This is a genomic window from Polynucleobacter sp. AP-Sving-400A-A2, from assembly GCF_018688155.1.
In the GTDB taxonomy this organism is placed as follows: Bacteria; Pseudomonadota; Gammaproteobacteria; order Burkholderiales; family Burkholderiaceae; genus Polynucleobacter.
Genome location: NZ_CP061312.1, coordinates 455,578 through 513,248, shown reverse-complemented (window position 1 = coordinate 513,248; position 57,671 = coordinate 455,578). Strand labels below are relative to the sequence as shown.

The 57,671-nt window shown below is 45.6% G+C and carries 54 protein-coding genes, 2 tRNA genes and 1 pseudogene (2 of these 57 only partly in view); 36 read left to right on the top strand and 21 right to left on the bottom strand.

The window, feature by feature from the left end; all coding sequences use genetic code 11:
- Window positions 1–1,480, bottom strand: partial view of a leucyl aminopeptidase gene (locus C2758_RS02750; RefSeq protein ID WP_371817713.1) — the 5' portion only. 110 nt of this gene lie to the left of the window's left edge; 1,480 of the gene's 1,590 nt are visible here — the first part of the coding sequence; the start codon lies at window positions 1,478–1,480; its stop codon lies beyond the left edge, outside the window.
- Between the two features lie 124 nt (window positions 1,481–1,604).
- Between C2758_RS02750 and lptF the strand changes: the two genes are divergently transcribed.
- The 4 genes from lptF (at window position 1,605) to C2758_RS02730 (ending at window position 5,934) form a co-directional block, all read left to right on the top strand.
- Entirely contained in the window at window positions 1,605–2,720 is a 1,116-nt protein-coding gene (gene lptF, locus C2758_RS02745; RefSeq protein WP_215329455.1) for an LPS export ABC transporter permease LptF, read from the top strand.
- Window positions 2,717–3,871 carry an LPS export ABC transporter permease LptG gene (gene lptG, locus C2758_RS02740; protein ID WP_215329453.1) on the top strand — a complete coding sequence of 385 codons (1,155 nt, stop codon included), beginning with the start codon at window positions 2,717–2,719 and terminating at the stop codon, window positions 3,869–3,871. The genes lptF and lptG overlap by 4 nt, the downstream gene beginning before the upstream one ends.
- Before the next feature lie 62 nt (window positions 3,872–3,933).
- A complete protein-coding gene (locus tag C2758_RS02735; RefSeq protein ID WP_215329451.1) occupies window positions 3,934–4,875 on the top strand; it encodes a CysB family HTH-type transcriptional regulator in 942 nt (313 codons plus the stop codon).
- Between the two features lie 81 nt (window positions 4,876–4,956).
- On the top strand, window positions 4,957–5,934 hold the full coding sequence (locus C2758_RS02730) for a tripartite tricarboxylate transporter substrate binding protein (RefSeq protein ID WP_215329449.1): 978 nt from the start codon (window positions 4,957–4,959) through the stop codon (window positions 5,932–5,934).
- Window positions 5,935–5,953: 19 nt separating this feature from the next.
- Here C2758_RS02730 and C2758_RS02725 read toward each other — a convergent pair whose 3' ends face one another.
- The 4 genes from C2758_RS02725 to C2758_RS02710 all read right to left on the bottom strand — a co-directional run bounded on the left by C2758_RS02725 (window position 5,954) and on the right by C2758_RS02710 (window position 9,007).
- The gene (locus tag C2758_RS02725; protein WP_215330039.1) at window positions 5,954–6,637 is read right to left on the bottom strand and encodes an aldolase; all 684 of its coding nucleotides are present in this window, start codon (window positions 6,635–6,637) and stop codon (window positions 5,954–5,956) included.
- An 8-nt stretch (window positions 6,638–6,645) separates the two neighbouring features.
- A complete protein-coding gene (gene otnK / locus C2758_RS02720; RefSeq protein WP_215330037.1) occupies window positions 6,646–7,914 on the bottom strand; it encodes a 3-oxo-tetronate kinase in 1,269 nt (422 codons plus the stop codon).
- Window positions 7,905–8,804, bottom strand: coding sequence for an L-threonate dehydrogenase (ltnD, locus tag C2758_RS02715; protein WP_215329447.1), 900 nt, complete (start codon window positions 8,802–8,804; stop codon window positions 7,905–7,907). Before ltnD ends, otnK begins: the two co-directional genes overlap by 10 nt.
- Before the next feature lie 118 nt (window positions 8,805–8,922).
- Window positions 8,923–9,007: transfer RNA gene (locus C2758_RS02710), tRNA-Leu, on the bottom strand.
- 141 nt (window positions 9,008–9,148) lie between these two features.
- On the opposite strand from C2758_RS02710, the gene C2758_RS02705 reads away from it, so the two are divergent.
- From C2758_RS02705 to rng, 8 genes and pseudogenes are all read left to right on the top strand, one after another.
- Entirely contained in the window at window positions 9,149–9,868 is a 720-nt protein-coding gene (locus tag C2758_RS02705) for a YebC/PmpR family DNA-binding transcriptional regulator (protein WP_215329445.1), read from the top strand.
- Window positions 9,869–9,915: 47 nt separating this feature from the next.
- Window positions 9,916–11,193 (top strand): phosphoribosylamine--glycine ligase, encoded by a 1,278-nt coding sequence (gene purD / locus C2758_RS02700; protein ID WP_215329443.1) that lies wholly within the window; start codon window positions 9,916–9,918, stop codon window positions 11,191–11,193.
- Between the two features lie 50 nt (window positions 11,194–11,243).
- Window positions 11,244–12,155 carry an oxygen-dependent coproporphyrinogen oxidase gene (hemF, locus tag C2758_RS02695; RefSeq protein WP_215330035.1) on the top strand — a complete coding sequence of 304 codons (912 nt, stop codon included), beginning with the start codon at window positions 11,244–11,246 and terminating at the stop codon, window positions 12,153–12,155.
- The gene (nadD, locus tag C2758_RS02690) at window positions 12,156–12,857 is read left to right on the top strand and encodes a nicotinate (nicotinamide) nucleotide adenylyltransferase (protein WP_215329441.1); all 702 of its coding nucleotides are present in this window, start codon (window positions 12,156–12,158) and stop codon (window positions 12,855–12,857) included.
- A gap of 54 nt (window positions 12,858–12,911) precedes the next feature.
- A pseudogene (rsfS, locus tag C2758_RS02685) lies at window positions 12,912–13,298 on the top strand (ribosome silencing factor); the annotation flags it as partial.
- A gap of 13 nt (window positions 13,299–13,311) precedes the next feature.
- On the top strand, window positions 13,312–13,755 hold the full coding sequence (gene rlmH, locus C2758_RS02680; RefSeq protein ID WP_215329437.1) for a 23S rRNA (pseudouridine(1915)-N(3))-methyltransferase RlmH: 444 nt from the start codon (window positions 13,312–13,314) through the stop codon (window positions 13,753–13,755).
- A gap of 7 nt (window positions 13,756–13,762) precedes the next feature.
- The gene (locus tag C2758_RS02675; protein WP_215329435.1) at window positions 13,763–14,386 is read left to right on the top strand and encodes a nucleoside triphosphate pyrophosphatase; all 624 of its coding nucleotides are present in this window, start codon (window positions 13,763–13,765) and stop codon (window positions 14,384–14,386) included.
- A complete protein-coding gene (rng, locus tag C2758_RS02670; RefSeq protein WP_215329433.1) occupies window positions 14,383–15,846 on the top strand; it encodes a ribonuclease G in 1,464 nt (487 codons plus the stop codon). The genes C2758_RS02675 and rng overlap by 4 nt, the downstream gene beginning before the upstream one ends.
- Window positions 15,847–15,853: 7 nt before the next feature.
- On the opposite strand, the gene msbA is transcribed toward rng, so the two are convergent.
- A complete protein-coding gene (gene msbA, locus C2758_RS02665; protein ID WP_215329431.1) occupies window positions 15,854–17,617 on the bottom strand; it encodes a lipid A export permease/ATP-binding protein MsbA in 1,764 nt (587 codons plus the stop codon).
- A 10-nt stretch (window positions 17,618–17,627) separates the two neighbouring features.
- Between msbA and C2758_RS02660 the strand changes: the two genes are divergently transcribed.
- From C2758_RS02660 to C2758_RS02650, 3 genes are read left to right on the top strand one after another with little or no spacing between them, the layout of a single operon-like run.
- A complete protein-coding gene (locus C2758_RS02660; protein ID WP_215329421.1) occupies window positions 17,628–18,407 on the top strand; it encodes a glycosyltransferase family 2 protein in 780 nt (259 codons plus the stop codon).
- Window positions 18,359–19,183 (top strand): glycosyltransferase family 2 protein, encoded by an 825-nt coding sequence (locus tag C2758_RS02655; RefSeq protein WP_251369243.1) that lies wholly within the window; start codon window positions 18,359–18,361, stop codon window positions 19,181–19,183. The genes C2758_RS02660 and C2758_RS02655 overlap by 49 nt, the downstream gene beginning before the upstream one ends.
- Window positions 19,184–19,203: 20 nt before the next feature.
- The gene (locus tag C2758_RS02650; protein ID WP_215329419.1) at window positions 19,204–20,361 is read left to right on the top strand and encodes a glycosyltransferase family 9 protein; all 1,158 of its coding nucleotides are present in this window, start codon (window positions 19,204–19,206) and stop codon (window positions 20,359–20,361) included.
- A 21-nt stretch (window positions 20,362–20,382) separates the two neighbouring features.
- Here the strand turns inward: C2758_RS02650 and dnaE are convergent, their stop codons facing one another.
- Window positions 20,383–24,009: a DNA polymerase III subunit alpha gene (gene dnaE, locus C2758_RS02645; RefSeq protein WP_215329417.1), complete on the bottom strand. Its 3,627-nt coding sequence runs from the start codon at window positions 24,007–24,009 to the stop codon at window positions 20,383–20,385.
- Window positions 24,010–24,024: 15 nt separating this feature from the next.
- Between dnaE and gluQRS the strand changes: the two genes are divergently transcribed.
- Window positions 24,025–24,978, top strand: coding sequence for a tRNA glutamyl-Q(34) synthetase GluQRS (gluQRS, locus tag C2758_RS02640; protein ID WP_251369242.1), 954 nt, complete (start codon window positions 24,025–24,027; stop codon window positions 24,976–24,978).
- Here gluQRS and C2758_RS02635 read toward each other — a convergent pair.
- The 3 genes from C2758_RS02635 to C2758_RS02625 form a co-directional block, all read right to left on the bottom strand.
- A complete protein-coding gene (locus C2758_RS02635; protein ID WP_215329415.1) occupies window positions 24,965–26,383 on the bottom strand; it encodes a DEAD/DEAH box helicase in 1,419 nt (472 codons plus the stop codon). The genes gluQRS and C2758_RS02635 overlap by 14 nt on opposite strands.
- 6 nt (window positions 26,384–26,389) lie before the next feature.
- Window positions 26,390–26,794 (bottom strand): heme-binding protein, encoded by a 405-nt coding sequence (locus tag C2758_RS02630; RefSeq protein WP_215330030.1) that lies wholly within the window; start codon window positions 26,792–26,794, stop codon window positions 26,390–26,392.
- Window positions 26,795–26,923: 129 nt separating this feature from the next.
- Entirely contained in the window at window positions 26,924–28,108 is a 1,185-nt protein-coding gene (locus tag C2758_RS02625) for an alanine--glyoxylate aminotransferase family protein (protein ID WP_215329413.1), read from the bottom strand.
- 180 nt (window positions 28,109–28,288) lie between these two features.
- Here C2758_RS02625 and C2758_RS02620 point away from each other — a divergent pair, with 180 nt between their 5' ends.
- Together C2758_RS02620 and C2758_RS02615 are read left to right on the top strand one after the other, a co-directional pair.
- Entirely contained in the window at window positions 28,289–28,972 is a 684-nt protein-coding gene (locus C2758_RS02620) for a GntR family transcriptional regulator (protein WP_251369241.1), read from the top strand.
- The gene (locus C2758_RS02615) at window positions 28,969–32,046 is read left to right on the top strand and encodes an FAD-binding and (Fe-S)-binding domain-containing protein (protein WP_215329411.1); all 3,078 of its coding nucleotides are present in this window, start codon (window positions 28,969–28,971) and stop codon (window positions 32,044–32,046) included. Before C2758_RS02620 ends, C2758_RS02615 begins: the two co-directional genes overlap by 4 nt.
- A 19-nt stretch (window positions 32,047–32,065) precedes the next feature.
- On the opposite strand, the gene C2758_RS02610 is transcribed toward C2758_RS02615, so the two are convergent.
- Genes C2758_RS02610 through queG form a run of 3 tightly spaced genes read right to left on the bottom strand, consistent with a single transcriptional unit; the run spans window position 32,066 to window position 34,336 of the window.
- On the bottom strand, window positions 32,066–32,407 hold the full coding sequence (locus C2758_RS02610) for an AzlD domain-containing protein (protein ID WP_251369240.1): 342 nt from the start codon (window positions 32,405–32,407) through the stop codon (window positions 32,066–32,068).
- A 17-nt stretch (window positions 32,408–32,424) separates the two neighbouring features.
- Window positions 32,425–33,210 carry an AzlC family ABC transporter permease gene (locus C2758_RS02605; protein ID WP_215329407.1) on the bottom strand — a complete coding sequence of 262 codons (786 nt, stop codon included), beginning with the start codon at window positions 33,208–33,210 and terminating at the stop codon, window positions 32,425–32,427.
- 22 nt (window positions 33,211–33,232) lie between these two features.
- Window positions 33,233–34,336 carry a tRNA epoxyqueuosine(34) reductase QueG gene (gene queG / locus C2758_RS02600; RefSeq protein WP_215329405.1) on the bottom strand — a complete coding sequence of 368 codons (1,104 nt, stop codon included), beginning with the start codon at window positions 34,334–34,336 and terminating at the stop codon, window positions 33,233–33,235.
- 43 nt (window positions 34,337–34,379) lie between these two features.
- Here queG and tsaE point away from each other — a divergent pair, with 43 nt between their 5' ends.
- From tsaE to C2758_RS02580, 4 genes are all read left to right on the top strand, one after another.
- Window positions 34,380–34,889 (top strand): tRNA (adenosine(37)-N6)-threonylcarbamoyltransferase complex ATPase subunit type 1 TsaE, encoded by a 510-nt coding sequence (tsaE, locus tag C2758_RS02595; RefSeq protein WP_215329403.1) that lies wholly within the window; start codon window positions 34,380–34,382, stop codon window positions 34,887–34,889.
- Between the two features lie 5 nt (window positions 34,890–34,894).
- Window positions 34,895–36,232 (top strand): N-acetylmuramoyl-L-alanine amidase, encoded by a 1,338-nt coding sequence (locus tag C2758_RS02590; RefSeq protein WP_215329400.1) that lies wholly within the window; start codon window positions 34,895–34,897, stop codon window positions 36,230–36,232.
- Between the two features lie 86 nt (window positions 36,233–36,318).
- Window positions 36,319–36,394: transfer RNA gene (locus C2758_RS02585), tRNA-Lys, on the top strand.
- A 293-nt stretch (window positions 36,395–36,687) separates the two neighbouring features.
- The gene (locus tag C2758_RS02580) at window positions 36,688–37,392 is read left to right on the top strand and encodes an FkbM family methyltransferase (protein WP_215329398.1); all 705 of its coding nucleotides are present in this window, start codon (window positions 36,688–36,690) and stop codon (window positions 37,390–37,392) included.
- Here the strand turns inward: C2758_RS02580 and C2758_RS02575 are convergent.
- The 3 genes from C2758_RS02575 to C2758_RS02565 all read right to left on the bottom strand — a co-directional run bounded on the left by C2758_RS02575 (window position 37,385) and on the right by C2758_RS02565 (window position 41,235).
- Window positions 37,385–38,833, bottom strand: coding sequence for a hypothetical protein (locus tag C2758_RS02575; protein WP_215329396.1), 1,449 nt, complete (start codon window positions 38,831–38,833; stop codon window positions 37,385–37,387). The two genes, C2758_RS02580 and C2758_RS02575, sit on opposite strands and share 8 nt — an antisense overlap.
- Window positions 38,834–39,008: 175 nt before the next feature.
- Window positions 39,009–40,253 (bottom strand): integrase family protein, encoded by a 1,245-nt coding sequence (locus C2758_RS02570; RefSeq protein WP_215329394.1) that lies wholly within the window; start codon window positions 40,251–40,253, stop codon window positions 39,009–39,011.
- A 343-nt stretch (window positions 40,254–40,596) separates the two neighbouring features.
- Window positions 40,597–41,235 (bottom strand): NYN domain-containing protein, encoded by a 639-nt coding sequence (locus C2758_RS02565; protein ID WP_215329392.1) that lies wholly within the window; start codon window positions 41,233–41,235, stop codon window positions 40,597–40,599.
- A 454-nt stretch (window positions 41,236–41,689) separates the two neighbouring features.
- Between C2758_RS02565 and C2758_RS02560 the strand changes: the two genes are divergently transcribed.
- The 3 genes from C2758_RS02560 to C2758_RS02550 are packed head-to-tail and all read left to right on the top strand — an operon-like array spanning window position 41,690 to window position 42,504.
- Window positions 41,690–41,980: a hypothetical protein gene (locus C2758_RS02560; RefSeq protein WP_215329390.1), complete on the top strand. Its 291-nt coding sequence runs from the start codon at window positions 41,690–41,692 to the stop codon at window positions 41,978–41,980.
- Entirely contained in the window at window positions 41,958–42,287 is a 330-nt protein-coding gene (locus C2758_RS02555) for a hypothetical protein (protein WP_215329388.1), read from the top strand. Before C2758_RS02560 ends, C2758_RS02555 begins: the two co-directional genes overlap by 23 nt.
- On the top strand, window positions 42,274–42,504 hold the full coding sequence (locus C2758_RS02550) for a hypothetical protein (protein ID WP_251369239.1): 231 nt from the start codon (window positions 42,274–42,276) through the stop codon (window positions 42,502–42,504). The genes C2758_RS02555 and C2758_RS02550 overlap by 14 nt, the downstream gene beginning before the upstream one ends.
- Window positions 42,505–42,620: 116 nt before the next feature.
- Here C2758_RS02550 and C2758_RS02545 read toward each other — a convergent pair whose 3' ends face one another.
- Complete coding sequence (locus C2758_RS02545; RefSeq protein WP_215329386.1) at window positions 42,621–43,046, bottom strand: PAS domain S-box protein; 426 nt, start codon at window positions 43,044–43,046, stop codon at window positions 42,621–42,623.
- A gap of 243 nt (window positions 43,047–43,289) precedes the next feature.
- Between C2758_RS02545 and C2758_RS02540 the strand changes: the two genes are divergently transcribed.
- From C2758_RS02540 to egtD, 8 genes are all read left to right on the top strand, one after another.
- The gene (locus C2758_RS02540) at window positions 43,290–44,717 is read left to right on the top strand and encodes a glycine betaine ABC transporter substrate-binding protein (protein ID WP_215329384.1); all 1,428 of its coding nucleotides are present in this window, start codon (window positions 43,290–43,292) and stop codon (window positions 44,715–44,717) included.
- Between the two features lie 137 nt (window positions 44,718–44,854).
- Window positions 44,855–46,006: an SUMF1/EgtB/PvdO family nonheme iron enzyme gene (locus tag C2758_RS02535; RefSeq protein WP_215329375.1), complete on the top strand. Its 1,152-nt coding sequence runs from the start codon at window positions 44,855–44,857 to the stop codon at window positions 46,004–46,006.
- A 60-nt stretch (window positions 46,007–46,066) separates the two neighbouring features.
- Window positions 46,067–47,113, top strand: a complete 1,047-nt coding sequence (gene selD, locus C2758_RS02530) for a selenide, water dikinase SelD (protein WP_215329363.1) — start codon at window positions 46,067–46,069, stop codon at window positions 47,111–47,113.
- Window positions 47,114–47,174: 61 nt separating this feature from the next.
- The gene (locus C2758_RS02525) at window positions 47,175–48,041 is read left to right on the top strand and encodes a putative selenate ABC transporter substrate-binding protein (RefSeq protein WP_371817712.1); all 867 of its coding nucleotides are present in this window, start codon (window positions 47,175–47,177) and stop codon (window positions 48,039–48,041) included.
- A gap of 4 nt (window positions 48,042–48,045) precedes the next feature.
- The gene (locus C2758_RS02520; protein ID WP_215329359.1) at window positions 48,046–48,825 is read left to right on the top strand and encodes a phosphonate ABC transporter ATP-binding protein; all 780 of its coding nucleotides are present in this window, start codon (window positions 48,046–48,048) and stop codon (window positions 48,823–48,825) included.
- The gene (locus C2758_RS02515) at window positions 48,825–49,652 is read left to right on the top strand and encodes an ABC transporter permease (RefSeq protein WP_215329357.1); all 828 of its coding nucleotides are present in this window, start codon (window positions 48,825–48,827) and stop codon (window positions 49,650–49,652) included. Before C2758_RS02520 ends, C2758_RS02515 begins: the two co-directional genes overlap by 1 nt.
- A complete protein-coding gene (gene phnE, locus C2758_RS02510; protein ID WP_251369238.1) occupies window positions 49,649–50,455 on the top strand; it encodes a phosphonate ABC transporter, permease protein PhnE in 807 nt (268 codons plus the stop codon). The genes C2758_RS02515 and phnE overlap by 4 nt, the downstream gene beginning before the upstream one ends.
- A 36-nt stretch (window positions 50,456–50,491) precedes the next feature.
- Window positions 50,492–51,421, top strand: coding sequence for an L-histidine N(alpha)-methyltransferase (egtD, locus tag C2758_RS02505; protein ID WP_215329355.1), 930 nt, complete (start codon window positions 50,492–50,494; stop codon window positions 51,419–51,421).
- Between the two features lie 12 nt (window positions 51,422–51,433).
- On the opposite strand, the gene senB is transcribed toward egtD, so the two are convergent.
- Window positions 51,434–52,375 carry a selenoneine biosynthesis selenosugar synthase SenB gene (gene senB, locus C2758_RS02500; protein ID WP_256441919.1) on the bottom strand — a complete coding sequence of 314 codons (942 nt, stop codon included), beginning with the start codon at window positions 52,373–52,375 and terminating at the stop codon, window positions 51,434–51,436.
- A 178-nt stretch (window positions 52,376–52,553) separates the two neighbouring features.
- Here senB and C2758_RS02495 point away from each other — a divergent pair, with 178 nt between their 5' ends.
- Window positions 52,554–53,480, top strand: a complete 927-nt coding sequence (locus C2758_RS02495) for a LysR substrate-binding domain-containing protein (RefSeq protein WP_215329337.1) — start codon at window positions 52,554–52,556, stop codon at window positions 53,478–53,480.
- A gap of 15 nt (window positions 53,481–53,495) precedes the next feature.
- Here the strand turns inward: C2758_RS02495 and C2758_RS02490 are convergent, their stop codons facing one another.
- Both C2758_RS02490 and C2758_RS02485 read right to left on the bottom strand, forming a co-directional pair.
- Entirely contained in the window at window positions 53,496–54,080 is a 585-nt protein-coding gene (locus tag C2758_RS02490; RefSeq protein WP_215329335.1) for a DUF3501 family protein, read from the bottom strand.
- A gap of 27 nt (window positions 54,081–54,107) precedes the next feature.
- Window positions 54,108–55,445, bottom strand: coding sequence for a heterodisulfide reductase-related iron-sulfur binding cluster (locus C2758_RS02485; RefSeq protein WP_215329325.1), 1,338 nt, complete (start codon window positions 55,443–55,445; stop codon window positions 54,108–54,110).
- Window positions 55,446–55,868: 423 nt separating this feature from the next.
- Between C2758_RS02485 and C2758_RS02480 the strand changes: the two genes are divergently transcribed.
- Window positions 55,869–56,306, top strand: a complete 438-nt coding sequence (locus C2758_RS02480) for a rubrerythrin family protein (RefSeq protein WP_088524842.1) — start codon at window positions 55,869–55,871, stop codon at window positions 56,304–56,306.
- 59 nt (window positions 56,307–56,365) lie between these two features.
- Here C2758_RS02480 and C2758_RS02475 read toward each other — a convergent pair whose 3' ends face one another.
- Entirely contained in the window at window positions 56,366–56,974 is a 609-nt protein-coding gene (locus tag C2758_RS02475) for a glutathione S-transferase N-terminal domain-containing protein (RefSeq protein ID WP_215329323.1), read from the bottom strand.
- A 146-nt stretch (window positions 56,975–57,120) separates the two neighbouring features.
- Between C2758_RS02475 and ahpC the strand changes: the two genes are divergently transcribed.
- On the top strand, window positions 57,121–57,671 hold the 5' portion of the coding sequence (gene ahpC / locus C2758_RS02470; RefSeq protein ID WP_215329321.1) for an alkyl hydroperoxide reductase subunit C. It continues 13 nt past the right edge of the window; 551 of the gene's 564 nt are visible here — the first part of the coding sequence; it begins with the start codon at window positions 57,121–57,123; the stop codon falls past the right edge of the window.

Below are 57,671 nucleotides of genomic sequence, written 5' to 3'. Positions count from 1 at the left end.
TTTCGGTGAAGCGCGATAAGAAACAGGCTGCAGTCACACTACCTGCTGGACGTCCACCAATATTGGCCACATCTGCGAAATTGGATTTCAACTGTTCGTGATAGGCCGCATCCAAAGGTAAACGCCATACAGTATCTAAGGAAGCATGACCCGCTTTCGTAAGCGAGTTTACCAAACCCTCGTCATCAGAGAACACGCCGCTATGTACATGGCCTAATGCAATGATGCAGGCGCCAGTTAAGGTGGCTACATCAATCACCGCTTTAGGCTTGAAGCGCTCAACATAAGTTAAGGCATCACATAGAATCAAGCGACCTTCAGCATCGGTATTGAGAATCTCAATCGTTTGCCCCGACATACTTTTCACAATATCGCCAGGGCGAGTAGCATTACCAGAAGGCATATTTTCACAAGTCGGAATCACGCCGATGACGTTTTTTTTCAACTTCATTAAAGCTGTAGCGTACATTGTGCCAATTACAGATGCAGCACCGCACATGTCGTATTTCATCTCATCCATCGCCTCACCAGGCTTAAGAGAAATGCCGCCAGTATCAAAGGTAATACCCTTGCCCACCAAAACAATCGGCGCTTCGCCTACCTTACCACCGAGGTGACGCATCACAATAAATTGTGGTGGCGTATCTGAACCTTGGGCCACAGATAAAAATGAACCCATACCTAAGGCTTCAATTTGCTTGCGACCTAAGACCTCCACCTTTAATCCCGTCTTTTTGCTTAAGCCTTGCGCTGCCTTACCTAAATAAGTTGGCGTACAAATATTGGGAGGCAAATTACCCAAGTCTTTAGCTAAGTTCATGCCCTCAACCATTGCAGCGCCCTCTGGAACTGCTGCTTTGAGCTCTTTAGCGCAAGCATTATTTCCTGCAAAAGTGAGATGGTTAAACGTATCTGCTTTATCTTTGACCTTGAACTTCATCGCCGGTTGGCGAACCCCAAAGCGGTATGCCTGATCACCAGCATACTGAATGGTCAAGCGCACTTCTTCAGCAATAAACTCTGCGCGATGGCCCAAAGCGAAACTCGGAATAAACCACAAAGCACTTTGAATGGAGCCACCGCTGAGCTGCTTTAATGCGGCGCGTGCAATTTTTGAGTATGAGCTCAGGCTACGTGCACTAGCTGGAGCAACATCACCCAAAGATACTAAGAGAATACGTTTTACTTTCACCCCAGATGTGGCCCAAGACTTTTCAGCTCGGATCACACAGGTAGAAGCCTGCTGAGAATCGAGGTCACCAACGAGATTGGCATGGGCAACGGAACCACCAAGCAGACGGTCCAATTCGACTAAAAGCCCCGATTTGGATTTGGCAGTCGCTAAAGCATCTAAGTCCGCCTTTGAATAAGCTAAAACTAAGCAGTCGGAGCTCTGCGCCAATAAAGTGGCTAGGCTTGCTTTCAGTTGCTTAGGGTTATTCAGATCGGCTTGCGCGAAAATCTTGGTGCTAAATTGGATAGTCATGATGTCTTAAGGTATTTTTAAGTCAATTCAAGGGAAAAAATGGGTGTTTATCCATTATCCTCCGAGATGCAGGTTCACATCTTGAGTGAGCCAATAACAGTGAACTCACCATTTATTCATGATTTTTCACCAAGCCCTTCGCCGCGAACTCAGTTTTACGACTGGTGGCGTTTTTTTGGTCCTGGTTACCATCATGATTACCACTCTGGTGATCCGAATTCTGGGCTTTGCAGCCAATGGTGCCGTCAATCCAGAGGATGCTCTCGTACTCATTGCGCTAGCCACTCTTGGCTATATGGCCGTTCTTTTGACCGTCTCCCTCTTTGTGGCCGTTCTCATGGTGTTAGTGCGCTGGTACAAAGACTCGGAAATGATTGTTTGGTTTGCTAGTGGTCTCAGTATTGCCAGCCTAATACGACCCATCCTGCGTTTTGCAGCGCCGCTCATCGTCATCATTGCCCTTTTAGCCCTCTTTGTTTGGCCTTGGGCTAATCGCGAATCCACCCTCATTAGCCAACGCTTTCAGCAACGAAGTGATGTGTCTATGGTTGCTGCAGGCCAGTTTAGAGAATCAGCGAAAGCAGAGCGCGTATTTTTCATTGAAGAGTTAAATGTTGATAAAAGCGAAGTAAAAAATATCTTTGCCGCAGAAACCAAAAATGGCCGCCTGAGTGTCGCCGTTGCCTCTACTGGATTTATTGAGAATGCAGCGGGTGGTGGCAAATCGATTGTGCTCAATAATGGCCGGCGCTACGAAGGAGTACCAACACAGCCTGATTTTAGGATTCTAGAGTTCGCCCAATACAGTACCCATATTCAAAACAAGAGCGCACTTGATCCAGCGCCGCGTGATCGAGAAAAATCGGTATCTGAGCTGTTAAATGACCCCAATGTGGTCGCCGTCAATCCCAATCATGCTGAATTACTGTGGAGGATTGGTTTACCTCTCATGGCACTTGGGCTTGTATTAATCGCAATCCCGCTCGCCTATGTCAATCCGAGGCTGGGCAATTACACGGCCATGTTTTATGCGGTATTGATATACCTGATTTACAGCAACCTCTTAAACCTGACGCAAAACTTTGTGTCACAAGGTAGGGTGAATGTGTTGCTAGCGGCCTGGCCCATACATGTCCTCGCTTTTGGCATAGCTTTTTTACTCATTCGTAATCGTATTAATCCATCCCTGAAGTGGTGGCGTCGTCAACTACCTTCGTTCCTGGCTAATAGATGAAATATCTGTTTCCTTATATCTTTGAACGCTATTTAGCTAGGCAAATTTATGCGGCCTTTGGTTTTATTCTTTTTGCCTTAGTCACACTGTTCTTATTTTTTGACATCCTCAGTGAGCTTGGCTCAGTTAAGGGTCAATACACCTTGCCGCTAGCATTGCTGCATGTTTTATTGAAAGCACCCAGCCGCATTTCTGAAATTATCCCCATCGCTGGTTTGATTGGCAGCATCTACGTATTTGCGATGCTGGCAAGTCAATCGGAGTTCACCATCTTACGTATTGCTGGATTGGATATGCGCAGGGGCTTAAGCACCCTAGCGAAGATTTCATTACCTCTAGTGATTGTTACGCTCGTGATGAGTGAATGGCTGGGTCCTTATTCAGAAAACTTGTCCGACCAGATTCGTATGAAGGCTTTGGGCTCATCCTATAGCTCTCAATTCAAAACTGGAGTGTGGGTTAAAGATCGCTTACGTGATGAGGACGGTAGTGGCCCAATTAGGCCGGGAGTTCGCTATGTCAACGTTGGCAAAATTGAACAAGATAATGAAATCAAAAATATCCGCATGTATGAGTTTGATGATGCCTATCGCCTGCTCTCGATCCGGAGCGCCATGTCTGGACGCTTTGATCAAACTGGAACTTGGATTTTGGATGACGTCACCGAAACTCGCTTTAAAGAAACTAAACAGTCGGATCCACTAAACCCAGTCTATTCAGCGCAAACTTTTGTTCACCCGATCATCAGTCTAAATTCTGAAGTCACTCCGCAAATTTTGAGCGTACTTTTAGTCAGTCCAGAAAAAATGTCGATCTTTAGTTTGGGTCGCTTCATTTCTCACTTAAGAGATAACAAACAGGATGCGCAAAGACACTCCATTGCCTTTTGGAAAAAAGTAATTTATCCATTTACGATCTTTGTCATGCTGGCACTGGCCTTGCCATTTGCCTACTTAAAAGTTCGGGCAGGCAGCGTTGGCATTAAGGTATTTGGCGGCATCATGCTGGGCATGAGCTTCCAGCTTTTTAACTCCCTCTTCTCGAATGTAGGACTTTTAGGATCATGGCCGGCATTGCTGACTGCCCTCACGCCCCCACTCTTATATTTTATTTTGGCGATGATGGGTTTACGTTGGGTATCTAGAGCTTAATACCCCAAAATCATATAGAATTTGATTCTTATATCGCAATTGATATAAAAAATGGAATCCCTATGAATCTGCATCAATTTCGATTTGTGCGTGAAGCCGTAAGGCAGAACTTCAATCTCACCTCAGCTGCCAAGGCACTCTTTACCTCTCAGCCAGGGGTTTCCAAAGCCATTATTGAGCTAGAAGATGAGCTTGGTGTAGAGATATTCCGACGCCACGGCAAGCGTATTCGCTCACTCACTGAACCGGGCAAGCGCATCCTGATTTCGATTGAGCGTATTTTGGATGAAGTAGAGACCTTAAGGCGGGTGGGCAAAGATTTTGCCAGTCAAGATCAGGGTAGCTTTGTGATTGCCACTACCCACACTCAGGCTCGTTATGCCTTGCCTAAGGTGTTAACTGAATTTACAAAACGCTTTCCAAAGGTAAGGGTAAGTATTCAGCAAGGAAGTCCAGGCCAAATTGCAGAACTGCTCATTCATGATCGTGCTGACATCGCCATAGCAACTGAAGGTATTGCCAACACGCCTGGAGTACTAGCACTACCAGGCTACCAATGGCACCACGTCATCATGGTGCCATTGAGCCACCCACTTCTGAATCAATCCACAATCACCTTAGAAGAAATTGCGAAGTACCCGTTAATTACCTACGACAAAGCATTTGCAGGCAGAAGCAAAATTGATGCTGCCTTTGCACAACGTAATCTCAGCCCCGATATTATTTTGGAGGCGATTGATGCGGATGTGATTAAGACCTATGTAGAGACAGGCATGGGCGTAGGAATTGTTGCTGACTTAGCCTATGACGTAGATCGCGATCGTAATCTCCGAGTCATTCCAGTTGGTCATTTGTTTGGCAATAACGTAACGCATTTGGGTGTTAAACAAGGAGCTTACTTACGCTCTTTCGTTTACACCTTCATAGAACTATTCTCACCCACGCTCACGAAGAAAATCGTTGAGCAAGCTATGAATAGTGAGTCAGAAACATATGAAATCTAGGTCAAAAACTGAGTGCCCCACTTCGTGCTAACCTTAGTTTTATAAGTCTGCACACTTTTTTACCTAAACATTTGAACTTTCATGAAAAATCATTCGACATCAATTCTCAAGAAATATGCCTTCTGCTTAATGCTGACTGTATCTAGTATTGGATTTGCACAGACGCCTTATCCAAATAAGCCTATCAAGTTGATTGTGCCCTTTCCTCCAGGCGGCCTTATTGACAACGTTGCACGCTTAATTACTCCAGCACTCTCAAGCGATCTTGGACAAGCCATTGTTGTGGAAAACAAACCCGGCGCTGGAGGCAATCTAGGTGCTGCAGAGGTTGCAAAAGCCAATCCAGATGGATACACATTGCTGATGGCATCTCCTCCACTTTCAATTAGTCCGGCACTCTACAAAAATCTTCCCTATAACCCAAGCAACATTGAACCGATTGCCATTTTCGGGCAACTACCGAACGTGCTGCTTGTTAATCCGGACTCCGGCATCAATTCAGTGGCGGATTTAGTCAAGCGCGCAAAAGAGTCCCCGGGCAAAATGAATTACGGCTCCAATGGTAATGGCACCTCCCTAAATCTGAGTGCAGAGATGCTGAAGAGTCAAGCTGGTGTTTATGTTGTTCACATTCCATATCGAGGCTCATCATTAGCAAATGTGGCCTTGGTATCTAAGGATATCGACTTTATGTTTGATAATCTTCCGCCAGCCCTTGGATTAATTAAAAGCGGAAAGTTGAAGGCGCTTGCTGTAACCAGCACCACCAGAAATCCTGCACTCCCCCAGGTCCCGACAATGCAAGAGGCGGGCTTTCCTAACTTTCAGGTATCGGCCTATTTTGGTATCGCTGCACCGAAAGGTATGCCGGCAGATATTGCTTTGAAATTACAAAATAGTATTCAAAAAACAGTATCTCAAAAAGAAGTGGCTGACTCACTATCCAGACTAGGGGCTACAGTCGATTTTATGAATTCGTCAAAGTCAGCTGAATTCATTAAGGCTGATGCCCAAAGATGGAAAAAGGTGGTTGATTACGCCAAAATTGAATTAGATTAATTTAATTCAATTTAAGTAACTACCAGCGGACTGCAAATGCGGTCCGCAATTCATTTAACTGCGCATTAGTCAGCGGATTAATTAAGTTCTTTTTTAGAAAAAAAAGTTTTGCTGTTTCTTCTAACTCTTCTAGGGTAGCCATAGCAGAGCTTGGTGAACTATTCCAGACATACGGGCCCAGACGTGTCAGCATGCAAGCACGCAGAGGCTTCTCAGCAGCTCCATAGACTTCTATCGCCTTCTCTACGAATTCAATAGCCTTGAGAGAACCTGGGCTGGTATAGGGAATGGTTGGTACGTGCCCTACCTTCATCACAAAATATGGCGTAATTGCAGGTAATAGCTCAGAAAATATATCTTCACCTGAGGCAAGGCTAGATTCCAGTGTCAAGGCTACACAGTGCGTACTATGAGTATGAATAATGCAAGATGTATCCGCATCAAACATCATAGCTTTGTTGTAGACGGCGGAATGCAAGGCCATTGTCTTACTAGCCTTATCTCCACTAAGCTGACGTCCATGAATATCAATCTTTGCCAATCGAGCGGGGTCCAGAAATCCAAGACAGGCATCTGTGGGGGTAATTAAAAAACCATCCTCAATACGAACGCTAATGTTGCCGGCAGTTGCATGGACGTAGGATCGATCAAATAAGCTTTTACCAATTCTGCAAATTTCATCTCTGGCGATTTGTTCTGTCATCATGTTTTTCACAGTTTTGAGAAAGCCTTTGTAAAAAAATCTGGTGTACCAAAGTTTCCAGACTTTAACGCAAGATGAAGCGGTTTATTTTGCGCTATCGCGTAGCACCAGGGTACACCAGGGTCAATTTGCTGGCCAATCTGCATTTGATCAATACCTAAGGCTTTTACGCATGCCCCTGAAGTTTCTCCACCAGCAAGCAATAACTGTCCGACTCCAAAACCAACGAGACTCTGAGCAATCAATCCCAAAAGATTCTCTATAGCGCTACCAGCCGCCTGAACCCCCAGTTGTGATTGCACTTCTTTAACCTGCTCAGGCGTACCAGACGAGTAAATTAAGACTGGACCGAGCGAGAGATGCGGTTGTGCCCAAGTTAGGATTTCTTGAAGTAGTTGTTCTGTAGATTTCTGGGTTAACTCAAGCGGATTCACAGCATATGTTGCCCCACCCAGACTCTTGAAGTGCTCGACCTGGAGGTGAGTAGCCTGTGAACAGCTACCAGAAATAATTGCCCGATATCCATTAGCAGCAGGAAGCTTGCTGGAACCTGGGTGCGCCCTAAGACCAAAGTTGGCGGGTAGCCCAATAGCAATACCGGAGCCTCCAGTAATGAGAGGTAAATCTTTTAGCGCTGGCGCAATGCGATACAAATCATCATTGGTAACTGCATCCATAATTGCAATTTGCGTATTTGATGATCTCAAGTGGGCAATTCTTGAGGAGATTGCATCAGCGCCAGCAAGAATATCTTGGTACTCAATTAATCCGACCTGATAGTCGCATTGCGCCTGCATTACTCTGACTAAATTTGCATCGGTCATCGGAGTCAAGGGGTGATCACGCATCCCAGACTCACTTAAAAGCTGGTTCCCAACAAATAAATAACCCTTAAAGACACTCCGCCCGTTGTCCGGGAAAGCCGGGGTTGCAATCGTAAAGTCAGTTCCCAAGGCTGCCATCAGCGCCTGTGTTACCGGACCAATATTTCCCTTGGGAGTGCTGTCAAACGTAGAGCAATATTTAAAGAAGATCTGTTGCGCTCCTTGTGAAAGCAAATACTCCAATGCCTCTAATGATTGAGCTACAGCGTCTTCAGGCTCAAGATTTCGAGATTTGAGCGCTACTACAACTGCATCTAAATCAGCATTCAACCCGTGCTGTGGAATGCCGATAGTTTGCGTAACGCGCATTCCATTACGCACCAGGTTATTAGCCAAATCGGTGGCGCCTGTAAAGTCATCCGCAATGCACCCTAACAAAATACTCACTGTGATGCTTTCGGTAACTCGATACCAGGGAAAATTTTAATGACAGCGCTATCATCTTCCTTCGCAAAACCAGCGGTCGATGCTTGCATAAACATTTGGTGCGCAGTCGATGAAAGCGGCAAGGGGAACTTACTAGCACGAGCCATATCCAGAACAATCCCCAAATCCTTAACAAATATATCCACCGCAGATAAAGGCTCATAGTTAGCTGCCAGCACATGTGCCATGCGATTCTCAAACATCCAGCTATTACCAGCACTATGGGTAATCACCTCGTAGAGTGCATTTGCATCCACGCCCTCTCGCAAACCTAGCGCCATCGCCTCGGCAGCAGCTGCAATATGAACGCCTGCAAGAAGCTGATTAATAACTTTCACCTTGCTGCCAATACCTGCCTTATCGCCTAAACGATAAACAGTTCCTGACATCGCATTAAGAATGGGGTTAACTAGCTCGTAAGCAGTCGCACTGGCAGAAGTCATCATTGTCATTTCACCAGAGGCAGCTTTTGCCGCTCCACCAGATATGGGGGCGTCGACATACAAAATATCTTTTTTGGCGAGACGAGACTCAAATGCAATCGAAATATTCGGATCTACTGTAGAACACATCACGAAAACACTTTGATGCTTTAATGAATTGACCAAGCCAGGACTTGTTGACGAGCCGAACAAAACTTCTTCAGTTTGAGCAGCATTCACCACAACTGAAACAACTACGTCACAAATTGAGCCGAGTTCTTCGATGGAATTACAGGAAGTACCTCCAGCATCACAAAACCGACGAGCAACATCTGAACGCACATCAAATACGTATAAGTCATAACCCGCCCTACGGAGAGATGAGGCCATGCCAGAACCCATTGCACCCAAGCCGATTAGTCCTACTTTTTTCATTATTTAATCTCGTTTAGTTTATTTTTTATGCTTGAGAGAAGCTTTTAATGACAATAATCATAGCAAAGGCAGTCTAAGCACCTAATTGGACTGGGCTTAGAAATAAAAAGAGGGGGGATGGTGCCCCGGGGCGGACTTGAACCGCCACGCCTTGCGGCACCGGATTTTGAGTCCGGCACGTCTACCAATTCCATCACCGGGGCAGGTGTTTGCAGAGGAAATACTGCATTGAAGCTTACTAAGAGGTGAGAGTGTAACAAAAAAGTTGTAAGACTCCGATTCTTGGACTGAGAAGACCTTAAAATAGGTTCCTCAAGCCACATTACTCAAAAGGACTTACCCGTATGGCCGGCCATTCGAAATGGGCCAACATTCAGCACCGCAAAGGACGTCAAGACGAAAAGCGCGGCAAGATTTGGACCAAACTCATTAAAGAAATCACGGTTGCGGCTAAATTGGGCGGCGGCGATGTTGCCACGAATCCCCGTTTACGCCTTGCGATCGATAAGGCTAAAGATGCCAATATGCCCAATGACAATGTGCAGCGGGCAATTCAGCGCGGTACAGGTTCTTTGGAAGGCGTTAACTACGAAGAAATTCGTTACGAAGGTTACGGTCACAATGGTGCGGCCATCATTGTCGATTGCTTAACGGATAACCGCACTCGTACTGTTGCCGAAGTACGTCATGCATTCGCAAAAAATGGTGGCAATATGGGTGCAGAAGGTTCGGTTGCCTTTATGTTCAAACACTGTGGTCAGATGTTGTTTGCCCCAGGTACCAATGAAGATCAACTCATGGAGATCGCGCTAGATGCTGGCGCAGAAGATGTCATCACTCATGATGATGGTTCATTTGAGGTACTTACCCCAGTACCTGAATTTTCTAAGATACAGGACGCGCTTAATCAAGTAGGCTTAAAAGCAGAGCTAGCAACAGTGACGATGCGCCCCGAAACTGAAACTGAACTCGAAGGTGATCAAGCGGAGAGTATGCAAAAACTATTAGACGCGCTTGAGAACTTGGATGATGTTCAAGAAGTATTCACGAATGCCTCTCTGTAATCGACTAGCTTTTTAGCACTACTTATTAATACATCTTTTAGCCCTTTATGAAAATTCTTTTAATTGGTTCTGGTGGTCGCGAACATGCATTGGCATGGAAGCTAGCGCAATCTCCACAAGTTCAAACTGTATATGTGGCGCCGGGTAATGGTGGCACAGCCACTGCAAAACAAACAGCGGCTGGCATTCAAAACCTTCCGATCTCCGACCTTCAAGAATTAGCAGACTTTGCCAAACGTGAAAAAATTCACCTCACCGTAGTTGGCCCTGAAGCACCGTTAGCTGCAGGTATCGTGGATGTATTTCGCAACAATGGCTTGCGCATCTTTGGACCTACTCAGTTAGCAGCCCAATTAGAGTCCTCCAAAGATTTCTCTAAAGCGTTTATGAAACGTCATGGCATCCCAACAGCGGAGTATCAGACTTTTTCAAATGCATTAAAAGCACATGCTTACATTGATGCCAAAGGCGCACCGATCGTGATTAAGGCTGATGGTTTAGCTGCTGGCAAAGGTGTCGTTGTGGCAATGGACCTGGTAGAAGCCCATGGGGCTGTCGATATGATGCTGGCCGATAACAAACTCGGAAACGCTGGCGCACGTGTTGTCATTGAAGAATTTTTGACTGGTGAAGAAGCCAGCTTTATCGTTCTCGTAGATGGTAAACATGTTTTAGCTTTAGCAACTAGTCAAGATCACAAGCGTTTGCTCGATGCTGATCAAGGCCCTAATACCGGTGGCATGGGTGCCTACTCCCCTGCTCCAGTAGTGACCCCAGAAATTCATGCGCGGGCATTGCGCGAGGTCATCATGCCTACAGTGAAAGGCATGGAAGCGGATGGCATTCCATACACTGGCTTCCTGTATGCGGGGCTCATGATTTCTCCCGACGGCAAGATCAAGACTTTAGAATTTAACTGCCGCATGGGCGACCCAGAAACACAGCCCATCATGGCACGCCTTCGTAGTGATCTCGTCAATGCGCTAGATCATGCTGTTGACGGCAGACTCAATGAAGTCGATCTAGAGTGGGATCGTCGCACCGCACTAGGCGTAGTACTGGCAGCTCACAACTATCCTGATACGCCGCGCAATGACGATGTGATTACAGGCATCCCTACTGATACTGAAGATCAATTGACTTTTCATGCTGGTACTAAGTTACAAGATGGCAAGCTTGTTACCTCTGGTGGTCGTGTCATGTGCGTTGTAGGTCTATCTGATACTGTTCGCGGTGCGCAACAAAAAGCATATGAAGCGATTGCTCAGATCCAATTCGATGGCATGCAATATCGCAAAGATATTGGCTATCGGGCAGTGAAATAACCCTAACTACGAAGGACTTTTCATCCTTGTCATCAATTGAACAGACTCAAATTAATATTGCAGAATTAGAAGCTTACTTTTTAGGCCTGCAAGATCGCATCACTACTGCAATGAGTGCACTCGACGGTAAAGCCTTTGTAGTTGATGCCTGGGAGAAACCAGAAGATAGCAAGCTGCGGGGTTATGGGCGTACTTGTACTTTAGATGGCGGCAATATATTAGAAAAAGGTGGTGTGGGTTTTTCTCACGTTCGCGGTGATCAAATGCCCCCTTCAGCTTCACACCATCGCCCAGAAGTCGCCGGACGTAGCTTTGAGGCCATGGGCGTTTCCTTGGTGTTTCACCCAAATAACCCTAAGGCGCCAACTACCCATATGAATGTGCGCTGCTTTATCGCGCAAGCTCCCGATAAAGAGCCAGTTTGGTGGTTTGGGGGCGGTTTTGATCTTACCCCCTACTATGGCGTTGATGAGGACTGCAAACACTTCCATCAAACTGCGAAAGATGCCTTAGATCCATTTGGTGCGGAGCTTCATCCACGATTCAAGAAATGGTGTGATGAATATTTTTATCTCAAGCATCGTGAAGAGCCTCGCGGTATTGGTGGTGTGTTCTTTGACGACTTCAATGAGCTGGGTTTTGAGCAAAGCTTTGCCATGACGCGTGCTGTTGGTGATGCCTTTATTGATGCTTACTTACCGATTGTGAAGCGTCGTTATCAAGACAGCTTTACTCCCGAAGAAAAAGCGTTCCAAGAATACCGTCGTGGTCGTTATGTGGAGTACAACTTGTTATTCGACCGAGGCACCATTTTTGGCCTGCACTCTGGTGGACGCACAGAATCTATTTTGATGTCTATGCCACCCGTAGTGCAGTGGTGGTACAACTGGCAACCAAAGCCAGATACGCCAGAGGCAAAGCTGTACGACTACTACCTTAAGCCGCGCGACTGGCTTGCCTAAATGATGTCAGTAGATTTGGATACTCCAAAAAAAATTGGCATTCTGGGCGGCACTTTTGACCCGCCACATCTTGGTCACCTTAAACTGGCCATGCATTTTGCAAAACTTCTGCACCTGGACACTCTGCTCCTAATCCCTAGTGGCGAGCCCTGGCAAAAAAGCTCTGGCATCACACCTGCTGAAATTCGTCTTGAACTCACTGAAGCAGCAAGCATTGATTTAGCTAGAGCATTTCTGTATCTAAAAATACCGACTCAAATTGGAGTGGATCGTATTGAAATTGATCGGGCAGGCCCGAGCTATGCAATCGATACAGCCAAAGCCCTAAGAGAGCGTTTTGGGCCTCAAGTCAACTTAACTTGGTTAATGGGGGCTGACTCTCTTATCGATCTCCCCTTTTGGAAGTCCTGGGATCAATTACTAGACGTCGTGAATTTCGCAGTGGCCAGCAGACCTCATCATGAACTTGATACCCAAATCAGCCCTGAAATAAAGGCTTTATTAGAAAAGCATCAATGTATTGATGCAAACGCTCTTGAAAAAAGCCTGTTTGGCCGCATCTACTTAGATAACAGTCTTGCAGTAGAGATTTCATCTACAAAGCTTCGGAATCAGCTGAAAAGCGCTTCTCGCAGTGATATTGCCGAGCACATTCCGTCTCATGCTTTAGAAATCATTACAAATTTAGGTCTGTACAAGTAATCAGGCTAAGATCACTCTTATATTCAAAATTCTCAGAAAAATACTAAAGAAACTATGGACTTAACAAAATTACAACGTGTCGTGATTGATGCACTCGAAGATGTCAAGGCGCAGGATATTCGTGTGTATGACACCACTAAGCTCAGCGAGCTATTTGATCGCGTCATCATCGCCACCGGCACCTCCAATCGTCAGACTAGATCGCTAGCGATGTCTGTTAAAGAGGCTGTCAATGCTAAAGGTGGTGAAGTGATCTCCGTAGAGGGTTTGGAGACTGGCGAGTGGGTATTGGTTGATTGCGGTGACATCGTAGTTCATATTTTGCAGCCTGCATTGCGCGCCTACTATCAGCTTGAAGGTATGTGGGGAGCCAAACCTGTACGAGTGAAGCTAGCGGCGGATAAGGGGCTGGTAAAGGCAAGCGAACCAGACGACGAAGAGTAATTTCTTAACAATGCGTTTAACGATTGTTTCTGTTGGTCACAAAATGCCAGAATGGGTTGCAACTGCAACCCATGATTACATTAAGCGTATGCCTGCAGATTGCAGTATTGAAATCAAAGAGATCAAACCTGATCTCAACCCAGCCAAAGAAGCTATCAAAATTGCAGCGGCTATTCCGAAAGGCTCGCGGGTGATTGCACTGGATGAGCGTGGCAAAGATCAAACTACACAAAATCTAGCTACCCAGTTGGCAGGCTGGCGGCAAGAAGGTTTTGATATTACTTTTTTGATTGGTGGTGCTGATGGGCTCGATCCCAGTCTTAAGGAAAATGCTCAAGCGATGTGGCGCCTCTCAAGTTTGACCCTGCCACATGCCATGGCAAGAGTGTTATTAGTTGAGCAACTCTATCGAGCTTGGACTATTTTGCAAGGCCACCCCTATCACCGCGAGTAAGTCATTGATGTTTTCTTATATTTATCTTGCTTCACAAAGTCCTCGACGCCAAGAACTGCTTAAGCAAATTGGCGTCAAATTTGAGATGCTGATTGCAGGGCCGGGTGAAGATACCGAAACACTTGAAGCGCCACTTCCCGATGAAAAGGCGCGTACTTATGTTGAGCGAGTTACCTTTGCCAAAAGTACCATTGCCCTAGCCAGATGGCAAAACAGCGGTAAACCTTGGGCACCTATCTTGTGTGCAGATACTACCGTCAGCCTACCTAGCAATCCAGATGGAGAAATTCTTGGGAAACCTAATGGCGCTTCTGATGCTGCGCGCATTCTAAAAATGCTGAGCGGTCAAACGCATGAGGTTTTAACTGCAGTGGTACTCATAATTGATCCCGAAACAAATCCCTTGTGCTTAATACAAGTATCTGAGGTGGAGTTTGCTCACTTAACTGAAGCTCAAATTGATAGCTATATTCAGAGTGGCGAGCCTTTTGGTAAGGCTGGTGCATATGGAATTCAAGGTCTTGGTGGGGCTTTTATTCCCTCAATTAAAGGCAGCTATAGCGGTATCATGGGATTACCCATCTTCGAAGTTAACCAATTATTAGATTTCGCTAAAGTCGCCCGCATATGAACGAAGAAATTCTGATCAACATCACCCCCCAAGAAACACGGGTGGCACTCATTCAGCAAGGTGCCGTTCAAGAGTTGCAGATCGAGCGTACCCGTCAACGCGGTATCGTTGGCAATATCTATTTAGCCAAAGTGGTGCGCGTGCTTCCTGGTATGCAGTCCGCCTTCATTGAAATCGGCTTAGAGCGCACTGCATTTATGCACGTCGCCGATATCACCCAAAACAACCCTCAAGCCCAAATTGAAAAGCTGCTTTTTGAAGGGCAAAATGTTTTAGTTCAAGTTCTGAAGGATCCCTTGGGAACCAAAGGCGCACGCCTCACCACCCAACTCAGTATTGCTGGCCGGAACTTAGTTTATCTACCGCCAGCTGGAACAGATGCAGCCACCGAGAAATACATTGGCGTATCTCAAAGAATAGATCAGCCAGAAGAGCGGGAAGCAATCAAGGCACGCCTTGCAGGACTGATGCCCGCCGACGAAAAAGGTGGGATCATTGTGCGTACTAGCGCGCAAGATGCTAGCGATACTGAGCTTACGCACGACATGCATTATTTGCGCACTACCTGGGAGAAGATTCGTGAGGCTGTAAATCATAAGGCCGCGCCTAGCCTGCTCTATCAGGATCTCAGTCTGGCTGAACGCGTATTACGTGACCTGGCTAGTGAAGAAACGATAAAAATTCGGGTGGACTCAGCAGAGAACTTTGAAAAGCTCAAAGGGTTTGCTGCGCTGTATATGCCAAATCTATTGGATAAACTCACACTACATCGCGGCGAGCGCGCCCTATTTGATTTATTTGATGTCGATGCTGAAATCAATAAAGCACTTGGCAGAAGAGTGGATCTCAAATCGGGTGGCTACCTGATGATTGACCAAACAGAATCCATGACCACGATTGATGTCAATACTGGTAGTTATGTGGGCGCACGTAATCTAGACGACACGGTGTTTAAAACCAATCTTGAAGCTGCTCAAGCTATTGCCCGTCAGCTGCGCTTACGTAATCTTGGTGGCATCATCATCATCGACTTTATTGACATGCTGAGTAAAGATCATCAAGAATCGGTTTTACATGAACTCAATCGCAATTTAGAACGCGATCATGCTCGCACCTCGGTGAATGACTTTTCCTCACTGGGCTTGGTGGAAATGACGCGCAAACGCACTCGAGAATCTCTGGCCCATATCACCTGTGAGCCATGCGCTACCTGCCAGGGAAAAGGTGAAATCAAAACTGCGCAAACGGTTTGCTATGAGATTTTGCGCGAGATTGTGCGAGAGCATCGCCAATTTAATCCCCGGGAATTTAGAATCGTTGCCGCACCTGATGTAATTGACCTTTTCCTTGAGGAGGAGAATCAATTTTTGGCACAGTTAGGTGACTTTGTTGCCAAACCCATCAAACTACAGGCAGAGGGCAGCTTCCGCCAAGAACAGTACGATATCGTTCTCAGTTAATCATTGATTAAGCATTCGAAAACTGAATGCGATGCAAGTTGGCATATATGCCATCCTTAGCAATCAATTCTTCGTGTGAGCCATTCTCAATCGCCTGACCGTGCTCCAGCACCACAATCCGATCAGCATGCTCAATAGTGGATAGGCGATGAGCGATAACTAAAGTGGTTCTGCCGGCCATTAATCGCTCTAAAGCATCTTGCACTTGACGCTCGGATTCAGAATCTAGTGCCGAAGTTGCTTCATCCAAAATCAGGATAGGGGCATCTTTATAGATAGCCCTCGCGATAGCTAAACGCTGACGTTGTCCACCTGATAGACGATTACCGTTATCACCAATTTGCGTATCAATACCTTCAGGCATTTCCTTCATGAGTGCAGATAAGTTTGCCGCCTCAAGAGCCTCTATGACACGTCCACGATCAATGCCCTCCGCGCCCGTAGCGCCGTAGGCTACGTTTGCCGCAATACTGTCATTGAATAAAATCACATCTTGACTCACAAATGCAATCTGCTTGCGTACATCAGCCAGCACAATATCCTCGAGGGGAATATCGTCCAAGAAAATGTGTCCACTAGTCGGCTTAAAGAAACGTGGCAATAAGTTGACCAGCGTAGATTTACCACCGCCAGACGGACCGACAAAGGCAACTACTTCACCAGGCTTAATATTTAAACTGACACCAGTGAGAGCATCTTTACGTCCAGCCTCTTGCTGGTAAGAGAAGCCAACATCTTCAAACCGAATTGCGCCCTTAGTTTTGCCTAGAGGCTTCATATTCTCTTTTCGGGATTCATCCTCTTCAAAGGGTTGATCCATCATAGAAAAGATCATTTCTGCAGCAGTTAAGCCGCGCTGCAAGGGCTGATTAATATCAGCGAGATGTTTAATCGGCGAGATCACCAATAACATGGCAGTAATAAAAGAGGCAAAGCCACCAACCGTAGTTCCCTCAGTAGCTGACTGCATCAAGGCAATGACTAAGACGATTGATAGCGCCATAGAAGCGATGAGCTGGGTAATCGGCTGATTCAGGCCGCCAGCAACTGCTGATTTCAAGGCAAATCGGCGAAGACGATCAGCCTTTTCCATAAAGCGACCCATCTCGAACTCTTCAGCACCATGTACCTTCACGATCTTATACCCTGCGGCCGCCTCTTCAACAATGTAAGCGAGCTCACTAGTCATTGTTTGCTGCTCACGATTCAGTGAGCGCAAGCGTTTATTAATCCTTCCAATGATGAAGGCAATAATTGGGAAAATCATCAGCACTACTAATGTCAGTTGCCAATTTAGGTAAATCAAGTAGCCAATCAATCCAATTACGGTGAGAGAGTCACGTACTAAACTAATTAACATGCCACCCATAATGGAGAGGGCATTATTCACCTCAAAAACTACCGCATTAATTAAGCTGGATGCAGAGTTCTTTTGGAAGAACGTAGTGCTTGAATGCAGTAATGCCTTAAACATCTGCATACGCATCTTCAGCAAAACGGCATTAATAACGCGATTGAGAAGATAGCTAGACAAAAATTGCGCCATCCCTCGCACAAAAGCTAGGCCGACCAAGAAGACTGGCACCAGCCAGAGCTTTTGATCCAACTGGCCAGTAAAACCACGATCTAGCAAAGGCTTCATAAGGGCCGGCATAGAGGTTTCTGCACCAGCAACCAGCGCCATGGCCAATATAGAGCCAATAATTAAGCCAATATGGGGCCTGAGGTACTGAATTAAGCGATTTAGGGCGATACGGTCTTGAGCATTCATATAATGAATTATGCCCACCTTATCCGTCATACTCATTACTCGCAATGAAGAGGCCAATTTGGCCGATTGTCTGGCCTCCCTGGAGGGGATTGCCCAGCAAATCGTAGTGGTAGATACCAATAGCACCGATAGAACCCTAGAGATTGCTAAAAACTATGAGGCTGTCATTAGCCAGCCGGCGGATTGGCCTGGATTTGGGCCTCAAAAGAATCGCGCTTTGGACCTAGCAACTGGCGAGTGGGTACTCTCTCTAGATGCTGATGAACGCCTTACCCCGGCTCTCAGAAGTGAGATTTTGACCGCTATTCAGCATTCAGCCCATGTTGACTGTTTTGCAATTCCACGCCTATCTTGGTATTGCGGTCGTTTTATTCGGCATTCTGGCTGGAGTCCGGATTATGTAGATCGATTATTTAAGCGCGGCACTGCCCGCTTCTCGGATGATTTGGTTCATGAGCGACTGATTCCAAACGGACAAGTGGCCAAGCTAGATAATCCAATGCTGCATTTCAGCTTCATGAACTACTCACAAGTGCTCCAGAAGCTAGATCGCTATTCAACAGCCTCAGCAGAGCAGGCCTTCTCTAAAGGCAAAAAAAGTAGTCCATTAACTGCAGTACTTCATGGTATCTGGGCTTTTACTCGCACCTACTTCATACGCCTTGGTTTCTTAGACGGCCCTCAGGGTTTTGCATTAGCAGTCTCGAATGGGCAAGGAACCTACTATCGCTACATGAAGTTATGGCAATTGCACCAAGAAGCCAACTCCAATCATTCTCTCAGCAAATGATCTCCGTTCTTCTGGCGACCTATAACTGGCCGCAAGCCCTCAAACTCTGCCTTGAGTCACTTAGTACTCAAACCGATTTAGATTTTGAAATCATCATTGCCGATGATGGGTCCACCACAACTACCAAAGATCTCATAGAGGCAATTCAGAAAAATTTCCCAGTAAAAATCACTCATCTATGGCAAGAAGATCAAGGATTTCGTAAGACCCGCATTCTCAATCAAGCCATTCAAGCAGCGCATGGTGAATATCTCGTATTTCTCGATGGTGATTGCATTGTTCAGCCGGACTTTATTTCACAACATCGCGCACTGTCTCAGGCGAACCATCTAGTGACAGGAAGTCGTGTCTTACTGAATGACGAGCTAAGCAAGCAATTACTTTTATGGACAAATTGGGATTTTAAGAAATTCACTGATAACTTATTAAGCTCTCGACTATCCGGCGGCATCAATAAGTATTGGCCCCTCAAAATTAAGTTGGGTGATGGCGCCTGGCGCAACTATAAAAAATTTGTCTGGCGCCGTATTAAAGGTTGCAATATGGCCTGCTGGAAGACTGATGCCTTAGCTATTGGCGGCTTTGATGAAACTATGACAGGCTGGGGGCATGAGGATGCTGATTTTGTTTTCAGACTTCAAAGCAAAGGTTTGATTCGTAAATCTGGATCTTGGGCAACTGAAGTCTTGCATCTCTACCACCGCATTAACGATCAATCCAATGCTGCCGAAAATGCACGTCGCGTCCGTGAAAAATTTCTGGCTAAAGCTCGGTAAGATTGAGTTACATTAGCTCCATGACTGCATTCTCAGCACTAAAACCTAAAAAAGTTTTATTTATTGCGACTCGCCAAATCGGAGATGTCCTTGTCACTACGCCACTAATTTCACAAGCACGTGAATTGTGGCCAGATGCGAAGTTTCACTTTCTAGGCTACCGCGGTAAGCTCGAGATGCTCAAAGGCAATCCCGATATTACCCAGACAATCGAAACTTCAGATCGTCCCAAACTTACCGAATATCTCTCCTTATTTTTCAGACTCTTTCAACGTTACGATCTAGCAGTTGTCACTCAACCGAGTGATCGCGCCTACTTCTATGGCCTAGCAGCAGCTCATCACCGCGTGGGCGTACTAGGCGGCCATCCTCAAGGCCTCACTGAGCAAGACAAGGTTAAGAAAAGTAAGAGTGATAAACAAAATGCCTGGAAAAAGGCTATCAGCCTACATACAGTTGACGTAGATTATTTTGCGCAACATGTCATTACTGAAAAGCTTCGCCTACTCGAGATCTTTTATAAAAATCCACTGGAATTATTTAATAAACCAGTCTCGGTAACAGCTCCGGCTGGTGATCCGATTACCCCAAGTATTGCTACTCAACTTCACTCGTCTTATATCGTGGTGCATCCCGGACCTTTAACCGCATATAAGCGTTGGCCACTTGCGTATTGGCAAACATTACTGACATGGATTACAAAACAAGGTTGGCAAGTGGTGCTAAGCGCATCTCCCGCAAAGCAAGACCTACAACTCAACCAAGATATTCTGTCATTGTTGGATGAAGAAACCCGTAAGCATGTCGTTGATACCGCGGGCCTACTCACCATTCCACAGGCAGGAACACTGATTCGTGGGGCAATAGCTTATGTTGGAGTGGATACTTCGATTACTCATCTCGCAGCGGCATGTAATACACCGACCATTGCGCTATTTGGTCCAACACCACCCACCAATTTTGGCCCCTGGCCTAATGGTTTTGTTGGCATGCAACCTTATCAATTGAGAGCGCGTTCGCAGACAATTGGTAATGTCACAATCTTGCAAGGGCCTGGTGAATGCGTTCCCTGCCGCAAAGCGGGTTGCGAGGATCGCGCAAGTAGTCATAGTGAATGCTTAGATCAGCTAGACCCAAACCAAGTGATCGAAGCACTGCAAAGTGCAACAAAGAAATAAAGAAATAAAACTGATACGCGCTTAGAGGTACTGAACCTGAACGACATTAGATTGCTTGGCTGCTAAAATTTGATTCAAGCTATGCAAGCAAGCATCATCTGGATAAATCCTCAGCTCTTCTGGGAATTGCATCAGACAGGCTCCACCACTGGTGGTGACTGCAGCAGTCAGCATTAAACCCTTCATGCCTTCGCTAGCGCTTGGCATAGAAGCTACTGCAGGACCTAGCTTTGGATCGCGTACCCGGTTACTCATTAAGTAAGGCCCAATTTGGCTACGTAAAGATTGAAGATCAATAGCTGAATCGATGGACAGATGAAGGTTGCGTGCAAAACGCATACGGGCTCCCGTCATATCCATCACCGCCTCAGACACAATACGCACTCCGCCAGAAAACTTATCGGGCGTGATGTTTACCTTGGCCACCAGCAACTCATCTTCTTTGAGCCAAGAACGATTCGGTTCATAGACTTCACTATAGAGCGTCACTTCTATTGCAGCAGTGCCATCATCAATAGTTGCAATCATCATGCGGCCACGCTGACCCGTCAGCATTCGAGCGGAAGTAATAATACCGGCGATCAACTGGTCCTTGCCCTCGGTCACCTTGGCCAATGGCTGGCGGATAAAATGCGCCGTTTCATCGCGATAGGCATCGAACATGTGGCCGGTCAAACAAAGTCCAAGGGCACTTTTCTCATCTTGGAGGCGTTTCTTTTCAGACCATGGTAATTCGCGGACTAGCTCTGGCAAATGACGATCATCTTCTCCTGCCGCCTCAAATAAACTCACTTGATTAATTGAGGCTTCAGCTTGTTCGGCAGCTTCAATTGCGCGCGCGAGAGAAGCCAATAGAGTGGATCGAATATCGTAAGGATTGCCGCCAGCGGGAATGGAGTCCTTATACAAGCTATCAAAGGCGCCGGCACGCATCAAAGCCTCAATCGCTCGACGGTTCACCTGTCTACGATCCACGCGGGCACAGAAATCAAACAGATCCTTAAAAGGGCCACCAGTCTCACGCGCCTTCACAATCACTTCAATTGCCGCTTCACCAGTTCCCCTAACCGCACCTAAACCATAGCGAATATGGCTAATAGGAGAATCCGGTGCCGCATCTGGTGCACGCAATGGTGTGAACACGTAAACGCCAGTATTAATGTCGGGTGAGAACACTCGAATCTCATTAGCCAAGCAATCGTCATACAGAATCTTCACCTTATCAGTGTCATCCATTGCGAGCGATAAGTTGGCTGCCATAAATTCAGCGGGGTAATAGGCTTTTAGCCAAGCAGTTTGATATGCCAAGAGCGCATAAGCAGCAGCATGGGATTTATTAAATCCATAGCCTGCAAAACGCTCCATCAAATCATAAATCTCATTGGCTTTGCCTTCAGTAATGCCACCTGCTTTTGCACCGTCACTAAAAATCTTGCGATGCTGCGCCATCTCTTCAGGCTTCTTCTTACCCATTGCACGACGCAACATATCTGCGCCACCGAGTGAGTAGCCGCCGATCATCTGCGCCATCTGCATCACCTGCTCTTGGTAGACCATGATGCCGTAGGTTTCTTGCAGAACGGGCTCAATTCGAGGATCCGGATACTCTACTTTTTGCCGCCCGTGCTTACGTTCAATAAAGTCTGGGATCAAGTCCATTGGGCCGGGACGGTAGAGCGCAACGAGCGCAATAATATCTTCGAAACGGTCAGGCTTAGCTTCCCGAAGCATGCCTTGCATGCCGCGACTTTCTAGCTGGAAGACGGCGACCGTATTAGCATTCTTTAAAACTTCAAAAGCCTTTTGATCATCGAGCAGAATTTCACCGATATTCCAATCTTGACGGTCAGCATGTAGCGTCTTAATCCATTTCTCAGCAGCTGCCAAAATCGTTAATGTGGTTAAACCCAGGAAGTCGAACTTCACTAAGCCGATCGCCTCTACGTCATCTTTATCAAACTGACTAATGACTGAACCACTCTCTTGATCCTTAGAATCTTTTGCCTCTTGCGTATACAGCGGACAAAAATCAGTTAAGCGACCAGGCGCAATTAATACGCCGCCCGCATGCATACCCACGTTACGGGTCATACCCTCTAATTGCTGTGCGAGAGATAACAGTTGACGCACTTCATCTTCATTCTTTTCACGCTCGCCTAATTGTTTCTCTTCCTTCTTGGCCATTTCAATAGTCATGTACTGACCTGGCTTATTCGGAATCAATTTCGCAATACCATCAACAAAGTTATAGCCTTGCTCGAGTACGCGACCAACGTCACGAATGGCCGCTCTTGCAGCCATCGTTCCAAAAGTAGCAATTTGACTGACCGCATCTTTTCCGTATTTATCTTTTACATACTGAATCACGCGATCGCGCCCATGCTGACAGAAGTCAATATCGAAGTCGGGCATCGATACCCGCTCAGGATTTAAGAAGCGCTCAAAGAGGAGGTTGTAACGCAGTGGGTCAAGATCGGTAATACCCAGTGAATAAGCAACTAAAGAGCCAGCACCGGATCCACGACCCGGACCTACAGGTACGCCATTATTTTTTGCCCAGTTAATAAAGTCGGCAACAATTAAAAAATAGCCTGGGAAACCCATTTGAGCAATGGTCTTCACCTCAAATACCAGGCGCTCGTGATAGCGAGCCTCTTCTTTAGCACGCTCTTCAACATCCGGGAAATTGCGCTCCATATGGCGCTTCAAGCCAATCTCCGATTGCTGCAATAAATAATCGTCGAGCGTAATACCTGGTGGCGTTGGGAAATCCGGCAAGCGCGGCTGACCTAGAGTCAAAGAGAGATTACAGCGCTTGGCAATCTCCACTGAGTTTGCCAGTGCGACTGGTAAATCTGCAAAGCGCTTTTCCATCTCTGCTTGAGATAAAAAATACTGCTCTTCATTAAATTTCTTAGTGCGACGAGGATTGCCTAAAAGCTCGCCTTCAGCAATACAGACTCGAGCCTCATGAGCTATGAAATCACTACGCTGCATAAACTGCACAGGATGTGTGGCAACAATCGGTAAATCCATTTCACTCGCAAGGTGACAAGCTAACTGAAGTTGCTGTTCATCCTGAGGATGACCTCCGCGCTGCACTTCAATATAAAAAGCATTGGGGAATAAGCTTGCCCAACGCTTGGCAGCATCTTTAGCTAAATCTTCTTGACCAGCTAAGAGCGCAGCACCAACATCACCCCAGCGTCCACCTGAAAGAGCAATTAATCCATAAGACAGTGTTCTTTTTGCAGCCTTATCTTCAGCCTTTGAGGCTGGCTCACTAAACCATTTGAGATCTACTTCAGATCGACCTCGGGATTGATTCTCAAGGGAGGCCTTGCTTAAGAGCTGACAAAGATTGAGATAGCCAGAGTGATTTTGAACCAAGAGTAATAAACGATGAGGTTGATCTGGGTCTTGAGGATTGCTCACCCAAACATCCGCGCCTGCAATTGGCTTAATTCCACCAGAACGAGCAGCAGTGTAAAAACGGACCAGACCAAACAAATTACTTAAGTCGGTAAGAGCCAAGGCGCCCATGCCATCTTTTTCAGCGGCAGCCACCGCATCGTCAATGCGAACGACGCCATCCGTAATCGAAAACTCGGAATGGACGCGCAGATGAACAAAACGGGGTGAAGCCATGAGATCATTTTAGCTGTGCCGAACATCCAAAACCCCTCACCCCCAGCCGACGGCTATCGCGGGCGATTTGCCCCCTCGCCCACTGGCCCACTTCATGCCGGATCGCTCGTTGCCGCCCTTGGAAGCTGGTTAGATGCCCGTAAAAATCATGGGAAATGGCTACTCAGAATGGAGGATTTAGACGCTCCCCGTTGCATTCCGGGGGCAGATCAAGAGATCCTGCGCCAATTGCTTGCTTGCGGCCTCACTTGGGACGAGGAGCCAAGCTGGCAGTCTAAGCACCAAGAACGTTATAAACAGGCTCTGGAGCACTTAAATGAGCTCCAAATCATCTATCCCTGCACTTGCTCCCGACAAGGCATTGCAAGCGCTTTAGAAGCTCGTGGCGTAATCACTCCCCGCAATCAAGAGATGATCTACCCGGGAACCTGTCGCCCCCACCAAATTGGCACCTATGATGAGCTAGAAACACCATCAACCGAAGTAGCTTGGCGACTTGCCCTGCCACCAGGACTCAGCATGCATTTTGAAGATCTCGCCCTAGGTAAACAAACTCAAGATCTCAATCAAGAAGTGGGAGATTTTGTGTTGCGTCGCCGGGATGGCATATTTACCTATCAACTGGCCGTTGTGGTGGATGATGCTGAGCAAGGAATTACGCACATTGTGCGTGGGGCAGATTTACTGGACAACACAGCAAGACAAATTTATCTGCAAAGGGTCTTGGAGTATGAAACTCCGAGCTATCTACATCTACCCCTTGTGCTGGATGGGTATGGCGAGAAACTCAGCAAGCAAACCTTAGCAAGCGCCATTCATACTGAGAATGCGCAGCAGGCTTTACAAGAGCTACGTAAAGCTGCAAGGCATTTAGGGTTGAGGGATCTACCGTATGGGAAAGATGCTTCGATTGCTGAGTGGCTTTTGGCAGCCACCCAGGCTTGGGACAGAAAAATTATTTCTTCTTAAAGCCACCCAGTAAAGCACCGACTGCCGGTTTTGCAGGAGTAATGCCGACTTTTTTCTCAGTAGGATTTACAGCATCTGATGCTGGCTTGACTACAGTAGTAGGTTCATAAGGCTTGTAGAAAAACGGATCTGACATTTTTGCTGGCGCATCTGATCTCGATGAATTCCTACTAGGCGCGGGACGTGAGCTGCCCTCCGGCAATGGCTGAATATCCAACTTACGCTTCATCAACTTTTCAATATCGTCAAGTAAACGTTTTTCACTGGCATCAACCAATGCAATTGCATCGCCCTTACTACCAGCGCGACCTGTACGGCCAATGCGGTGAATAAAATCTTCCGCATTAAATGGCAACTCGTGATTAATCACACAAGGCATAGACGGAATATCTAGACCTCGAGCAGCCACGTCGGTTGCAACTAAAGCCTCGATCGCTCCAGACTTAAATGCATCTAAAGTCAGAGTGCGCTCACCCTGACTCTTATCACCATGAATCGCGCCAGCCTTGATGCCATCACGCTCCAATGAGCGAGCTAGCCTTGCACAACCCAAGCGGCTGTTAGTAAAAATGATGCACTGACGAGATAGGCCCAGGCGAGTACGCGCTTCTAGCACTTTCACAATCGCCTGTTGCTTATCAGCACTGGCGACCATGTGAACTACTTGCTTAACAGTATCTGCCGCGGCATTTTGGCGCGCCACTTCAACGGTAACTGGCGTACGCAAATAACTTTGCGCCAACCTCTTAATCTCTGGTGAAAACGTAGCTGAGAACAATAAAGTTTGGCGCTGAGCTGGAATCAAATCAATGATGCGCTGTAAGTCAGGCAAGAAGCCCATGTCGAGCATGCGATCGGCTTCGTCTAGCACCAGAATTTCTACTTGAGATAGGTTGGCTACTTTAGAGCCCAAGTGATCAAGCAAGCGTCCCGGGGTCGCAATTAAAATCTCTACACCACCACGCAGTGTGGTCACTTGCTCTTTCATATCCACGCCACCGTAAACCACGGCAGCACGCAAATCGGTGTGCTTAGAGTAACTAGCTGCATTCTCAGCAACCTGAACAGCCAGCTCACGTGTCGGCGTTAACACCAAGGCACGGATCGGATGGCGAGCAGGCGAAGCACTACTACTTGCATGACGCAGAATCTTTTGAATAATGGGCAGTACAAAAGCAGCCGTTTTACCGGTACCCGTTTGGGCTGCGCCCATCAAATCACTTCCCGCCAACACGTGCGGAATAGCTTGCGCTTGAATCGGAGTTGGAATGCTGTAGCCCTGCTCAGATACCGCTTTTTGAATCTTTGGATCTAAACCAAAGTCAGCAAAAGTAATTGTTGCTGGGGTGGCGTCACTCTCAGTGGCGCCGGTGGGAGAATTTATTTCAGGAACAGTATTTATCAAGGTAACTTACAGAATGGCTGCAATGCCGGCCTTCGCGGTTTCGGCATCCTCAGTCGATTTAACGCCGGAAACGCCGACTGCGCCGATGGTAAACCCGTTTACCTCGATATTGACGCCACCCTCCAACATGCCTGAAATATGCGGGGCAGATAAAAAGGAAATACGTCCGTTATTAATAATTTCTTCGTAAACACGACTCTCGCGCTTACCCATGGCAGCAGTACGCGCTTTTTCTTGAGCAATATAAGCGGAGACAGGAGCACATGTATCGCGACGGATTAAACCTAAGAGATGGCCACCGTCGTCACAGACAGCAATCGTCACAGCCCAGTTATTTGCTGCAGCATGCTTGTCAGCTGCATCCAAAATCTTTTGAACATCAGCCTGAGTTAAATACGGTTTAGTTGCCAACATGTGAAGTCTCTCTGTCTCGAATATGTTTTATTTGATGAAACTGCTATCTTTATAAGTACTTGAATTATAAGGGGTGTAAGCCAGATGATTCACTAGCCAACACCCCATTTACACCCAACTTACTGATTATTTTAGAAATTCTTGGGCGGCAACAACGCCGCTTGCCTTAGGCTTATAGCCCATCGCACCCAAACTCATCTCTACACCACTCAGCGCGGCCATCAGGCTGAGCTCATTGCAATCGCCTAAATGACCGATACGGAAGGCCTTACCTTTAATTTTTCCAAGGCCTGTGCCTAGAGATAAATTGAACTTCTCTAGAGCATGCTTACGCAGAACATCTGCGTTCATACCTTCTGGGGTAGCAATACAAGTAAGCACTGGTGAGTAGCAATCTGTATCTTGGCACTGGATTTCTAAGCCCCATGCATTGACTGCTTCACGGCAAGCTGCAGCTAAACGTTGATGACGGGCAAAAATAGTGTCAAGACCCTCAGTCGTCATCATGTCGATTGCTTCATGCAAGCCATACATTAAGTTAGTACTTGGAGTTGTTGGCCAATAACCGGTTTTATTAGATTCCAAGATTTCATCCCAAGCCCAATAAGACTTCGGCATCTTATTCGTTTTGCTGACCTCAATTGCTCTGGCTGACAAGGCATTAAAACCAATGCCCGGAGGCAACATCAAACCTTTTTGTGATCCAGACACAGTCACGTCCGCACCCCATTTGTCATGCTCATAGTCCGCGGAGCCCAAGCCAGATACGGTATCGACCAACAACAAAGCCGGATGCTTCAGTGAGTCAATCGCCTTGCGAACTGCTGCAATGTTGGAAGTAACACCAGTAGAGGTTTCGTTATGGACTACACAAACTGCTTTGATTTCATGTCCAGTGTCTTTGCGTAAACGCTCTTCAATCACGGATGCATCTACACCCCAACGCCAAGTGTCTTGGCCTGGCTTGCCTACCACCTCAACATTTAAACCAAGACGTTTACCTAAGGCAACCCATAAGTTAGCAAACTGACCGGTTTCATAAAAGAGCACCTTGTCGCCAGGATTGAGAACGTTTACCAATGCACCTTCCCATGAGCCTGTTCCAGAAGCCGAGTAAACAATGACGGGTTGCTCGGTCTTAAAAATCTTTTTAATGCCATCCAAAACCTTGAGACCAAACGCACCAAACTCAGGGCCGCGGTGGTCAATGGTTTGATAGCTAATTGCCCTCAGAATGCGGGGAGGCACTGGGCTTGGACCAGGAATATGTAAGAAATGACGCCCCGAGAGGTGGTTATCTAGTTTTAGCATGCTGAGTCTCGCTTGGTTTTTGTAGTTAATCTTGCGGGCAAGTGTAAGGCACTTTTTGCTAATTTACAATTTTGTATGCAAAATAATTTATAAATAATCAAAAAAATAAGCTAATTAAGGCATTATTTATGCTTATAGATGCGTTATAGTGATTATGTATACAAATTTAAGGCATTTCAAATGATGCTCCCAACACCAGCAAATACGCAAAACTTGCATGAAGCGATTTTTCTTAAGCTCAGGGCTTTATTGGTAGAGGGCGCCATTACGCCGGGAAGTAAGCTCAATGAACGCGAGCTAGCAGAGCAGCTCAACGTTTCACGCACCCCTATCCGTGAGGCGATTCGACGTCTGGCCGCCGATGGACTGGTTGAATTGATCGCTAACCGTGGTGCCATTGCCGTTCAACTGAGCAGAGACGACATCATTCACACCTTTGATGTGATTGCCAATTTAGAAGGCTTCTCAGGAGAGCTGGCAGCACAAAATATTAGTGATCAAACACTAATTGAACTTGAAGCACTCCAATACGAAATGATGGCCTCGTATGCCCGCAGAGATTTATCTAGCTACTATCGACTTAATCTCAAGATTCACCAAGCCATTAATCACGCAGCGAACAATCCTGTCCTCAGCCAACTATTTAGCCAAGTGAATGCTCGCATTGAAGCACTTCGCTTTCGCTCTAATCAGGATGGCGTCAAGTGGGAAAAAGCCGTCGAGGAACATCAAGAAATGTTAGACGCATTAAAGGCTCGCGATAGCGTGCGGATGCGTAAAGTCATGATGCAGCACGTCATGAATAAGCGTGATGTTGTTATTCAATTAGTTGACTCAGAATCTCAAGAGAAGGTTGTAGCATGAACAAGCCAGTTGATTTGCCATTGCCAGAATTCGTTGCCAATAAGGCAGAACTTGCTAAACGCCTGAAACAAGAAACCTCTGGCGAGGTCATGACGGATATAGCTAGTCGCGGCCGCTATGCAACCGATGCATCGATCTACCAAGCTATGCCAGTTGCTGTCTTTATTCCTAAAACAGCTGAGGACATTGCGACGGCAATTCAGATTGCAGCCGACTTAGGTATTCCAGTTCTACCGCGTGGTGGAGGCACAAGTCAGTGTGGGCAAACTACTGGCACATCACTCGTTATTGATAACACTAAATACTTTCGCAAACTTCTGCATGCAGATCCAGTCAAGGCTACAGCAATTGTTGAGCCCGGCATTGTGCTTGATCACCTTAACGCTGCACTTAAGCCGCATGGCCTTTGGTACCCAGTAGACGTTTCTACCGGGGGGCAAGCAACTATTGGTGGCATGGCAGGTAACAACTCATGTGGCAGTCGATCAATCGCCTATGGCAACATGGTGCACAACGTTTTAGGTATTGATGCCTGGTTAGCAAACGGCCAAGTAGCAAGCTTTGGAAATTACGCCCACAGTTCTGGTGCTGCAAAACAATTAGGTGACTTTGTGAAAGGTCTTGCTAATACATTGCAACCCGAGATCGAAGCACATTTCCCCAAAGTATTACGTCGTGTAGCGGGCTACAACCTTGATGTATTCCATCCACAAAGCGAGCTTCCCTACACCCAAGATGGCAGCGTCAACTTGTCGCACCTATTGGTAGGTAGCGAGGGTACGTTGGCCTACTTCAAATCCCTTGAGCTAAAGTTGGCACCATTACCGCAACACAAAGTACTAGGAGTAGTGAACTTTGCGAGCTTCTTCAAGGCAATGGACAGTGCGCAGCACATTGTTAAGCTTGGACCCACTGCCGTTGAGTTAGTCGATCGCACCATGATTGACTTGGCCCGCCACAATCCTAGCTTTAAGAAAACTATTGAGACCGCACTGATTGATGCTAACGCTCAAACGCCTGAGGCTATCTTATTAGTAGAGTTTTCAGGGGAAGCGCATGCACCCTTACTTGAAAAAATACAGTCTTTGCAAAGCTTAATGGGTGACCTTGGTCTACCAGGCTCGGTAGTTGCGATGCCTGATGCCAGCCTCCAAAAGAATTTATGGGAAGTGCGTAAAGCTGGCCTCAATATCATGATGAGCCTGAAGGGTGATGGCAAGCCAGTCAGCTTTATTGAGGATTGCGCAGTTCCATTGGAGAGTCTTGCTGAATATACTCAAGCACTCACCGATGTATTTTCCAAGTATGGCTCACGTGGTACTTGGTATGCACATGCTTCTGTCGGCACCCTCCATGTCCGCCCTATTTTAGATATGCGTCGTGATGGTGCGCAAAAGATGCGTGCGGTTGCAGAAGAGGCATCTGCCTTGGTTCGCAAGTACAAAGGCGCCTATAGCGGTGAGCATGGCGATGGTCTTTGCCGTGGCGAGTGGATCTCCTGGCAATTTGGTCCGAAGATTACGCAAGCCCTCGCTGAAATCAAGCATGCTTTTGATCCTAAGGGATTGTTTAACCCTGGCAAGATCGTTAACCCACCCAAGATGGATGATGCGAGTAACTTCCGCTTTCCACCGAGCTATAAAGTCATTCCACTGCAACCAGCCTTAGATTGGTCTGCCTGGAATGTACAGAATAATCCCGTGACTGAAGAGACCAGTGCACCAGGCACCGGTGGCGATCCTGCGATGGGCTTCGCTAAAGCAGTTGAGATGTGTAATAACAATGGTCATTGCCGTAAGTTTGATGCGGAAGTCATGTGTCCAAGCTATCGAGTGACTCGTGATGAAAAACACCTCACCCGCGGTCGCGCCAATACCTTACGCCTAGCTCTTTCCAATCAACTGGATATTAAGGATGGTAGTTCACCCCTTGGTAGTGATGCCATTAAAGAAGTGATGGAGCTCTGCGTCAGCTGTAAAGCTTGTCGCCGCGAATGCCCTACTGGCGTTGATATGGCAAAGATGAAGATCGAGTTTTTATCTGCTTTTAAGAAGCGGACTGGTCATACGATGCGCGATCTTGCAGTTGCCTATTTACCTAAATATGCACCCATGATTAGCAGCATTCCGGGTTTACCTGCGCTCCTTAATCTACGGAACCACATTGCACCGATTGCTAAATTACAAGAATGGGTCATGGGTATTTCTGCACAAAGAAGTCTGCCGACCTGGAAAGCAAAAACCTTCTGGAATAGTCCAAATGTAGTTGCGCCGCATCAATTTACGCCCACAGAACTGAGCAAAGTAGATACAAATGGTAATAAGGGAGTGGTGTTATTGGCCGATACCTTTAATGCCTACTTTGAGGATGAGAACTTACGTGCAGCTCTACAAGTTTTACAAGCTGCTGGCTATCGCGTTCACATTCCCCAAAAGACTAAAACCGAAACTAAGAGTGCTAATACCTGCTCTAAAGAATTTTGCTGTGGTCGCACTTACCTAGCGGCTGGCATGGTCGATAAAGCTAAAGCAAGCCTAGATGAATTAGTTAATCATCTAGCCCCTTATGCAGAAAAAGATATTCCGATTATTGGTTTAGAGCCTTCCTGTCTTTTCACACTAAAGGATGAAGCATTAGTGATGGGCTTTGGTGAACGGGCAATTACTGTCAGTAAGCATGCACAACTCTTAGAAGAATTTTTAGCAAGTGAGGCCAAGGCGGGCAAACTCAAACTGTCACTGAAAACGGCAACGCGCCCAGTGTTGTTTCATGGTCATTGTCATCAAAAAGCATTTGCTGCTGTGACGCCTGCAATGGAACTGCTGAAACTCATTCCGAATGCAGAGCCTAAGCTAATTGAGTCCTCTTGTTGCGGTATGGCTGGTAGTTTTGGTTACGAGGCTGAGCACATTGAAGTATCTAAGCAAATGGCAGAAGCCAGCCTCTTACCTATGATTCGTAAAGCACCAGATAGTTGGGTGGTTGCAGATGGTACTAGCTGTCGCCACCAGATTGCCGATGGTACTCAAAGAGACGCTGTACATATTGCCAAGATCTTGGCAGCCCATCTCTAAAACAAGGCGTCAATACGAGTTAACGAATAACGCCGTAACCTACCATGAGCAGGGTCCCAGTCAACAAGGCTGGGACTAATCTTTTGGCGGGATTAGATACCATCACGCCAATCGCTAAAGCACAAATCAAAATACGCACCCATAAGGGGACGGTTGCCATTAAACCTAGTGGCATGACGATCAAGCGTATTGTGAGTGCAGCCACCATGGCGTAAGTTACGGCAGCTAACCAACGAAAGATTTCGCTCTCTTGATTAATACTCTGCGAGAGGAATACCCCGATCGCACGACAGAAATAAGTGCCTAGACAAGCTCCAACTAAAGCGATCCAAAGACCCCAACCGGAAAGAGATTCGCTCATTTGATTTATGGCCTCCATTAACCAAGTACTCCCGCTTTTTTGCGCAAGAACTTTCGATCAATGTAGTAGGCAATAGTTCCAGCTACTAAACCAGAGCTTAATAAGCTTGTATCGTGATCCACTATAAAAAAGATTGGGCCAAAGATGCAACCCAACAATAGGGCAATTCGATTGATCCAAGGCTTCACCTCTGTGAAGGTCAGCAAGAAGAATAGTGGATTAATAAAAACCAGCCCCAAAGTCACTGCTCCCGGCACCATCCCTGCCAAGTAAAAACCTAAAATTGTTGCAGGAACGGAGATTAGCCAGCACAGCAAACCTAAACCAACAAAGTAACTTAAGCGATGTCTAGCCTCAATCGCATGAAACTCTCGCATCGAAATCGCCCAGGCAGTCATCGCCAGCAAATGTACCGAAGCATAGAGACTGCGATTGCGATTACTTTGATGAAACTGCGGAAAGAGTGTCACCGTCATAGTAATGAAGCGTGTAGAGGTAAGGGTCACCGCTAAGGCAATTGCCAGAACAGATGAGCCGGTAATCGCCATCTCAAATAGAACAACCTGTCCTGGTAAAGCGAACATGAAAAACGAAGTAGAGGTGGTAAACCACACATCAAAGCCATTGGTTTTACCCATCGCTCCAAAACCCACCATGCCGGCAAACAGTACCGCTGCAGGTGCACCAGCTGCATCTCGAATGCCGGACCAAAACGCATCACGCGGGTTTTTAAAGCGTTGAACCGCAGCCTCTGCTAGCGGGATTTCGCTAGGATGTATATGGGGCTGCTGAAAGGATGACATGCCTTGATTGTAAGGCTTGTAGTTATGTTGATTGACCCAAAGCCCACTGAATATGCTCTGCCACCAAGGAGTCTGCACTCCACAGCGCTGCACTTAGGGCATGACGGATAGCATCCTGGTCTAATCCGCTAGCCATGGCGTTACCCAGAGCTACGGCGAGATTGCGACGCCAGCGGCTATAGCCAATCCGACGAATGGCGCTACCCTCATGGCGTTTCTCAAATTCATCTTCAGTCCAAGACCAAAGCTGCAAGAGACTCGCCTTCCCAAGACCATGGCGCTCAGCAAAGTCTGGCAGGGTTGTACGTTGCGCAAATTTGTTCCAAGGACAAATCAACTGGCAATCATCGCATCCGTAAACACGATTACCCATCGCTCTTCGAAACTCCACCGGAATAGCATCTGGATTTTCAATCGTTAAATACGAAATACAGCGTCGTGCATCTAATTGGTAGGGCGTGGTAATGGCTTGCGTGGGACAAATGTCTATACAAGACTGACAAGTTCCGCAATGCGACTCCTGCTCTTGATCCACTAGCAAAGGAACATCCACCAGGATTTCACCCAAAAAGAAGGTAGATCCAGATTCACGATTGAGCAGCAAAGTATGTTTGCCTCGCCAACCTAATCCTGCTTTACGAGCTAACTCCACTTCCATTAATGGAGCTGAATCTGTAAATACACGATAGCCAAATGTTCCAATCTGTTTCTCAATCAACTGTGCAAACTCTTGCAAACGATTGCGCATCACCTTGTGATAGTCACGTCCTCGGGCATATACCGACACTACAGCTTGGCTTGGATCAGCTAAACGTTGCCACTCGCCATCAAAATCAATTTTAGGAGAGAGGTAATTCATAGTGACGCAAATGACTCTGACCGTGCCCGGAACCAAGAGGGCTGGGTCAGATCGTAACTGAGCATGCCTGGCCATGTACTCCATCTGACCGTGTCGCCCTTCTGCAAGCCAATCATTTAGACGCTCAGTTGCGGCACCAAGATGCGTGTCGGTAATGCGCAAGTCATCAAAACCTAGTTTTCGAGACTGCTCACCCAGCCATTCACGCAGATTGGCATGGTCAATGGAGGCATAGTCAACAGTGCTGGGTATTTGGGAAGAAGTCATCAGGAATACAGAATGTAGCTTAATAATTGAATAAACTAGGCAAATGGCTCAGAATTCATTTACTAAACATTGTATGCAAGAAGCAGATACGACTGCTTTAGCGCAAAAGCTGGCCTCAAGCCTTGGCCATCTTTTTCAAGCTGATCAAAGTGCTCACCTCAATATATCTCTAGCGGGCGATCTTGGGGCTGGCAAGACTACCTTTGCCCGCCATCTCATTCAAGGCTTGGGGTATGGGGGTCGGGTGAAGAGTCCAACCTATACCTTATGTGAACCCTATTCACTCATCATTCATAGCAAGACTCTGGTGATGAATCACTTTGATCTCTATCGCATGCGAGATCCTTTGGAATGGCAAGAGGCTGGCTTTGCAGAGCATTTTGATGAGCCTGGATTCTGTTTAGTGGAGTGGCCAGAAAAAGCCGAAGGCACGCTCCCTGCTTTTGATATTGAAATTCATCTGATAGCTGGTACAGATGAAAATGAAAGAAATATTACCTTCCAAGCAAACACAAATCAGGGAATGATTATTTTCGAGAAGATGCGCATCTAATAGAAATGAGTAAGCTGCCCATTAATTTCTCCAGAAGAAAGCATCTCAAAACTTCAGTAAAGATGCTGGGCTTTATTCTCTTTTTCAGTGAGGCAGAGATTGCTTGGGGAGCCAAAATTCTGGGTGTGCGTATTTGGCCGGCAGAAGACTACACGCGCATTACCCTCGAGTCCGATAAAGCGCTGCCAATTACTCAGCAACTACTCACCAACCCCGATCGCTTAGTAGTGGATGTTCAAGGCATGGAACTCAATTCCACTCTGAAAGATTTAGTCGCTAAAGTGAAGTCGAATGATCCCTATGTCTCGCAAATTCGGGTGGGGCAGTTTCAACCCGGTATGGTGCGCTTGGTCTTTGATCTCAAGGAGCCAGTAAAGCCACAGCTTTTTACACTGGATCCTATTGCGGAATATCAATACCGTATGGTGCTCGATCTCTATCCTGCTACACCACCAGATCCCTTAATGGAATTGGTCAAGAGTAGTGCCCGCAAAGAAAGTGCTCTAGAAAAAGCCAATGAAGAAATTGATCTGATTGCGCAGTTCGCCACCAAGAAAGAAAAGGATGCTCCCAAGGCTCCAGTAGCGCAAGCCATTCCAGATGTAAAGGAAGCTTCTGCAAAAACAAAACATAAGCGCCTTATCACCATTGCAATTGATGCAGGCCATGGTGGAGAGGATCCAGGCGCTATTGGTACCATGGGGTCCAAAGAAAAACATGTAGTGCTCTCCATTGCTAAACGCCTACGCGATAAAATCGAGAGTGATCCCTACATGCGCCCATTCCTCACGCGAGATGGCGATTACTTTGTGCCCCTGCACACGAGAGTACAAAAAGCACGCCGCGTTGAAGCGGATTTGTTTGTCTCCATTCATGCGGATGCCTTTATCGAACCGAGAGCAAAAGGTGCCTCGGTCTTTGCCCTATCTCAAATGGGTGCTAGCAGCACAACAGCACGTTGGATGGCTAATAAAGAAAATGCATCCGATCTCATTGGTGGCATCAACATCAAAACACAAGACAAGCAGGTGGCTAACCTATTACTTGATATGTCTACCACTGCCCAGATCAAAGACTCACTTCAAGTGGGTACTTCCATCCTCAAGCAAATCAGTGGATTTGCTCCCTTACACAAACCAAAAGTTGAGCAAGCCAGCTTTGCTGTTCTGAGGGCCCCGGATATTCCATCTATCTTGGTAGAGACTGCCTTTATCAGCAACCCACAGGAAGAGGCACGCCTCAATGACGATGCTTACCAGGATCGTATTGCTGAAGCGATTATGAGAGGAATTAAGGACTATTTCTCTAAAAACCCACCCGTTGCCAGACGCGCAAACGCATAGCGCTCTTGTAAGTACAGGGGCTTTAAGGCAGACGCCTACAGACTCGGGAGCACCCATAAACTTCTTGCTATAATCTTCTTTTTACTGGGTCGGTAGCTCAGTCGGTAGAGCAGCGGACTTTTAATCCGTTGGTCGCGAGTTCGAATCTCGCCCGACCCACCAAGATGTATAAGGCTTTAAAGGCGAAATGCTTTTGAAGCCTTTTTTCTTTTCTAGCTTCAGACTACCTATAGACTACAGATGGAAGTGCCACTGCACTGCATTTCAATCGCCAAGAGAAGTCCACTTAAAAACAATCAGTGGAGATTAAATGCAAGAAATACCTATGATTTACTATTCAGGCATTAAGACATGGGGGGGTGGGTCTTTAGCCAATAAAGAACTCAACGGTGCCACTTAAGTACATAAAAGGTTATTTATTAGAAATGTAATTAAAATATGAGACTAATAAATATATGGAATCTCCAGTGAGAAAATACATCAATAAATTTCTAGCAAGTAGGGGTTACGAGTTCAGCAAAATTGGAAGAACAATCTATTTTTTAGACAGGCTTGTTAAAAAACAAGGTGAAATAAGTTTTATACAGGTGGGTGCAAACGATGGAATCAGCTTCGATAACATCTATCCTTTTTTTAAGAGTCACAAATGTAAGGGTCTCTTAATTGAGCCTTTGCCATACTTTTTTGACAGACTAAAACTCAACTACGCTGACTCACCAAACATCGTTCCTTTGAATATTGCCTTGCACCCTACAGCAGAAAAATTTGATATTTATTCAGTCAACCCAAAAGAGTTGCATAAATATCCTCATTGGGTATCAGGCATTGCATCTTTTAACAAAGAGCATCTAGTTAAAAATAGCGTTAAAGAGAGCGACCTAGTCGCTGTGCCAGTGGCTTGCAAACCTCTATCGAAATTGATTGAAGAGCATGAACTTCTAGAGCTTGATTACTTACAAATCGATACCGAAGGCTTTGATGATGAAATCATTAAGATGATTGACTTTAGCCAAGTAAAACCCAAGCTAATTAAGTTTGAATCTGTACATTTAAGTTCGGAAAAGAAATTATCTACTGTCAATCTACTAAAGTCTCAGGGCTATAAGATAATTGACGAAAGAAGAGATATGGTTGCTCTTTTAGAGCGATTCTTTAACTAAATCTCCCAACTTTTGAGTCTGCTAGTTTGATTTTAACTTTGCTTGACCAGCCATTAGAGTCAGTCCACTTAGCATTTAAATTTCCATATTGACCAGCCTTCTGAAGTACTACTTGCATTGACGACCTTAGAATCTCCTCAATTACGGCTTGCTTATCTTCTGGCACTAAATATTCTTCATGTATTGGAATAAGGGGTAAATCAATGGCGTCAGCAAATTTCAATACTTGATGTGTTACCGCCCCGTCAAAACCCTGAAGCTGCAATCCAATTCCAGAACCAACGGCATCTACAAAATCAGGGTGCATTAGCTTAAAGTTGCCAATAAACTTTTTGACCTCATCATCATCTTTAAATATTGGACTTCCCCAACGCTTCTTTTTACCCCTATAGGTCTCAATCTCAACTTCGCTAGTAATGCCATCAATCCACCAATTTGTATTTCTAAGAGATTTAATTGCTTCAGTTTCAGTATTTGCATTAAAAAGAGTGTTCACCGCCTTCTTACGAATATCCCTATTTAGATGGTCAAATCCTGCGACCTGATAGACATCCTCATTATGGCTACTGAACAATCCATCCTCAGACTCTTTATCCTTAAATATTCTCAGAATTAACATTGGATGGCACTGGGTAATATCTAAACTGCCGACTGACTTGCCATCAATGGTGATGCTATTTCTGACAGTTTTAGGCTTATTCTGAAAGTTGCAATACCACCTACCGCCATGAGCAAAATCTTCGGTAAATTGACGGGTTAAAAGCAGCTCAATTGGGTCAATTTCAGAGTCGTCAGCCCAGCAAGTTTTATGTCTTCTCAAACGCTCTAAATGAGCTTGTATAAGGCTTTGATGCTCTTTGTAGGGCTTTGAGCTATAAAAGCTCTCAGGCTCTTCTATGACCTGTTTATCAGCGTTCTTACGCAGTACACAAGGTAAGTCAGGGTTAATAGTTATATCTTCCTTTGTAAGGCTTCTCAGCAGTGTTTTGAATGTATCTGTCGATGTGTAAATGGCTGAGAAACCAATCTCATTCTTAGCTAAATATGGAGGTATTGCACCCTTAACCTCTTTAACCCATTTCAACCCTCTCATGCAGTTGAATAAGTCTAGGGTTCTGTTAGTCATCCAAACTTGCTTACGCTTACCTTTGCTGAAATGCTCAGCTTTAGTAGTGAATCGAAATGCGCCTTCATGCATCCAAATTGACGCTATGAGCTTCTTAGAATCTCTGGGGTACTTTTCTTTATTCCTTATCTGTAGTCTAGTTTTGGCAAACTCCTTATAAAGCAAATCTGCTGCTGCATATACCTCTGGATGGTCTGAGTATCTCCTAATCTGAAGGAATTCACTATCCTTAAACTCAGCTTCCCTATACCCCTGAAGAGTCCCTGCAGAAGGCTTCTTAGAGATATTAGAAGATAAAGACTTAGGTTTATTCATTAAGGGCTATCGTGAGCAGATTCAGAGCAAATAAAGACAATAAATACTGCATACAGCTTATCAATAAATCCTTGTATTTCAAGGTCATCAGAGTAAATAAATCACAAAAAAATACCGTTAAAGAAACATCATCAGATGGTACTTTATCGCCTCTCTTCCCAAGCTATTAGATTTATTACTTATCCAAAACCAAGTCATATGGCTCTTCAAATAATCCGTTCTGAATGTCATCAAGAATTCTTTTGAGCCTTAAATGCGTATTTTGGACATAACCAGCAGTTACACCCTTCTTGGCATGATTTAGAACTGCACCAATTGCATTAATGTCATAACCCAACTCATTGGCAACAGTTGCAACAGTTCTTCTTAAGTCATGAGCAGTGAATTCGAATCCAATTGACTCAGACAGCCTCTGAAAGGTTCTGCTTGCCGTCGAGGGCTTAGAGGCATCTAAAGGGCTTGGAAAAACATAAATACCTATAGGACTGAGTTCAGCTCTTCGTGACAACATAGCCTTAATAGCGTTTGTCATGGGTAGCGAATGATTACTGCCATTCTTGGTGTTAAGAGCAGTAAAAATCTCCTTTTTAAAATTAACATCAGACCATCTCATACTAAGAGCTTCATCTAGCCTTAATCCCGTATGAATTAAAAGCCATACCAAGTCGACATCATCATCCTTTAGGCTGCCTTGATATTGCCCATGCATCGAATCTGTCAGCACTTCACATAAAGCATTTCTCTCGCTAGAATCTAAAAATCGTTCCTTTGCCACCAATACTTTTCTGAGCTTCTTTGCCTTAAGAATTAAACAAGGATTGCCTTTTGGTAGCAATTTCTCATCACCAGCATCATCTTGTGAGTAGCTACTAAAGATAGCACCCAAATAACGAAAAGCTCGTTGAGCCTCACCTAAGCCGACCTCGTTGACATACTCTTTTATTCTAAGACCCTGCTTTTTCCTTTTTGCATCTCGCCTAACCTTCAAAACCCGAACATCTTCTTTAATTTTTATAAACCTAGCTTGGCACTCCTCCTTAGTGATACTTGCTAGAGGTCTTTGAAGCCAATCTCCAAACCTTCTATTTAATGTAGATATGGCATCACTTCTAGTTTTAGATTTCCACGAAGCAATTTTCGAGTACTGTTCAATCGCTTTGCCCAGCGTTAAGGCTCTTGCTTTTTCAACCTGTTTCTTCTGTTGATGAAGTTGGTTGGGGTTGACTCCCTCCGCTAATAGAGCAAGAATGACTTTAGCCTTTTGTCTTGCTTGCTGAGCAGTAAATAAGCTGGTCTTACCTATGGTGCAGCTAATTGGGTTGCCGCCCTTTTGACGAGCTTTGACCACCCAAACATCTCCTGTATCTCTAATGCGCTTATAAAGCCCAGACAATGTCTTATCTTTTACCCACTCTTGCATATACCCCTCCAGACTACGAGCAGACTACAGACTACACTCAGACTACAATAAATTCAATGCAATAATTATTGATTTACTCAGCATTTATATAGTTAATAGGGTATTTTAGTAATAACAACATAGCTGATAACAAGACTTTTAATCCGTTGGTCGCGAGTTCGAATCTCGCCCGACCCACCAGTACATAAGGGACTTCAGAAATGAAGTCCCTTTTCTTTTTATCAAATGGAATATGTTGAAAACTACTTGGATCAATTAGACCGCAATCAAGGGTTATGTGAGGCTCTGAGTGAGGCTAGGCGCTCAATACACGCCACTTAAAAATGAGCGGGAACGTGAATTTTTACCAGCTCTTTGGCTTAGTAATCTCAGTATTTGGTATGGCATCAGGCAAAAGACTTTGCTCTAAGGCCCACTGCCGAATTGGAATGAAGAAATTAGCATATTTCTTTAGCTGCCATGAGGGCTTCCGCTTGGGCGCACCAGGAGTTATGAGGCCAATGACTTTCTTATGCTGTTCTTTAACTAGCTGCAAAGCCATCGCCAAGTCAGAGTCATTTGAAACAATTACAGCACAATCATAAGCATTAGCCCAAGCATCATTTAAGACATGCAAAGCCAAGTTAACATCAGAACCTTTTTCTTCGGTCTTAAAAATTTCAATTTTATTTGGTGGCGGATTAGCATTCTCAGCAAATACCTTATGACGCAAGAAATGCCCAAAATGAGTTTCAACTTCTGGGCAATATGCTTCCAACGCTCGAAAGTAAGTATCTTGACGAATATTGACTTGTGGGTCACGCTCAGTTGGCTGCACCCGAGCTGTAAAGTATTTGATCTTTACTAGCTGATTTTCTTCACCCAAGACCGCCTTGAAGAGCTTCGTTAAATTCAGCCACTTATGACGACTATCTTTTAATTGCCCATAGTAGAAATTGAAACCATCAATATAGACAATAGTTCTTAATTTAAATTTGGCCACTCAAAACCCTCTTTAGAAAAAGCAAGGGCCTCCGAAGAGGCCCTGCACCTGACAGTCGAAACCATCAGGGTAGTAGTCATGCAATGATAGTGCTAATTAGCGTCCAAAACAATACATCTTAGGGTTTTTAATCATTGATACAACGGTATCTATAAATCCAATTCAATCGCACACTCAAACGCACACTTCTTTTGGGCACTTGCTATGCATTGATTTATATAGGGTTTTGAAGAGCCACGACTTCTTTTAATCCGTTGGTCGCGAGTTCGAATCTCGCCCGACCCACCAGAAACACAAAGCCCTTGAATGAAATTTCAGGGGCTTTTTCTTTTGCATAATCAAGCTAAGACCATACTTCAAGCCAGAATATACGATTACATTACTCCAGATAAGGATAATTTTCAGAATTATCATGCTATAATGCGTTAATGCAGCATGAATACAGGAGAATGCCATGGGCGCAGTAATAGATCATCAAGTTATTAAATCTATTGGATCCAGCGGACAAATTTCACTTGGCAAGGAGTATGCCGGCCGCCAAGTGCTAGTTGAAAACCCTGAACCAGGAGTTTGGGTGATTCGTACCGCCACCGTTATTCCAGATAATGAAAAGTGGATGCACAAGCCTACTGTTAAAAAAGATTTAACTACCGCCCTAGCCTGGGCACAAAAGACACCTGCAAAAGCTACCGATCTTTCTAAACTAAAAATGGCAAAAACGCATGGTTCGAAACGCAAAGCCTGAGCATTTAGTAGAGCTAGACCTCAATAGCCCTATTTTTCAATTAGCCTGGGAAGAGCTAGAGTTAACGGAGCAAGAAAAAGCTTTTGCTACTTTTGAAAAAATTACCCAACTAACCTGGAACCAGGTCTACCGTGATAAGGGTTTGAAATGGGAAAAGATTCATAGCATTCCAGCACCCAATGGAATCGATGTCCTGTACTCCTTTAGGGTCAGTAAATCAATTCGAGGAATTGGCTTTAGAGAGGATCATTTTCTACGCGTCTTATTAATTCAACCGGATCATGATGCAGCGTATGGAAAAAAATAATCCCATAAAAAAATCTTTTGTGTTGGCTCCAAGCAAAGACATCCGTAATTCATCAGATCCTGATATTGCCGGATCCTACTACGCTATGCAACGTGCTAGACAAGCTGCAATAGACCTGGCAATTCAAACCAATACTGCAATCGTAACTACCGTTGATGGCAAGATTGTTCGGATCACAGCTGCTGAACTGATTAAACAGCGCCAACTTAGCGCCTGAGTGCCGTTGGTCGCGAGTTCGAAAACGCAGTTTCGACTAAGTCAATCTCGCCCGACCCACCAGAAACACAAAGCCCTTGAATGAAAGTTCAGGGGCTTTTTCTTTAGGTTGGTCTCTTAATCACTGCTATCATAAGCTGCTAGCCTTGCCTTTAATTGGCGCTCCTCCTGAAACCGCTCAGTCTCATCGCGAATGATTGCGGCTATTGCAATAGCTTGCTTTTGCTCATCAAACAACATACTTACCGAGAATGCAATTGAAATAGAGTGTCCATCTTTATGAACTGCAGGAACTCTCAGTAAAGTATGTCCATACTTCGTTTGTCCGGTTTGAATGGTGTGAAAGTAGCCTTTCGAGTGACGCTCTCTAAAGCGCTCAGGCGTGATGATGCTGAGTGTTTTACCTAGAGCTTCATCTGCACTGAACCCAAAAATCCGCTCAGCAGATGCATTCCAAAATAAGATATTTTCATCTCGATCAGAAATAATGACTGCCTCACCCAGTTGTGTGACGAGCGCTTTGAAATCTAAGTCGACTGACATATAAATAGTCTTTGCTATTGGCTTGTATCAATACCAATGTAACAGTAAATGCCACCCTTAAGTGGCATAACTAAAAACTAGCTAGCCAGCCAGGCAAAATTAGTCAAAGGCTTTTATGATGGGATCTTGCGTTCTTGACAAGGTCAATCTCACTTGTATTTCAGTAAATCTATTTTTCCTTTGTGGACGAAGCTCAGCTTGTGTATTGGAGTGGCTATCAGCTGCTCTGTATTGGCGCAGCCTATGGAAAGAAATACCGTAGTTGGCTCGAAGCGTTTTACAGAAAGCTACGTACTCGGGGAACTGGTTAATCAAACATTACGGGATGCTGGCGTGCAAGCCACCCATCGACAAGGGCTTGGTAATACTGCGATTGTTGCTCAAGCACTGACAACGGGTCAGATTGATGTTTACCCAGAATACACCGGCACCATTCTGCGAGAAATCCTAAAACGCCCAGAAACACAAGCATCACTGAGTGAGCTCAATGCCTGGCTTAAGCCTAAGGGCCTAAAAGTAGCGATACCACTTGGGTTCAACAACACCTATGCACTTGCTATGAGAGAAGAGCAAGCGAGAGCATTAGGGGTGAAGCGTATTAGTGATGTTGCAAACCTAAGCACTGCCCAGCAAGCTTCTTTGCGAATCGCCTTATCTCCAGAATTTAAGACGCGGGCTGATGGGTGGTCAGCACTTGTTAAAAATTATGGTTTAACAATACAGCCAACGAAAGTGTTAGAGCATGGCTTAGCCTACGATGCTTTGGCACGAGGCGATGCCGATATTGTGGACGCCTACTCCACTGATGCAGCGATTGCCCTAAAAGATCTGGTTCTATTGGAAGATGATAGGAAGGCATTTCCACGCTACGATGCCGTTCTGTTAATGCGCTCTGATTTTGATGAAAAATCCTTACAAAGCTTAGAGGGAAAATTAGATGAAGCCACTATGGCCAAGCTCAATGGACTAGCTGAGTCAGGCATGAGTTTTGAAAAAGTGGTGAATGTATTTTTAAAGACAAGTACAAACGATCAACAAAGCCCTACCCAGCTCTCTAGGTTTTTTAAGTTACTCCTTGGTCCAGATTTTTTTACCGCCCTACGTGATCATGTTCTGCTGGTAGCGATCTCCTCAACCATGGCCCTGCTCGTCGGAATCCTTTTAGGCATTCTGGCATACCGACGACCCCGATATGCAGCTTGGATTTTAGGTGCTACCGGTATTTTGCAGACCATCCCTTCACTTGCACTGCTGACGATATTGATTGCTCTACTAGATCAAATAGGGGCTGTACCAGCGGTTTTAGCCTTATTTTTATATGGCCTACTGCCCATTGTGAATGCGACCCATATCAGCTTGATAGAAGTTCCATCGAATCTAAAAGAAGCAGCGCTAGCCCTTGGTTGCAATGAATGGCAATTGCTCATTTCGATCGAGCTTCCATTTGCTCGGCCCGTCATCATGACGGGTTTAGCATCGGCAACGGTAATTGGAGTTGGTACTTGCACCCTAGCGGCGCTGGTAGGTGCCGGCGGATTTGGTGATCGCATAGTAGCTGGGCTGGCCGTAAACGACCACGCACTCATGCTTGCTGGAGCTATACCAGCCGCCATGCTGGCTCTGCTTGCTCAAATCATTCTGACGCCGAAACGTAGATTAAAAAATATCTAATATTTATCTAGGCATGGGAACAAATTGTAGAAAAGGAGTCTGCAAATAGCTCCCTTAACTGACATACTGAAGTCTTATTGGTGGTCTTCTATACTGCAATCACTCAACTCAATAGAAGATTTTTCCCAAAATACTGTATGTCTGAATCTTTAAGCCAGGACTACCTTCTTTATGCTCCACATCCACCTGCGTCAACCTTGGCACAGTGGCTAGACGAAAGCAACCGTATCACCCGTCAAATTCTGAGCCATATTTCGGCAGCGGATCAGATAGTTCCTCAGCTCAATATTCTCAATCCCCCACTGTGGGAATTGGGTCACCTAACCTGGTTTCATGAATTCTGGGTTCATCGCGATGGCCAAGAGAGTAAGCCATCATTCATGAAGAACGCGGATTACTTGTTTAATTCTTCAGAGATGGCGCATCAAGATCGTTGGTCCACGCCAATGCCATCCTTAGATAGCCTGCTGGATTACAACCACAGCGTCATTGAAAGAACTCAAGACTTACTACGCACACCAATTGACAATAAAGCGGCTTACTTTATCCAGCTAGCGATCCTGCACCAGGATATGCACAATGAGGCATTTGCCTATATGTGGCAGACCATGGGGCGCTCTATGCCTTTTACGCCTTTCACTAGTACGAGTAAGTTTGAAGCTAAAGCACAAACCTGGATTCATTTTCCAGAATCGACGATTCAAGCCGGCTCCCAGCAGGGCTCCGGCTTTGTTTTTGATAATGAGAAGTGGGCTCACTCTATTGACCTACCCGCATTTAATATTGCAAGTACACCGGTCACCAATGGCAACTATCTCGAGTTTTTGCAATCGCCAGATAATCTTACCCAGTCCACACCTGTAGCGCTACCCTCTCACTGGAAACAGGAAGGAGATGTTTGGCTGGAGCGAGTCTTTAATCAATGGCTACCCTTCAATCACGAATCGGCTGTTCGTCACATCAACTACTTAGATGCTCAGCGTTTTTGTGATCACCATCAAGTACGCCTACCTAACGAACATGAGCTGAGCCTGCTCCTGTCGCAAAACGAGGGGGTTTGGCAATCATCTAATTTATGGGAATGGACTAGCAGCACTTTTGCACCCTTCCCAGGATTTAGTGCCGATCCCTATGTTGACTATTCACAACCCTGGTTTGATGGCAGCTATCAGGTACTGAAGGGTAGCAGTTGTTTTACCCCCGAGCGCTTGAAAAGAGTGGCATTTCGTAACTTTTATCAAGGCCAGAGAAGTGATCATTTTTGCGGCTTTCGTACGTGTTTACTCTAAATTGAGTAAGCTCATGATGTTGCAGTAACCACCACTTTTTATTTGAATTGTTAATACTTTATGACTACACCTTATAACGGTCGCCTTACCTCTTTATCTCATGGTGGAGGCTGTGGCTGCAAGATTGCACCCGGCGTCTTAAGTGACATCCTCAAGGCATCCCCGATGCGCAATTTACCCGCTGCTTTATTAGCAGGATCTGATAACAACGAAGACGCTGCCGTTTATCAAATTAATGAAAATCAGGCGATCGTTGCGACGACGGATTTCTTTATGCCAATCGTGGATGATCCATTTGAGTTTGGCCGCATTGCTGCAACTAATGCTATTTCTGATATCTACGCAATGGGTGCTCAACCTCTTTTTGCACTGGCACTATTGGGTATGCCAATTCAAGTATTGCCTTTAGAAGTTATCCAGCAAGTGACTGCTGGTGGCGAATCGGTTTGTAATGATGCCGGCATTATGATTGCCGGTGGTCACTCGATTGATACGGTAGAGCCAATTTATGGTCTCGTTGCCATTGGAATAGTTGACCCAAAAAAATTGAAACGTAACAGTGGTGCTCAAGCAGGAGATAGCATCATCCTCAGCAAGCCGTTGGGTGTAGGCATTCTTTCTGCAGCACTCAAGAAAGAAGTTCTCTCTGATGCAGGCTATAAAGAGATGATTGCTCTCACCACTAAGCTGAACAAGCCTGGTGTTGCACTCTCCCAGCTAGATGGCGTACATGCCTTAACCGATGTCACGGGCTTTGGCTTGGCAGGGCATTTGCTAGAGATGGCAAGAGGCTCTAATTTAATGGCACAGATCCATTGGGATGCCATTCCAGTTGTGCAGGAAGCGATTGAGCACGTCAAAGCAGATATCTTTACCGGCGCATCTACACGCAATTGGGCTGGCTACGGGAAAGAAATTCAGCTCGCAGGCAACCTAGGACTTTGGCAACAAAATGTACTTACTGACCCCCAAACCAGCGGTGGCTTACTGATTTCTTGTGCACCAGAGCAAGAAGCGGAAGTCCTCTCAATCCTAAATTTAGGCGGCTTTGCTAGCGCTCAGAAAATCGGTCAGTTTGAAGCAGGCACAGGCTTATCTGTTAATTAACTCTCTACCCCTCAATTCGAAATTACTAACATAGGAAGATATTTTTATGAAATTAATCAAAATGAATACACTGAAGCACCTCATTGGAGCATTGCTTGCTTTTGGCATTGCCGCTAGCGCAAGCACTCCCGTCCTAGCGCAAGAGGTGCTACGCATATCCGCAATTCCAGATGAAGCGCCAACAGAGTTACAGCGTAAGTTCAAGCCCTTGGGCGAGTATCTTTCAAAAGAAACTGGCATGAAAGTAGAGTTCACGCCGGTCACCGACTACGCTGCAGTAGTGGAGGCCTTGGCAACCAAGAAGATTGACATGGCTTGGCTAGGTGGCTTTACTTATGTACAGACCAAAATTAGAACCAATGGCACAGCCAATCCAATTATTCAACGAGTCGAAGATGAGAAATTCACAAGTGTTTTCATTGTTCCAGCGGATAGTTCATTAAAAACATTAGGCGAACTCAAGGGCAAGACCATTGCATTTGGCTCACCGTCCTCAACGTCAGGACACCTTATGCCGCGCTATTTCTTAATGCAAGCTGGCATCAACCCAGATAAGGATTTTAAAAATATTGCTTTTTCTGGTGCACATGATGCGACAGTCGCTTTTGTGGCCAGTGGTAAGGCAGATGTTGGCGCGCTCAATGCCTCAGTTTGGGTAAAGCTCAATGAAGCAAAAAATCCGAATGCAGTGAAGTCAAAAGTACTCTCTACAACACCGCCTTACTTTGATTACAACTGGACTGTTCGCGGAGATCTCGACCCAGTAACAGTAAAGAAAATCACTGAGGCATTTTTAAAGTTAGATGCTAACAATCCGAACCATAAAGAAATCATGGATCTTCAGCGTGCCAGTAAATATGTCACCACTAAATCATCGAACTACGATGACATCGAAAAAGCAGCTCGCTCTGCTGGGTTGATTAAGTAGTCTCGTGGGATTTTCCTTACAGCGGCTGAGCTTTGAGCACAGCAACGGAACGCCAGCACTCAGTCAAGTTTCATTGGAGGCTCAGGCTGGCGAGTGCATCGCCGTGATTGGCCCATCAGGCTCTGGCAAGACCACGTTCTTAAATATCTTAGCTACCGCTCTGAAGCCCTCGCTCGGGACCGCTGAGGTACTTGGAGAGAGTCCCTGGAAACTCTCTAAGTCATCACTCAGGCGCTTACGCTCAACAATTGGCTTAGTACATCAAGCACCCCCAATTCCACTAAGACAAAGAGTGATCACTGCCATTCTGGCTGGGCGACTGGGACAGTGGCCACTCTGGAAATCCATTCTGTCATTGATTTACCCGGTAGATATTGCGGGCCCACAATCGTGTTTGGAACGTCTAGACTTGACCGATAAGCTGTTTGATCATTGCGACTGCCTTTCTGGTGGTCAGTTACAACGGGTTGGGGTTGCCAGAGTCATGTATCAAGCACCACAGCTCATCTTGGCTGATGAACCAGTATCAGCTATGGACCCGGTTCTCTCCGACCTGACGATTAGCGTGCTGATTGACGAAGCGAAAAAGCGGAACGCCACCCTTGTCGCTAGTCTTCATGCAGTCGACATTGCCCTACGGTGGTTTCCACGCATCATTGGTATTCGGGATGGTCAAATCATTTTTGATTTACCCTCAAGCGAGGTCAGCGAACAAATCTTAAGAGAGTTGTATGCATCAGAGCTTGGAGGACTTCCAATTCAAGCCAGTAGCACTGTCTCATAATGCAAACATCTACTATCTCTAGAGATCCCGCAACACCCTATCGCTTCATGGGCTTGCTACTTGCCATCGCCATTCTTTGGCCCATGCTGCAACTCGCTCAATTTGAGCCCACACTTTTAGTCGACCCAAAGAATATTCAAGTCATGGGTGACTTTTTAGTACAGTTTTTTCCACCCAATATTGAAGCAACATTTTTATCGTTTGTACTTAAAGCTACCGTAGAGACTTTAGCTATGGCTACCGCCGGAATTGCTTTGGCGATGGTGATTGCAGTACCGCTCGGTCTCATCATTTCTTATAGCCTCTCGATTTCACGAATTGGCCCCACATCTGATCATCAGTTTGCCCAAGCTATTCGGTTTCTGGCGCGCTCCCTCATGCTGGTACTGCGCGGCATTCCAGAGATTGTGTGGGCCCTCTTATTAGTCAGGGTATTTGGCCTAGGTGCTATTGCAGGTGTTTTAGCTATCGCAATTACCTATGGCGGCATGCTCGCCAAAGTCTATTCAGAAATTTTAGAGTCTGGCAATACGCTACCTGCTCGCGCCCTCATCTTATCTGGCAGTAGTCGTACAGAGGCATTTTTATATGGCTTACTGCCAGGCTCAGCGCAAGAGCTTGCGTCTTATACAGTCTATCGCTGGGAGTGTGCTGTGCGAGCCTCTGTGGTGATGGGTTTTGTCGGTGCGGGCGGATTAGGTCAGCTGATGGATCAGTCCATGAAAATGCTCAATGGTGGAGAAGTCTCAACCATCCTGGTGGTTTTTTTGGGTCTCGTATTGCTAGCTGACTACATCAGTTTGATCATTCGGAAGCAGTTGGCATGAGCACCCCAATGAATATTCAACCTGCTCGTCAATTTTGTCTTAAGTGCCTCTTAACGCTCTTAATCATATTTGGATTGACGATTGCTAGCTTTGCTTACCTTTCGCTCAACCCAGCCGATCTCTTCACACTTGAAGCATTGCGTAATATGGCGCAGTTTATTAGGCGATTTTTTCCGCCTGATCTCAGCGCGGATTTCTTAGAAAAAATTTGGCAAGGTACTTTACAAACACTCGCAATTTCTGCTCTAGCAACCCTCATTGCAGCCACCTTAAGTCTCGGACTTTCACTTCCGGTGTCAGGCAGATTTGGTCCAACTGCAAAAGGACTCACACGCTTTATTTGCAACTTCTTACGATCTGTCCCCGAATTAGTTTGGGCGGCTCTCATGGTGCTGGCTGTTGGCCTTGGGCCATTTGCAGGAACTTTAGCTTTAACGCTACATACCACCGGGGTTTTAGGAAGACTATTTGGCGAAAGCTTAGAAAATCATCCCGCGACCCCTAGTAACGCTCTCATGCTCAGCGGCTCAGGGAGAGTGACTAGCTTTTTATATGGCACACTCCCCGGAATCGCCCCTCAATTACTTTCATACAGCCTGTATCGCTGGGAAATGAATATCCGCATGGCAACGATATTGGGCTTTGTGGGTGCAGGCGGATTGGGGCAGATGCTGTATTACGAACTCTCCTTGCTCCGAGAGGCACAAGCATCCACCGTCATCATGGCAATGCTGCTCTTAGTTGTCTTCGTGGATATGGTTAGCAATAAACTACGTCGTATTCAGATGCACAACCAGGGCTAAGTTGCCCACTAATTCATCTCATAGATAATCAATCAAATGAAACACACACTGGCTCAAGAATTACTAGTTAGCCTTACTGCAAATACACCATCAATATCGCCAAAGTTTTTTTATGATGATGTCGGCTCACATCTTTTTGATGTGATTACGCTTCTCGAGGAATACTATCCAACTCGTACAGAGAAATGGATTATGGATACCTATCGGCATGAGATTGCTGATGCAGTTGCACATTGTGACGTTTTAGTAGATCTAGGCGCCGGTAATTGCGCTAAAGGCAGTCAACTTTTTAATAGTATTGCGCCAAAACAATATAGAGCACTCGATATTTCAAAAAAATATTTAGAAGCCGCTGTTGCCGATCTACAAAAGCAGTTTCCTCAAATTAAGATGTCAGCCCACGCTATTGATCTGAGCTTGCCGCTAGCCTTTCCTGAGCTACAAGCACTTCGCAAAGTATTTTTCTACCCAGGCTCCTCAATCGGTAACTTTGATCCCGAAAAAGCGGATCAGTTTTTTATGAATCTTGCCCACGAATGTCATGGGAATGGCGGACTCTTAATTGGCGTCGATCTAGTCAAAGATACTGAAACCCTGCGCCTCGCTTACAACGATTCCCTGGGAGTCACTGCCGCATTTAATTTAAATTCCCTGCTCAATGTCAATCGACTCGTAGGCAGCAATTTTGAACTTCAGGATTGGGAGCACTATGCTTTTTATAACGCCTCCCAGTCCCGTATTGAGATGCATCTGCGAGCACGCTCTGATGTGCAAGTCATTCTGCCCGGCAATGGAAGCGAAGATCACCTTATCTCTTTTAAGGCAGGAGATTTAATTCATACTGAGAATAGCTACAAATACACTCAAGAAAATTTTGTAGAAAAACTTCGTCACACTGGATTCACTGAGATCCACTGCTGGACCGATCCAAATCAGCACTTTTTAGTTTGCTTTGCAAATTCCTAATAGATCCTTTCCTTAATCCTTCAGTAACTGAATCATTAGCTCTTGAATGGATTGCATCTCTCGGCTGGGGCTGACTAAATCTTTTCGTGTATCAATCTGTTTTTTTAGTGCAGAGTAAAAATCAGGCATGGTTTCAGCACGAGACAACAAGTTTGCAAGTGCGGTCTCATTGCCGACTGGATAGTAGCCCAGATAGTCATCTCCCAGCAGACCACGATTACCCGGAATATCCGAAGCGATCACTGGAACCCCCAGCGCTATTGCCTCGGAAACTACATGAGCACCACCCTCCATCCGACTGGAAATCACCATCAGACGACTCTGAGAGAGTGCCTTTAATGTTTCTATATGACTTACCTCACCAATCCATTGATAACGCTCTAGAGTTTCGCTATAGACCTTAGCAGTACGCTCCATTTGCTGATTCATAGCCATACCTAAATGCAGGACACTGATCTTGGAATTCAATGGCATTAAGGGGAGGCTACGGGCGATACAAAAAGGATCCTTCTCCTCTCGCAGATGACCAATCACGGTTACCTGAAAACCCTCACTCATGACTCTTTCGGGGATATCAACCCGAACCGATTGATAAATCACTCGTGCTTTATATCGCAGATTCGCTGGAATTGAATCTAAGGCTGAGGACTGCAAGACGATCAGCTGGTCTGCCACTTCCATTGAGCACAGCACCTCACTATGCACCGCTATATCTCGGTATAAATCGGTACCCGTCAAAACCAAGACAATAGGCCGATTAGGGTAATGCTCATGGAACGACATCATGGATAAATAGCTTCGATAGGCATGCAGCGCTATCAGCATAGTAGCATCGTCACCTGACCAGGATTCAGTAACTACAACGGCATAGCCGAGTTTCTCCAAGAAATTCTGCCAGCGCAATGCAGTGATTCGGTTTCCGTGCAGGCTACCTTGCGGTGCCGGCGTGACGATTTCAATATGGGGTTTGATATTGAGCCTATTAAGAAGTACTTTTTTGTATATCTAATGGTAATGGAGATTGACTATGCGAGTGAAGACACCCCGCGGTAATCCCTAGTGATTCAACTACCTACAAATACACTATAGTTAAACATATTCCGCTATACCTATTACTAGCTCTAGGACGTAAATGACTCTTACTGAACTTCGCTATATCGTCGCAGTTGCACGTGAACGCCACTTTGGAAGAGCAGCGGATGCTTGCTTTGTATCTCAGCCTACCTTATCGGTAGCCATCAGAAAGCTAGAGGAAGAACTCAATACGCAAATTTTTGAGCGTACCAATACCGAGGTTGCGATGACTAGCCTAGGGGCGCTGATTGTGGATCAAGCCCAAAGAGTACTTGAGGAGGCTAATTCCTTAAAGCACTTAGCAAAGCACGGCCAAGATCCCCTATCTGGCCCACTTAGGCTAGGTGCGATCTACACCATTGCACCTTACTTATTACCCAGCTTAGTGCGGGTTGCACGAGAACGTCTGCCACAGGCTCCTTTATTTTTAGAGGAAAACTTTACCGTTCGACTGCTGGAAGTCTTGCGTCAAGGGGCCTTAGATTGCATAGTGATTGCAGACCCTTTCGCAAGCACAGGACTTAATCAAATTGATTTGTATGACGAACCTTTTTTAGTGGCGGTACCTAAAGGTCATCCTTGGGAAAATAGGCCATCGATTCCGCATCGGGAGCTGAAAGAGCAAAATACTTTGCTATTAGGTACTGGGCACTGTTTTCGAGACCACGTACTTGGTGTCTGCCCAGAACTAAATCGCCTAGGTTCTGGAACCACGATTGGAGAGCAGCGCAGCTTTGAGGGCTCATCCCTAGAAACTATTCGACAGATGGTAGCTAGTGGCATCGGCATTTCAGTACTGCCGAGAACATCCGCTTCTGATAATGCATTTTCTGATCAGCTTATTCGCTATATTCCATTTGAGGACCCTATTCCTACCAGACGAGTTTGCCTCGTCTGGCGGAAAAATTTCCCACGCGCTGCTGCAATGAATGAATTAGCTGAAGTCATTCGTCAATGCGCCTTACCAGGCGTTCACTACCTTTAAGATCTATTGCTTGCTTTAACTCAGATCAGAAACAAGCGAAGCTAATGTTTCTGAAGGGAGGGTTTGCACATGCATCGGATAGCCCTTATGATCACAGCCCACCATCATCTGAGCACCGGCCTTGAGAGCCATCTTCATATCGTTTGTGAGATCAAAGCGCATGAAATGCACTGCAGATGTTTTCTCGGCAGTAGAGCGCTCCAAGTCTTCATCAGCAATGGCATAGACACGTGGCTGACCTTCGACCTCAATAAAAATCTTATGCTCTATACCCACTAACTTCGCAAGCGCAACTTTACGATCCGCTTCATTGGGATACTCAATCATCATCGTGGCTTTGAAATCTGAACCACCAGGCACTAAAGGGTTGTAAGCGTTCAACTCATCTTCAATACCACTCTCTTCAAATGTTTTTTCTACACGCAACATCTCTTGAATTTGGTAGCGCATTAAAAATTCATTCTCAAAAATCAGTGTGACGTGATCTCCAAGATGAACGGTACGAAGACGACGTTCTTTGATCGCTTTTTCACGAAAAACCGGACGCTCTTTGTGGTAAGTCTCAAGACTTAAAAGACTATCGCGTGTAATGATTCCCATACTGCTATCTTCCTCTATCTGTATAAATTAAAGACCGTATGCTTTTGCAAGCAAGGTCAATGGGTGAGCCATTTCAGACTTCGGTAAACCCAACTCTTCCATGCCCTGCTCAATATGATGACCCGCTAGCTGACAGTCAGAGCTAATGTAGTTTGGCTCTTCTTCAGCCATTCTTCTGAAAACAGGCTTGCCAATTTTCATTGCCATTTCATGAAACTCTTTCTTCACACCCCAAGTGCCAGAGTGTCCTGAACAACGCTCCACAACATTCACCTCAGTACCGGGCACTAGCTTCAGAGTTTCCGCAGTTTTTTGACCTACGTTTTGAACGCGAGAATGACAAGCCATGTGATAACTCACATGTCCGAGCTCTTTACTAAAATCCTTCTTCAAGAGGCTATCCGAATTTCGTGCCATAAAGTATTCGAAAGGATCCCACATCGCCTCTTTCACTAATTGGGTATCAGCACAATCTGGGAACATGAGTGGCAACTCTTGCTTAAACATCAAAGTGCATGATGGAATTGGAGTCAAGATGGCATATCCTTCACGTGCCAACTTAGCCAACTTCGGAATATTTTTCTCTTTATTCTGCGCAACAGACTCTAAATCACCCAGCTCGAGCTTAGGCATGCCGCAACAAGCCTCTTTATCCACAAGCTCATACGGAATGGCATTGTGCTTCAGAATCTTGATGAGATCTTGCCCGATGCCTGGCTCGTTGTAATTGATATAGCAGGTAGCATAGATAGCGACTTTTCCAGGCGTCTTGACGCCATCCACTACTGGCAGATTTTCAGATTTCTCAGCCAGTTGTGGGAATGTCTTCGAAGCATACTCAGGAATCCAAGCATTCTTATCTACTCCTAGGGCGCCCTCCATCACCAAACGGGCAAGCCCAGTGCTATTCACAGCATTGACTGCTTGAGTCACAATCGGAATACCAGCAAAGTGGCCCAGCTTATCTGTAGAGGAAAGTAGTTTGTCGCGAAAGGTCGCTTTGTCATCCTTGAAATTCACAGCCTTTGCACGCAGCATCAGATGAGGAAAATCAATATTCCAAGGGTGTGGAGGAACATAAGGGCACTTAGTCATGTAGCAAACATCGCACAGGTAGCATTGATCCACTACCTTTTGGTAATCTGCCTTATCAACCTGCTCCATCTCCAAATCTTCAGTGGCATCTACCAGATCAAAGAGGGCTGGGAATGACCCGCAAAGACTCACACATCGACGGCAACCGTGACAAAGATCGAAGACACGCTCCATCTCAGCCTCTAGATCATCTTTATCGTAGAACTTGGGGTTTTGCCAATCCAAGGGGTGTCTGGTTGGGGCCTCTAAACTACCTTCACGTGTTGTCATGTATGTCCTCTGCTATTTGAACGTATGCAATGCATCAATTTTGTAGGCCTAATTCTAGAGCTCCACCAGTCGATAGTAAAATTGTATTAATTAACAATCTTCATAGAAAATACCTAATTAGCTTGATGTAATCACCTTAGATGCCCTTTGAATTGATAAAAAAGAGGTAGTAGACACTAACATTGACTCAAATCAGCTCTCTATTGGGGTTATTTGACGACAAAGGACCCGAAAAGTAGCACCAGCTGCCCTTATATTTTATTAATTGATATTTGCTTATCAGTTGTTTTTAACTATCAAGTCAATACAAAAATATGATTATTCAAATCCACAGATTTGTTCATAATCATGCGCAGGTGACCTTTTAAAGCTAGCAACTTAGCGAATCACCCAATTTCAACTAACCGTTTTTAGGAGTCAATCATGGCTAAAACTGTAAAAGGTACAAAGACTGAGCAGTCTTTGAAAGAGGCGTTTGCTGGAGAATCACAAGCAAACCGTCGTTATTTGTATTTCGCGAACCAAGCAGATATCGCTGGTGCAAACGATGTTGCAGCAGTTTTCCGCTCAACAGCTGAAGGTGAAACAGGTCACGCCCATGGTCACATGGAATACTTGATCGAAGGCGGTGCAGGCGAGCCAGGTACTGGTATGCCAGCCAAGACAGTTGCTGAAGCATTACAAGCAGCTATCGCCGGCGAAACACATGAGTACACAGATATGTACCCAGGTATGGCTAAGACAGCGCGCGACGAAGGCTTTGACGAAATCGCTGACTGGTTTGAAACATTAGCGAAGGCTGAGCGTAGCCACGCTAACAAGTTCACTAAGACTTTAGAAGCACACTTGGCAAACGTTTAATTAGCTAAGTCATTTAATTTGAAAGCCCCCGAATGAAAATTTGGGGGCTTTTTTCAGGCCTAATCAATCCAGGCTGGATGCTTGTGCATTACCGAATTAAACAATTCAGACTCAATAAGTTGGCCAAGCCAACTCTGAAGGTGGGTGAACGGCAATGCCTCAAAGCTTTTTTGATCAGACATTGAAAATTGGCGAACAAACGGAAAGATAGCTACATCTACCCAAGACAGCTTATTACTCAATAGATAAGTATTCAATTCCAGCGCGGCTTCCATTGGCCTTAGCATCAACTCTATTGCGGCATTCAAAATCGCCTCTCGATTGAGATGGGGATATCTCTCAGGATATTTGTATTGATCTAAAAGAGTTTTAAATGGGCCATCATTTTTCTCGAGCCACTCTATAAAAATTATTTGATCAACATCCAGCCAACCATCTGGATCAGATCCATCTAATGCCCAGCGCATGATATCTATGCTCTGATCCAGAATCAACTCCCCGACACACAAAACTGGAACAGTTCCTTTGGGCGAGACCCGCAACATAGATTGCGGTTTATCTCGCAAAACTATCTCTCGGTGCTCATATTCAATACCGGCATATTTCAAAGCCATACGAGCCCGCATGGCATAGGGGCATCTACGGTAAGAATACAAAATTGGTCTCATCGCAGCATTATCAAGCCAGCACTTAATTTAATGATCTAAAAAAACGATCATTTATATCGTTATTATTCGTTATACAAATATATCAATCCGCTTCAGAATGGTTCCTGTTGTGCATTAACCCATTTATTTTTAACAGGAAAAACCCCATGTCATTAATTAACACACCAGTAATTCCATTCAAAACCCAAGCATTCCATAACGGAAAGTTTGTCACTGTTTCCGACGAGTCCCTCAAAGGCAAATGGTCAGTATTGATTTTCATGCCAGCAGCATTCACATTCAACTGCCCAACAGAAATTGAAGATGCGGCTGATAACTATGCTGAGTTCCAGAAGATGGGTGCCGAGGCATACATCATTACTACGGATACCCATTTCTCACACAAAGTATGGCATGAGACTTCACCTGCAGTAGGTAAGGCGAAGTTTCCATTGCTTGGCGATCCAACACATACATTGACACGTGGTTTTGGTGTGCATATCGAGGAAGAAGGTCTCGCATTGCGCGGCACATTCATTATCAATCCAGAGGGCGTTATCAAGACCGCTGAAATTCACTCAAATGAAATCGCTCGCGATATCTCTGAGACATTGCGCAAGCTTAAGGCTGCTCAGTACACAGCTGCGCACCCAGGCGAAGTATGCCCAGCCAAGTGGAAAGAAGGTGCAGCAACATTGACTCCATCTTTAGACCTCGT

Excerpts from the sequence above, each read along its gene's own strand:
- lptF (WP_215329455.1), top strand. The coding sequence starts at position 1,605 with ATGATTTTTCACCAAGCCCTTCGCCGCGAACTCAGTTTTACGACTGGT.
- lptG (WP_215329453.1), top strand. The coding sequence starts at position 2,717 with ATGAAATATCTGTTTCCTTATATCTTTGAACGCTATTTAGCTAGGCAA.
- C2758_RS02735 (WP_215329451.1), top strand. The coding sequence starts at position 3,934 with ATGAATCTGCATCAATTTCGATTTGTGCGTGAAGCCGTAAGGCAGAAC.
- C2758_RS02730 (WP_215329449.1), top strand. The coding sequence starts at position 4,957 with ATGAAAAATCATTCGACATCAATTCTCAAGAAATATGCCTTCTGCTTA.
- C2758_RS02725 (WP_215330039.1), bottom strand. The coding sequence starts at position 6,637 with ATGACAGAACAAATCGCCAGAGATGAAATTTGCAGAATTGGTAAAAGC.
- ltnD (WP_215329447.1), bottom strand. The coding sequence starts at position 8,804 with ATGAAAAAAGTAGGACTAATCGGCTTGGGTGCAATGGGTTCTGGCATG.
- C2758_RS02705 (WP_215329445.1), top strand. The coding sequence starts at position 9,149 with ATGGCCGGCCATTCGAAATGGGCCAACATTCAGCACCGCAAAGGACGT.
- purD (WP_215329443.1), top strand. The coding sequence starts at position 9,916 with ATGAAAATTCTTTTAATTGGTTCTGGTGGTCGCGAACATGCATTGGCA.
- nadD (WP_215329441.1), top strand. The coding sequence starts at position 12,156 with ATGATGTCAGTAGATTTGGATACTCCAAAAAAAATTGGCATTCTGGGC.
- rlmH (WP_215329437.1), top strand. The coding sequence starts at position 13,312 with ATGCGTTTAACGATTGTTTCTGTTGGTCACAAAATGCCAGAATGGGTT.
- C2758_RS02675 (WP_215329435.1), top strand. The coding sequence starts at position 13,763 with ATGTTTTCTTATATTTATCTTGCTTCACAAAGTCCTCGACGCCAAGAA.
- rng (WP_215329433.1), top strand. The coding sequence starts at position 14,383 with ATGAACGAAGAAATTCTGATCAACATCACCCCCCAAGAAACACGGGTG.
- msbA (WP_215329431.1), bottom strand. The coding sequence starts at position 17,617 with ATGAATGCTCAAGACCGTATCGCCCTAAATCGCTTAATTCAGTACCTC.
- C2758_RS02660 (WP_215329421.1), top strand. The coding sequence starts at position 17,628 with ATGCCCACCTTATCCGTCATACTCATTACTCGCAATGAAGAGGCCAAT.
- C2758_RS02655 (WP_251369243.1), top strand. The coding sequence starts at position 18,359 with ATGGCAATTGCACCAAGAAGCCAACTCCAATCATTCTCTCAGCAAATG.
- C2758_RS02650 (WP_215329419.1), top strand. The coding sequence starts at position 19,204 with ATGACTGCATTCTCAGCACTAAAACCTAAAAAAGTTTTATTTATTGCG.
- dnaE (WP_215329417.1), bottom strand. The coding sequence starts at position 24,009 with ATGGCTTCACCCCGTTTTGTTCATCTGCGCGTCCATTCCGAGTTTTCG.
- C2758_RS02625 (WP_215329413.1), bottom strand. The coding sequence starts at position 28,108 with ATGCTAAAACTAGATAACCACCTCTCGGGGCGTCATTTCTTACATATT.
- C2758_RS02620 (WP_251369241.1), top strand. The coding sequence starts at position 28,289 with ATGATGCTCCCAACACCAGCAAATACGCAAAACTTGCATGAAGCGATT.
- C2758_RS02615 (WP_215329411.1), top strand. The coding sequence starts at position 28,969 with ATGAACAAGCCAGTTGATTTGCCATTGCCAGAATTCGTTGCCAATAAG.
- C2758_RS02610 (WP_251369240.1), bottom strand. The coding sequence starts at position 32,407 with ATGAGCGAATCTCTTTCCGGTTGGGGTCTTTGGATCGCTTTAGTTGGA.
- C2758_RS02605 (WP_215329407.1), bottom strand. The coding sequence starts at position 33,210 with ATGTCATCCTTTCAGCAGCCCCATATACATCCTAGCGAAATCCCGCTA.
- queG (WP_215329405.1), bottom strand. The coding sequence starts at position 34,336 with ATGACTTCTTCCCAAATACCCAGCACTGTTGACTATGCCTCCATTGAC.
- tsaE (WP_215329403.1), top strand. The coding sequence starts at position 34,380 with ATGGCTCAGAATTCATTTACTAAACATTGTATGCAAGAAGCAGATACG.
- C2758_RS02590 (WP_215329400.1), top strand. The coding sequence starts at position 34,895 with ATGAGTAAGCTGCCCATTAATTTCTCCAGAAGAAAGCATCTCAAAACT.
- C2758_RS02580 (WP_215329398.1), top strand. The coding sequence starts at position 36,688 with ATGGAATCTCCAGTGAGAAAATACATCAATAAATTTCTAGCAAGTAGG.
- C2758_RS02575 (WP_215329396.1), bottom strand. The coding sequence starts at position 38,833 with ATGAATAAACCTAAGTCTTTATCTTCTAATATCTCTAAGAAGCCTTCT.
- C2758_RS02570 (WP_215329394.1), bottom strand. The coding sequence starts at position 40,253 with ATGCAAGAGTGGGTAAAAGATAAGACATTGTCTGGGCTTTATAAGCGC.
- C2758_RS02560 (WP_215329390.1), top strand. The coding sequence starts at position 41,690 with ATGGGCGCAGTAATAGATCATCAAGTTATTAAATCTATTGGATCCAGC.
- C2758_RS02555 (WP_215329388.1), top strand. The coding sequence starts at position 41,958 with ATGGTTCGAAACGCAAAGCCTGAGCATTTAGTAGAGCTAGACCTCAAT.
- C2758_RS02550 (WP_251369239.1), top strand. The coding sequence starts at position 42,274 with ATGGAAAAAAATAATCCCATAAAAAAATCTTTTGTGTTGGCTCCAAGC.
- C2758_RS02545 (WP_215329386.1), bottom strand. The coding sequence starts at position 43,046 with ATGTCAGTCGACTTAGATTTCAAAGCGCTCGTCACACAACTGGGTGAG.
- C2758_RS02540 (WP_215329384.1), top strand. The coding sequence starts at position 43,290 with ATGGAAAGAAATACCGTAGTTGGCTCGAAGCGTTTTACAGAAAGCTAC.
- C2758_RS02535 (WP_215329375.1), top strand. The coding sequence starts at position 44,855 with ATGTCTGAATCTTTAAGCCAGGACTACCTTCTTTATGCTCCACATCCA.
- selD (WP_215329363.1), top strand. The coding sequence starts at position 46,067 with ATGACTACACCTTATAACGGTCGCCTTACCTCTTTATCTCATGGTGGA.
- C2758_RS02525 (WP_371817712.1), top strand. The coding sequence starts at position 47,175 with ATGAATACACTGAAGCACCTCATTGGAGCATTGCTTGCTTTTGGCATT.
- C2758_RS02515 (WP_215329357.1), top strand. The coding sequence starts at position 48,825 with ATGCAAACATCTACTATCTCTAGAGATCCCGCAACACCCTATCGCTTC.
- phnE (WP_251369238.1), top strand. The coding sequence starts at position 49,649 with ATGAGCACCCCAATGAATATTCAACCTGCTCGTCAATTTTGTCTTAAG.
- egtD (WP_215329355.1), top strand. The coding sequence starts at position 50,492 with ATGAAACACACACTGGCTCAAGAATTACTAGTTAGCCTTACTGCAAAT.
- C2758_RS02495 (WP_215329337.1), top strand. The coding sequence starts at position 52,554 with ATGACTCTTACTGAACTTCGCTATATCGTCGCAGTTGCACGTGAACGC.
- C2758_RS02490 (WP_215329335.1), bottom strand. The coding sequence starts at position 54,080 with ATGGGAATCATTACACGCGATAGTCTTTTAAGTCTTGAGACTTACCAC.
- C2758_RS02485 (WP_215329325.1), bottom strand. The coding sequence starts at position 55,445 with ATGACAACACGTGAAGGTAGTTTAGAGGCCCCAACCAGACACCCCTTG.
- C2758_RS02480 (WP_088524842.1), top strand. The coding sequence starts at position 55,869 with ATGGCTAAAACTGTAAAAGGTACAAAGACTGAGCAGTCTTTGAAAGAG.
- C2758_RS02475 (WP_215329323.1), bottom strand. The coding sequence starts at position 56,974 with ATGAGACCAATTTTGTATTCTTACCGTAGATGCCCCTATGCCATGCGG.